At 30.0% G+C, this 57,671-nt stretch carries 50 protein-coding genes (1 of these 50 only partly in view); 41 read left to right on the top strand and 9 right to left on the bottom strand.

Going from position 1 to position 57,671, the window contains the following annotated elements; translation table 11 throughout:
- The 3 genes from ACEG17_RS06040 to efeO all read right to left on the bottom strand — a co-directional run.
- Positions 1–670 carry the beginning of an FTR1 family iron permease gene (locus ACEG17_RS06040; protein WP_372582965.1) on the bottom strand. It extends 1,022 nt beyond the left edge of the window, so 670 of the gene's 1,692 nt are visible here — the first part of the coding sequence; its start codon is at positions 668–670; its stop codon lies off the left edge, out of view.
- Positions 648–1,886: an iron uptake transporter deferrochelatase/peroxidase subunit gene (gene efeB, locus ACEG17_RS06035; RefSeq protein ID WP_372582964.1), complete on the bottom strand. Its 1,239-nt coding sequence runs from the start codon at positions 1,884–1,886 to the stop codon at positions 648–650. The genes ACEG17_RS06040 and efeB overlap by 23 nt, the downstream gene beginning before the upstream one ends.
- Positions 1,887–2,012: 126 nt before the next feature.
- Complete coding sequence (gene efeO, locus ACEG17_RS06030; RefSeq protein ID WP_372582963.1) at positions 2,013–2,894, bottom strand: iron uptake system protein EfeO; 882 nt, start codon at positions 2,892–2,894, stop codon at positions 2,013–2,015.
- 283 nt (positions 2,895–3,177) lie between these two features.
- Here efeO and ACEG17_RS06025 point away from each other — a divergent pair, with 283 nt between their 5' ends.
- The 8 genes from ACEG17_RS06025 to ACEG17_RS05990 all read left to right on the top strand — a co-directional run bounded on the left by ACEG17_RS06025 (position 3,178) and on the right by ACEG17_RS05990 (position 11,327).
- Entirely contained in the window at positions 3,178–3,654 is a 477-nt protein-coding gene (locus ACEG17_RS06025) for a hypothetical protein (protein ID WP_372582962.1), read from the top strand.
- 356 nt (positions 3,655–4,010) lie between these two features.
- The gene (locus ACEG17_RS06020; protein ID WP_372582961.1) at positions 4,011–4,853 is read left to right on the top strand and encodes an NAD(+)/NADH kinase; all 843 of its coding nucleotides are present in this window, start codon (positions 4,011–4,013) and stop codon (positions 4,851–4,853) included.
- A gap of 25 nt (positions 4,854–4,878) precedes the next feature.
- Entirely contained in the window at positions 4,879–6,558 is a 1,680-nt protein-coding gene (gene recN, locus ACEG17_RS06015; RefSeq protein ID WP_372582960.1) for a DNA repair protein RecN, read from the top strand.
- Positions 6,534–7,535: a tyrosine-type recombinase/integrase gene (locus tag ACEG17_RS06010; protein ID WP_372582959.1), complete on the top strand. Its 1,002-nt coding sequence runs from the start codon at positions 6,534–6,536 to the stop codon at positions 7,533–7,535. The genes recN and ACEG17_RS06010 overlap by 25 nt, the downstream gene beginning before the upstream one ends.
- A gap of 4 nt (positions 7,536–7,539) precedes the next feature.
- Positions 7,540–7,959 carry a phospholipid phosphatase gene (locus ACEG17_RS06005; protein ID WP_372582958.1) on the top strand — a complete coding sequence of 140 codons (420 nt, stop codon included), beginning with the start codon at positions 7,540–7,542 and terminating at the stop codon, positions 7,957–7,959.
- 175 nt (positions 7,960–8,134) lie between these two features.
- Positions 8,135–8,734, top strand: a complete 600-nt coding sequence (locus ACEG17_RS06000; protein WP_372582957.1) for a DUF1694 domain-containing protein — start codon at positions 8,135–8,137, stop codon at positions 8,732–8,734.
- Positions 8,727–9,995, top strand: a complete 1,269-nt coding sequence (gene murA / locus ACEG17_RS05995) for a UDP-N-acetylglucosamine 1-carboxyvinyltransferase (protein ID WP_372582956.1) — start codon at positions 8,727–8,729, stop codon at positions 9,993–9,995. The genes ACEG17_RS06000 and murA overlap by 8 nt, the downstream gene beginning before the upstream one ends.
- 585 nt (positions 9,996–10,580) lie before the next feature.
- Positions 10,581–11,327 carry a class I SAM-dependent methyltransferase gene (locus ACEG17_RS05990; RefSeq protein ID WP_372582955.1) on the top strand — a complete coding sequence of 249 codons (747 nt, stop codon included), beginning with the start codon at positions 10,581–10,583 and terminating at the stop codon, positions 11,325–11,327.
- A 333-nt stretch (positions 11,328–11,660) separates the two neighbouring features.
- Here the strand turns inward: ACEG17_RS05990 and ACEG17_RS05985 are convergent, their stop codons facing one another.
- The gene (locus ACEG17_RS05985; RefSeq protein WP_372582954.1) at positions 11,661–12,389 is read right to left on the bottom strand and encodes a tRNA1(Val) (adenine(37)-N6)-methyltransferase; all 729 of its coding nucleotides are present in this window, start codon (positions 12,387–12,389) and stop codon (positions 11,661–11,663) included.
- Between the two features lie 165 nt (positions 12,390–12,554).
- Complete coding sequence (locus ACEG17_RS05980; RefSeq protein ID WP_299574540.1) at positions 12,555–13,274, bottom strand: YebC/PmpR family DNA-binding transcriptional regulator; 720 nt, start codon at positions 13,272–13,274, stop codon at positions 12,555–12,557.
- 160 nt (positions 13,275–13,434) lie between these two features.
- On the opposite strand from ACEG17_RS05980, the gene ACEG17_RS05975 reads away from it, so the two are divergent.
- The 10 genes from ACEG17_RS05975 (at position 13,435) to ACEG17_RS05930 (ending at position 29,343) form a co-directional block, all read left to right on the top strand.
- Complete coding sequence (locus tag ACEG17_RS05975; protein ID WP_372582953.1) at positions 13,435–14,100, top strand: hypothetical protein; 666 nt, start codon at positions 13,435–13,437, stop codon at positions 14,098–14,100.
- A 160-nt stretch (positions 14,101–14,260) separates the two neighbouring features.
- Entirely contained in the window at positions 14,261–15,145 is an 885-nt protein-coding gene (locus ACEG17_RS05970; RefSeq protein ID WP_372583005.1) for a fructose bisphosphate aldolase, read from the top strand.
- Between the two features lie 736 nt (positions 15,146–15,881).
- Positions 15,882–20,279, top strand: a complete 4,398-nt coding sequence (locus ACEG17_RS05965; protein WP_299571298.1) for a PolC-type DNA polymerase III — start codon at positions 15,882–15,884, stop codon at positions 20,277–20,279.
- 362 nt (positions 20,280–20,641) lie between these two features.
- Positions 20,642–22,312, top strand: a complete 1,671-nt coding sequence (locus ACEG17_RS05960) for a formate--tetrahydrofolate ligase (RefSeq protein WP_372582952.1) — start codon at positions 20,642–20,644, stop codon at positions 22,310–22,312.
- Between the two features lie 39 nt (positions 22,313–22,351).
- The gene (locus ACEG17_RS05955) at positions 22,352–22,846 is read left to right on the top strand and encodes a pyridoxamine 5'-phosphate oxidase family protein (RefSeq protein WP_372582951.1); all 495 of its coding nucleotides are present in this window, start codon (positions 22,352–22,354) and stop codon (positions 22,844–22,846) included.
- Positions 22,847–22,870: 24 nt separating this feature from the next.
- Positions 22,871–24,091, top strand: coding sequence for a MalY/PatB family protein (locus ACEG17_RS05950; protein WP_372582950.1), 1,221 nt, complete (start codon positions 22,871–22,873; stop codon positions 24,089–24,091).
- 183 nt (positions 24,092–24,274) lie between these two features.
- Positions 24,275–25,921 carry a L,D-transpeptidase gene (locus tag ACEG17_RS05945; protein ID WP_372582949.1) on the top strand — a complete coding sequence of 549 codons (1,647 nt, stop codon included), beginning with the start codon at positions 24,275–24,277 and terminating at the stop codon, positions 25,919–25,921.
- Between the two features lie 37 nt (positions 25,922–25,958).
- The gene (locus tag ACEG17_RS05940; RefSeq protein ID WP_372582948.1) at positions 25,959–27,740 is read left to right on the top strand and encodes a L,D-transpeptidase family protein; all 1,782 of its coding nucleotides are present in this window, start codon (positions 25,959–25,961) and stop codon (positions 27,738–27,740) included.
- Positions 27,741–27,889: 149 nt separating this feature from the next.
- A complete protein-coding gene (locus ACEG17_RS05935; RefSeq protein WP_372582947.1) occupies positions 27,890–28,639 on the top strand; it encodes a queuosine precursor transporter in 750 nt (249 codons plus the stop codon).
- A complete protein-coding gene (locus ACEG17_RS05930; RefSeq protein WP_372582946.1) occupies positions 28,639–29,343 on the top strand; it encodes a radical SAM protein in 705 nt (234 codons plus the stop codon). Before ACEG17_RS05935 ends, ACEG17_RS05930 begins: the two co-directional genes overlap by 1 nt.
- 11 nt (positions 29,344–29,354) lie before the next feature.
- Here the strand turns inward: ACEG17_RS05930 and ACEG17_RS05925 are convergent, their stop codons facing one another.
- A complete protein-coding gene (locus tag ACEG17_RS05925) occupies positions 29,355–29,738 on the bottom strand; it encodes a hypothetical protein (protein WP_372582945.1) in 384 nt (127 codons plus the stop codon).
- A 493-nt stretch (positions 29,739–30,231) separates the two neighbouring features.
- Here ACEG17_RS05925 and lptB point away from each other — a divergent pair, with 493 nt between their 5' ends.
- From lptB to ACEG17_RS05840, 17 genes are all read left to right on the top strand, one after another.
- The gene (gene lptB, locus ACEG17_RS05920; RefSeq protein ID WP_026748294.1) at positions 30,232–30,966 is read left to right on the top strand and encodes an LPS export ABC transporter ATP-binding protein; all 735 of its coding nucleotides are present in this window, start codon (positions 30,232–30,234) and stop codon (positions 30,964–30,966) included.
- Between the two features lie 85 nt (positions 30,967–31,051).
- Positions 31,052–33,667: an alanine--tRNA ligase gene (alaS, locus tag ACEG17_RS05915; protein ID WP_372582944.1), complete on the top strand. Its 2,616-nt coding sequence runs from the start codon at positions 31,052–31,054 to the stop codon at positions 33,665–33,667.
- Between the two features lie 97 nt (positions 33,668–33,764).
- Positions 33,765–34,181 (top strand): Holliday junction resolvase RuvX, encoded by a 417-nt coding sequence (ruvX, locus tag ACEG17_RS05910; protein ID WP_372582943.1) that lies wholly within the window; start codon positions 33,765–33,767, stop codon positions 34,179–34,181.
- Between the two features lie 348 nt (positions 34,182–34,529).
- Positions 34,530–35,744, top strand: coding sequence for a protein translocase subunit SecD (secD, locus tag ACEG17_RS05905; RefSeq protein WP_299574884.1), 1,215 nt, complete (start codon positions 34,530–34,532; stop codon positions 35,742–35,744).
- Positions 35,734–36,705, top strand: a complete 972-nt coding sequence (gene secF, locus ACEG17_RS05900) for a protein translocase subunit SecF (RefSeq protein ID WP_299574886.1) — start codon at positions 35,734–35,736, stop codon at positions 36,703–36,705. The genes secD and secF overlap by 11 nt, the downstream gene beginning before the upstream one ends.
- 39 nt (positions 36,706–36,744) lie before the next feature.
- Positions 36,745–37,842 carry an alanine racemase gene (gene alr / locus ACEG17_RS05895; RefSeq protein WP_372582942.1) on the top strand — a complete coding sequence of 366 codons (1,098 nt, stop codon included), beginning with the start codon at positions 36,745–36,747 and terminating at the stop codon, positions 37,840–37,842.
- An 11-nt stretch (positions 37,843–37,853) separates the two neighbouring features.
- Entirely contained in the window at positions 37,854–38,435 is a 582-nt protein-coding gene (locus ACEG17_RS05890; protein ID WP_372582941.1) for a CvpA family protein, read from the top strand.
- 63 nt (positions 38,436–38,498) lie between these two features.
- Positions 38,499–39,596 (top strand): LptF/LptG family permease, encoded by a 1,098-nt coding sequence (locus ACEG17_RS05885; RefSeq protein WP_147005989.1) that lies wholly within the window; start codon positions 38,499–38,501, stop codon positions 39,594–39,596.
- Between the two features lie 13 nt (positions 39,597–39,609).
- Positions 39,610–40,686 carry an LptF/LptG family permease gene (locus ACEG17_RS05880; protein WP_147005988.1) on the top strand — a complete coding sequence of 359 codons (1,077 nt, stop codon included), beginning with the start codon at positions 39,610–39,612 and terminating at the stop codon, positions 40,684–40,686.
- Between the two features lie 43 nt (positions 40,687–40,729).
- On the top strand, positions 40,730–41,950 hold the full coding sequence (locus ACEG17_RS05875; RefSeq protein WP_372582940.1) for a M16 family metallopeptidase: 1,221 nt from the start codon (positions 40,730–40,732) through the stop codon (positions 41,948–41,950).
- Between the two features lie 139 nt (positions 41,951–42,089).
- The gene (gene rodA / locus ACEG17_RS05870; RefSeq protein ID WP_372582939.1) at positions 42,090–43,193 is read left to right on the top strand and encodes a rod shape-determining protein RodA; all 1,104 of its coding nucleotides are present in this window, start codon (positions 42,090–42,092) and stop codon (positions 43,191–43,193) included.
- Positions 43,194–43,208: 15 nt separating this feature from the next.
- A complete protein-coding gene (locus ACEG17_RS05865) occupies positions 43,209–44,183 on the top strand; it encodes a pseudouridine synthase (protein WP_372582938.1) in 975 nt (324 codons plus the stop codon).
- Between the two features lie 108 nt (positions 44,184–44,291).
- Positions 44,292–45,143, top strand: coding sequence for an acetyl-CoA carboxylase, carboxyltransferase subunit beta (accD, locus tag ACEG17_RS05860; RefSeq protein WP_299570744.1), 852 nt, complete (start codon positions 44,292–44,294; stop codon positions 45,141–45,143).
- A 32-nt stretch (positions 45,144–45,175) separates the two neighbouring features.
- Positions 45,176–46,123, top strand: a complete 948-nt coding sequence (locus tag ACEG17_RS05855) for an acetyl-CoA carboxylase carboxyltransferase subunit alpha (RefSeq protein WP_372582937.1) — start codon at positions 45,176–45,178, stop codon at positions 46,121–46,123.
- A gap of 217 nt (positions 46,124–46,340) precedes the next feature.
- Complete coding sequence (locus tag ACEG17_RS05850; protein ID WP_372582936.1) at positions 46,341–46,472, top strand: hypothetical protein; 132 nt, start codon at positions 46,341–46,343, stop codon at positions 46,470–46,472.
- Between the two features lie 187 nt (positions 46,473–46,659).
- The gene (locus ACEG17_RS05845) at positions 46,660–47,709 is read left to right on the top strand and encodes a 2,3-butanediol dehydrogenase (protein ID WP_147005983.1); all 1,050 of its coding nucleotides are present in this window, start codon (positions 46,660–46,662) and stop codon (positions 47,707–47,709) included.
- Between the two features lie 544 nt (positions 47,710–48,253).
- Positions 48,254–48,667, top strand: coding sequence for a hypothetical protein (locus tag ACEG17_RS05840; RefSeq protein ID WP_372582935.1), 414 nt, complete (start codon positions 48,254–48,256; stop codon positions 48,665–48,667).
- Between the two features lie 205 nt (positions 48,668–48,872).
- Here ACEG17_RS05840 and ACEG17_RS05835 read toward each other — a convergent pair whose 3' ends face one another.
- On the bottom strand, positions 48,873–49,541 hold the full coding sequence (locus ACEG17_RS05835; RefSeq protein WP_372582934.1) for a hypothetical protein: 669 nt from the start codon (positions 49,539–49,541) through the stop codon (positions 48,873–48,875).
- 121 nt (positions 49,542–49,662) lie between these two features.
- On the opposite strand from ACEG17_RS05835, the gene ACEG17_RS05830 reads away from it, so the two are divergent.
- Complete coding sequence (locus ACEG17_RS05830; RefSeq protein ID WP_372582933.1) at positions 49,663–49,890, top strand: DUF6290 family protein; 228 nt, start codon at positions 49,663–49,665, stop codon at positions 49,888–49,890.
- Positions 49,890–50,213, top strand: coding sequence for a type II toxin-antitoxin system RelE family toxin (locus ACEG17_RS05825; RefSeq protein ID WP_372582932.1), 324 nt, complete (start codon positions 49,890–49,892; stop codon positions 50,211–50,213). Before ACEG17_RS05830 ends, ACEG17_RS05825 begins: the two co-directional genes overlap by 1 nt.
- Positions 50,214–50,365: 152 nt before the next feature.
- On the opposite strand, the gene ACEG17_RS05820 is transcribed toward ACEG17_RS05825, so the two are convergent.
- The gene (locus ACEG17_RS05820) at positions 50,366–50,713 is read right to left on the bottom strand and encodes a winged helix-turn-helix transcriptional regulator (protein ID WP_372582931.1); all 348 of its coding nucleotides are present in this window, start codon (positions 50,711–50,713) and stop codon (positions 50,366–50,368) included.
- Positions 50,714–50,796: 83 nt separating this feature from the next.
- A complete protein-coding gene (locus ACEG17_RS05815; protein WP_372582930.1) occupies positions 50,797–52,116 on the bottom strand; it encodes an MATE family efflux transporter in 1,320 nt (439 codons plus the stop codon).
- 322 nt (positions 52,117–52,438) lie between these two features.
- Between ACEG17_RS05815 and ACEG17_RS05810 the strand changes: the two genes are divergently transcribed.
- The 4 genes from ACEG17_RS05810 (at position 52,439) to ACEG17_RS05795 (ending at position 57,367) form a co-directional block, all read left to right on the top strand.
- Complete coding sequence (locus ACEG17_RS05810) at positions 52,439–54,544, top strand: glutamine synthetase III family protein (protein ID WP_372582929.1); 2,106 nt, start codon at positions 52,439–52,441, stop codon at positions 54,542–54,544.
- Positions 54,545–54,702: 158 nt separating this feature from the next.
- A complete protein-coding gene (locus ACEG17_RS05805) occupies positions 54,703–55,665 on the top strand; it encodes an AEC family transporter (protein WP_026745831.1) in 963 nt (320 codons plus the stop codon).
- Between the two features lie 270 nt (positions 55,666–55,935).
- Positions 55,936–56,481 (top strand): hypothetical protein, encoded by a 546-nt coding sequence (locus tag ACEG17_RS05800; protein WP_299573212.1) that lies wholly within the window; start codon positions 55,936–55,938, stop codon positions 56,479–56,481.
- A gap of 13 nt (positions 56,482–56,494) precedes the next feature.
- On the top strand, positions 56,495–57,367 hold the full coding sequence (locus tag ACEG17_RS05795; protein ID WP_372582928.1) for a hypothetical protein: 873 nt from the start codon (positions 56,495–56,497) through the stop codon (positions 57,365–57,367).
- Positions 57,368–57,671 lie beyond the last annotated feature (304 nt).

Below are 57,671 nucleotides of genomic sequence, written 5' to 3'. Positions count from 1 at the left end.
CTTTCAACGTGATTGTAGTTGAAACATTGTTTTCTATTTTTTTTCCATCTAGATAATCCTTTATAGCAGACTTCAATTCATTGAAAGAATTTATTGTGCTGTCATAGTCAAAAGGCTCCACTTCCATAGAGCTTCTAAGAAAGGACATCGCAGTTTCCACTTTTCCATAGTAAGGAATACTTCTGCTTCGTATAAAACCTTCATTTCTAGTCCATACGCCATTAAATTTCAGATATTCTTTTTTCATAAGCTCCACATTTTTAGACTGAATCGCCTTTTCCAATATATCCAAAGCAGGATACATTCTTGACTGAAATTTTTTCTTTTCCTCATTGTCATTAACAGGATTTTGCTCCTTTTCAAAAGCAAGCAATGCTGTTGTTACTTCTTTTAGGTCATTTTCTGATAATGCTGATTTTTCTCTATTTAAAAGCTCCTGTACTTTTTTTCCTTGTGTTGAATCAGAATTTTTTACTTTTTTAAATTCTTCCCTGATTTCAGAAAAAAGTTTTTTTGCTTCATTCTGATTGTTATTTTTTATTGCAGTTGTTGTATCTGTTATTTTTATATAGAGGTTACTGTAACTTTCCTTTGCAATAATATTTGTAAAAGATAGCATAAAGCACAAAAATAACATTATACTTATTTTATTCAAATAATTTCTGTCCAATATATTCTCCTTCCTTTATTCCGCCAAAGCAGGCAAAAATACCTGTTCCAACGTGAGTAATGTACTCATTCAGTTTATCATCGTTTCCTAAGCTATTTTGAATTTTTATGAATTGATCAGGATGTTTTTGGAAACATATAAATAGCAGTCCCGCATCAAACTGTCCGCTCACTTCGTCTATTCCGTTAGAATATGAAAAGGCACGGCGTGCTATTTTTGCTTCAGCTTTTTTGGCAAGATAAACATGTGAATCAATAGGAAGAATTGGTTTTCCGTCTGAACCTTTTTTATTTATGTCAATTGTTGCAAATTCATCTGTTTCCCCAAATGGAGCGCCACTTTCCTTATATCTTCCAAATGTATTCTCTTGTTCTTGTAAATTAGTCCTATCCCAAGTTTCAAGATGCATCTGAATACGTCTTACTATCATATAAGTTCCATCTTTGAGCCAGTTGTTCTTGTCATACCATACAACATTCTTAAAGTCGTTATTATTTTTAGGATTTTCTGTTCCATCTTTAAATCCAAAAAGATTTCTTGGCGTTTCCTTTCCGTTTCCAATGGGAAGAAATCCAGCTTGAGTCCATTTTAGAGTAATTAAGGCACGTCCTTTACGAACAAGATTTCTCACAGCGTGAAATGCCACTTGAGCATCATCTGCACAAGCCTGAATACAAATATCTCCACCTCTATACTTATCTTTTATCTGATCTCTTGGAAAATGTGGCAAATCTTTAAATTCGTCTAATTTTTTATTATCCAATTTTAATTTATCGAGAAATGAGGGGCTTATCCCAAAAGTTAATGTCAAGCGATAGGGGTTTAATCCAACAGTTTCTCCTGTATCTATAGGAGGGATAAGGTGATTTTTCAGTTCAGAAGCGACTAGTTCGCCTTTCATAAGTTTTTGAGAATAATCAGTCCAGTCCTTGAACATCTGCTTTATTTCTTCCTTGTTCAAAGAGTGCAGATCTAGTACTGCAAAATAGACATTTTTCTGAACAGGGGTAGCAATTCCTGACTGATGCTGCCCATAAAATGAGATTTTTTCATCTCCAACAACTTGATTTGCCTTATCGTTAAACATATTTGCAAAAATTGCACCAGCTCCGCTTGCTCCAATTGCGGCTCCGGCTCCTACCATTCCAGCTTTTTTAAGAAAATCACGTCGTGATATTTTTTTATCAAACCATTTTTTATTATTTTCATCACTCATTATTTTTACCTCTTTTTATACTGTAAGTTATTTAGATGTGCTTGATAATCTAAATATTAATTTTAACAAGGGGGATTGCCCCCTTGCTTGATAATACTTAAATATATTAGTTACCAAATAAATCTGTTATTTTTTAGGAGTTGCATCCATTACAATTCCCATTTGTGATAAAGGTTCTCCCAGTTTTGTAACTGCTTCAGCTAGAGCTTTTGTATCCTCAGGCTTCAATTCTGTATATAATTTGTAATGCTTATCATCAGTCATATATTTATCAAGAAGTGCATTTACAGCTTTAAATTCAGTATCTAAAGTTGTTACAAGTTTAGCATCTTTTTTCTCTAATTTAGGTCTAAATAGTTCAAATATTTTCTGAGCTCCTTCAATGTTTGCTCTAAAGTCATATAAATCAGTATGTGAAAATACTTCTTCTTCTCCTGTAATTTTCTGAGTTGAAACTTCATTTAATAAGTCGATAGCTCCTGTAACCATTAAATCAGGTGTCACTTCAATTGTAGCAATTTTTGCTTTTAGTTCCTTAATGTCGTTTACAAGCTCATCTGCATATTTTTCAGTACCTTTTGTAGTATTTTGCTCCCATAATATTTTTTCAATTCTATGAAAACCTTTCCATCCTTCTTCATTTTTAAATTCTTCCTTAAAGTCAACAAGACGGTAATCTATCTTAACATCAGATTCTCCAAAGCTTTCAGCGATAGGCTCAGATCTTTCATAAGCCATACGGATTAATGGATAAACTTTCTTAGCTTCATCCAATTTTCCTTCCTTCAACAATTTTTCAAAGTTTTCTGTATCTTTTAAAAGCATATCAATCTGACCTTCAACATATTTCTTATATTCGGCAGTTTCTTTGCTCAAATCAACTTTTCCTTGATTAGCAGTCTGTTCAGCCGTTGTTCCAGTTTTTCCTTCTTCTTTACCAGCATTGTCTTTTCCACAACTAACCACCATTAATGCTCCTATAAGCAGTAATATTCCCATTTTTTTCATAAAAAATCCTCCTAAATTTTAATTTTATTATATATTTGTATCTAATATCGAATTAGTTAAAATTAACAAAATTTAAAATAATTATAACTTTATAAGTTCGATATAAAGTAGATTTATTATAATTATACTTTGAATTTATTTATTTGTAAAGCAAAAATATTTGATTTTCAAAATTTTATGTAAAATATATGATAATTAAAGGAAATACATATGGAAAAAATGGATATGAAATGATAGAATTTATTAAATAATACTATAAAAATTTAGAAGGAGAGAAATAATTATGAAGAATGGTATAAAATTTTTGTTTATATTTTTTATTTTCCTTGTTTCATTTAATATTTTTGCAAATGGGTCGGTTTTAAAAGCAGAAAACATTTCATTTGTAAAAAAAATTCCATTTGAAAAGTTGCCGGAAAATATTGAAGAGGATATGAAAAATGGAACAATGAAATACCTGAAGAATCAGCAATGCCTAATATCAACATACAAAACTTTTTATAAAAATTCTAGTCTTAGCCACATAAATATTTATGCAAATTGTGTTGAAGTGGATCCTGGAAAAAAAGTAAACTGGGACTCTCCAGAAATTTCAGAAAATACTGATACGAAGACAATCCATGTTTTAGGAAGTGCAGTTGCAAAAAAATTATTAAATGATTTAAAAAATGGTAAAAGTACATTTTTTGGAGATAAGCTAGCCTACTATAAACCTTCGCATCAGAATTACAAAAAAAATGAGTATTTTTATTTGAAATAAGAAAAATTTAGTATAAATTCGAAATATTTAAAAGTTGTTAATTTATTTTAAAGCATAAAAAACAGGAGACTTATTGTTGTCTTCTGTTAATTTTTTTATTTTTTGAATAATAAGAAATCAAATTAAAAATAATTCCTTTGGAAATGTTTAATATATATAATATTACAAACATTTAAGTAACTCACAGCAATTTATTTGTATAAGTTTAATTAAATCGTGGTTATTAATTTCTCTATGATTTTTTTAAAAATTATTTTCTAAAATTAATGGAAAAAAAATTTTAAAAATGATACAATATCTCACAAAGGTATAAAATATTTAAAAATTTAATTTTAATGTTTGAAGAGGTATTTATTATGGAAAATTCTGAAAAATTAGAAAATAATGATAATCTAAATAACAAAAAACAGCTAAAAAGAGTTAGAATTGTGAAAAGTGGATATGGAGATGAAGCTTTATTAAAGGATTTTTATGACTATCTAAAGGCAAAAGATATTCAAGAAGTTTTTGGAGTGGAAGAGGCTGATTTAATAATTTCACTTGGCGGAGATGGAACAATGCTTGTTGCTGCAAAAGAAGCTATTTTAAGGAATATTCCTGTACTTGCAATAAATATGGGCTCTCTTGGTTATCTTGCCGAAGTAAAACCTCAAAATGCAGTAAAAATGTTACAAGATTACGAAAATGGGAATTATAAAACTGAAGAAAGAGCATTTTTAGAAGTAAAATATGAAGATAATGTTTTTTATGCACTAAATGAGCTTGTAATAACAAAAGGCGGACACGAAGCACATTTAATACAGGTTGAAGTTTACTCAAATGATATTTTTGTTAATAAATACAGAGCTGACGGAATAATCGTAGCAACTCCTACAGGATCGACTGCCTACTCGCTTTCAGCAGGTGGTTCAATTGTTCACCCTGGACTAAATGCACTCTCCATAACACCTCTTGCTCCACAAAGTCTAACAGCGCGTCCAATAATTGTAAACGGCTGTGAAGTTCTAAGTTTTAAGGCAACATCAAGAGATGATGCAGTCCATTTAAATATCGACGGAAACCAATGGTTTCAGATACAGGAGAATGATTTAGTAACTGCAAGATTATCAAAGAAAAAAATTCGAATAATAAAACCTATAAACAGTGATTATTACAGTATACTCCGACAAAAATTGAAATGGGGAGATTCTGTCTTATAAAAAATAAAATAGTGAAAGGGAAGAAATGTTAAGGGAATTAAGATTAAATAATTTAGCAATAATCAAAAAATTAGATTTAGAATTTAATGACAAATTTATTGCATTAACTGGAGAAACAGGGGCTGGTAAATCAATTATTCTAGATGGAATTTCACTATTAATTGGTGAAAGAAGTCATACAGATATGATTAGGAATGGGGAAGAAAGCCTTTTTGCAGAAGGAATTTTTGAATTAGATGAAAATCAGAAAAAAAGGTTAAATGAGCTTGGGTTTGAGATAGATGATGACGAACTTATTATAACACGATATTTTGACAGGAACGCTAAATCGAAGATTACCGTAAACGGTGCAAGACTTACTTTGTCAAGATTAAAAGAACTTATGGTAAATATTATTGATTTAGTTGGACAGCATGAACATCAGTTCTTGCTAAATGAAGAATATCATTTGCATTTACTTGACAGATTTCTTGATGATGAAGGAAAAGAACTTTCTAAAAAAATTCGTGAAAACGTAAATGAAATAAAAAAATTAAATTCAAGAATAAGAAATATTGAAGAAGAAAAAGAAAAAATTGCAGAAAAAAAAGATATTCTAGAATTTCAGTTTAACGAAATCAATAGTCTTAATTTAAAGGAAAATGAAGATGAAGAACTGGAAGAAGAGTATAAAATATTGTTTAATGCTGGAAAAATTAATGAAAAGCTAGGAGAAACTTCAGAACTTTTAAAAGAAGGAGAATTTTCGATTTTATCAGCACTTGGAAGAGCTAAGAGAAATTTAGAGCAGCTTTCGGATTTGTCAGAATCTTATAGTGAATTATACGATAAGATTGAGTCTGTACTTTATGAAGTAGAGGAAATTTCGTACTCTGTAGATAATTTTTCTGGAGATGTTGAGAGAGATGACGAAAAACTGGAAAAAATTGTCGAAAGAATTGATGCAATTAATAAGCTGAAATTAAAATACGGCTCAACAATTACTGAAATTCTTGAATACAAAGATAAAATTGAAAAAGATTTGTCATTAGTTAATTTTGAAAATGAAGAGCTGGAAAATTTAAAGGTTGAAAAAAATAAATTGGTAAGCCAGTATTTTCAAGATGGTGAAAGACTTAGCCAAATTCGTATGGAAATTGCAGAAAGTCTTCAGAACACAATTGATATTCAGCTAAGCGACTTAAATATGGAAAATGCAAAATTCAAGGTAGAAATTACAAAAACTGAAGAAATAACAGCACATGGAATAAATAATGCAGAATTTTTAATTGCAACAAATGTAGGAGAAACATTCAAGCCACTTGCCAAAATTGCTTCAGGTGGAGAAATTTCACGTATAATGCTTGCTCTTAAAACTGTATTTTCAGCTGTTGACAATATTTCAGTGCTGATTTTTGATGAGATTGATACTGGAATTTCTGGAGAAACTGTAAGAAGAGTTGCAGAAAAGTTAAGAGAACTTTCGAGAAATACGCAGATTATCTGTGTAACACATTCTCCGCAAATTGCTGGAAAAGCACAGCAGCAGTTTTTTATCAAAAAAGAAATTGAAAATGGTCTTACAGAAACAAAAGTTCGTGAACTGAATACTGAAGAAAGAATAAGAGAAATTGCAAGAATCATTTCAGGTGATAATATTACTGAAGCATCTGTTAATCACGCTAAGGAGATAATGGGGCTATGGGACAAAAAAGTACTGATATAGATAATCTAAAAAAGAAAAAACTTAATTCAGATAAAGAAAATTTGGAAAAAGAAATAGACGGTAACGTTAAAAACGGTGAAAGTTCAAAAAACAATGATAAAAAAATAACACGTGAAAATAAAATGCAGATTAGAGAATTTCTTGATTTTTTAGAGTATGAAAAGGGAAGTTCTCAAAATACAATTACTGGATATAATCGAGATTTAATACAATTTTTTTTATTTGTAAAAAAAGATTTTTCGAAAGTAAAGGAACAGGATATTTTCGATTATGTTGAATATATAAGTGAAAAATTAAGACGAAATTCAGTATTAAGGAAAGTATCGGCAATAAAGACATTTTACAGATTCTGCTATCTAAATAAAGCAATAAAAAAAGATCCAACAGGAATGGTAAAATCCTTAAAACGTGAACATAGATTACCTGAAATACTTACACTAAAAGAAATGAAACAAATTGTAGATAACTGTCCACATACGCCTGAAGGTATGCAAAATAAACTTATTATCAAAATTTTAATTGCAACTGGATCAAGAATTTCAGAAACTTTAAATTTGGAAATAAAGGATGTGGAAAATCAAGACTACGAATTTATAAAGGTACTTGGAAAAGGATCAAAATATAGAATAATACCAATTTATGATAGTCTAGAAAATGAAATAAAAAATTATTTGGCTATTTATAGACCAAAATTAAAGAATGCAAGTGAAAGTTTTAAGATTTTTCCAAATACTCGAAGGGAAAAATTTTGGAAAGATTTAAAGACTATTGCAAAAAACGCTGGAATTGAAAAAAATGTATATCCGCACATTTTTAGGCATTCACTTGCTACAATTCTGCTTGGAAATGGTGCTGATGTTCGTATTGTGCAAGAGATACTGGGACATTCAAACATAACAACAACAGAAATTTACACACATGTTGAAAAATCCAAACTAAAAATGATTTATAACAATATAAAATTAGGAGATGACTAAAAAAATGAAGGAAAATCGTGAGTTAAAAAAACATAAAGATGAAAAGTTAAGAGTATTATTATTAACAATTATTGCATATTTTGTGTTTTTCGTTATAAAAAAAATGGATATAATAACAGAGTATTTGGGAATTGTTATGCTAATTTTGTTATATATGTATGCCAATTATAATTTGATAAATATATTTTTTACAAGTAAGAGAACCACTTTTAAAATATATGCCTTTTTATTGCTAGAAGTAATTTATTTGTTTACAGGAAATATTTCTATGATAGGTACAATTACGTATATTATATTATTTTTACTTTTAATTTTTTCAGTAAGAAAAGACGAAGGAAGGTCAGAAATACCTAAAATAACAAAATTTGTACAAATATTTCTTATATTTAAAGTTGTCTTTGTGCTATCAATGTTAGTTTTTTAATTTTAAATATGTTTGAACTCAAAATAGTATCTGATTTTATTAAAAATAGATAAAAGTTCAAAAAATAGTTGAGAAATATATAAAAAAGTAGTATAATGACAAAATATGATAAATTTTGATTATATTTATAAATATTAAAAAATATAATGTTTTAAATGAAGTGGAGTAATAAAAAATGGAAATGGTTAACGTTAATAAAAATAGTAGTGCAGACGTTATGAAAAGTGTAGAAGATGTAACAGATAGAGCTGTAAATGCTCAAGCTGAAAAAAATTTATTTCTTGGAGAATACAAAGAAAGAGTTATCAAAGCCCTTACATTTGAGGAGATAAAAGAAAAAGGAATTTATTATGAAATAGAAAAGGCTTTGGAAGATAAAGATGTGGATAAAATGGTTATTTCACGACATGCAGATTTTAATGATATAAAAAAATACATTGAAATAGCTAAGCAAAAGAGAGTGCCGTATAAAATGATAGATAACCTAGTATGTGTGGGTCAAATAGCACTTGTAGTAGTTGCAAAGGATGCAATTGTCCATGAAGCTGGAGATGAAATTGTTGTAACTTCAAAACTTGAGAAATGTCATTTAAAGCACTTGCCAGATATATATTTTGAAGCTATGGAAAGTGCAGTTTGTGATTTTCATTTAGATATAATAAAAAAAGAAATGCCTGAATATGCTAAAAACTATAAAGAATTAACATTTATGGACAAATTGTTTGGCTCAAAATGTCCGATATGTCAAAAATTAGGAGGAAAAAAACGTGGTTGATGGATTTAGAATAAAAGGGAAAACACCATTAAATGGAGTAATTAAAGTAAGCGGAGCTAAGAATGCAGCACTTCCAATAATAATAGCGACACTTGTTGCAAAAGGTGAATACATTCTAAAAAATGTTCCAAATTTACGTGATATAAGAGTAACAATGAGACTGCTGGAAGATTTGGGAATGGAAACAGAAAAATTAGATGACAATACTTATAAAATTGTAAATAATGGATTTAAAAGAACAGAAGCAAGCTATGAAATTGTAAAACAGATGAGAGCATCATTTCTAGTAATGGGACCAATGATTGCAAATTTAGATGAAGCAGTTGTTTCATTGCCTGGAGGATGTGCAATCGGTTCAAGACCAGTTGATTTGCATTTAAAAGGATTTGAACTATTGGGAGCAGAAATTACAAGAGTTCACGGATATATTCATGCAAAAGCAGACAAATTAAAAGGTGCTGAAATTCCTTTAGGTTTTCCAAGTGTAGGAGCTACACAGAATATTATGATGGCGGCAGTAAAAACTCCTGGGAAAACTGTTATTTCAAATGCTGCAAGAGAGCCTGAAATTGTTGATTTAGGAAATTTCTTGAATAAAATGGGAGCAAAAATTACAGGATTAGGGACTCCTACTATTGAAATTGAAGGAGTTGAAGAACTTCACGCTGTGGAATATTCAATTATGCCAGATAGAATTGAGGCAGGAACTTATGTGATAGCTTCATTAGTTACAGAAGGAGATTTAAAAATTCAAAATGCAAGACTTGATGATTTAGGAGTTTTTAAATCTGAATTAGAAGCAATGGGAGCAAAATTTGAACAGGATGGTGATGTTCTGACTGTAATAGGAAAAGTAAAAGATTTAAAGCCATCAAAAATAAAAACTTTACCACACCCTGGATTCCCAACAGATATGCAGCCTCAAATGATGTTGCTTCAAACTCTTGTAAATGGTGGAAGCTCAATGGAAGAAACTGTATTTGAAAATAGATTTATGCACGTACCGGAATTTAACAGAATGGGAGCAGATATTACAATAAAACATGGAGTAGCTTTTATAAACGGAGGATTACCATTAACAGGTGCAGAAGTGATGTCTTCAGACTTGAGAGCGGGAGCAGCGCTAGTTTTGGCAGCACTTGCAGCAGATGGTGAAACAGTTGTAAATAGAGTTTATCATATAGATAGAGGATATGATAAATTAGAATTAAAATTAAATGATGTTGGTGCTCAAATTGAAAGAGTTAAACTTGACATCTAAAAATAAACAATATTTTGAATAATAAAAAAGAAGCTGTCTCAAAATGATTAAAATTTTGATTCAGCTTCTATTTTTTTGTCAGTACAGAAAATGTCATAGGCTAGCTATAGGTTCGTGGCAATCTTGCCACAATTTTTAATTATTAGGATAAATCTTTACTGCAAGATAAGGTTTTGTGGTAATTATGCTGTATTCTAGGAAAATAAAAAAAGGTAAAAGTTAAATAATTATGAATTAGCTATTGAACAATTCCATTACAAAAATTTATTCTTATTTTTAAAAGGAAATTAGTGTTAATTATTATAACATGTGATAATTCTCCAATATTTAAAGGTAAAAACAATTGATAATTTGAAAAAAATGTAGTACAATCAGTTGACTGGTTAGAGATTGCACTATATATAGTGTTATCTGTTTAATCAGAAAATTTATTATATACTCGAACCCATTTAAAATTAAACTGATAGAAATTATATAATTTAGGGTTTGAGTAAAATAGTCATAATTTTTGAGTTCTGTTTTAAACTAGTTTTACTATAAATAAATTTAGTTTGTATAATAAAAAAATTGAAAGAGAGTGCTATGATGAGAACTGCTAAGGAAAAATTTCTAGAAAAAATTAAAGAAAATATTGATATTCAAAATTTAAAAGGAGATGAGAAAATATTTTCATATGTAAACAGAGACTATCTCGCAGGAGATAATAAAAAATATATGGATATGTATGATAAATTATCATTCTGGTATGATTTTGGTGAAAAATGGATAGGATTGTTCAGATATGGAAATACAGTTTCAGAAATGAGAAAAAATCTTATGAAACATTTGGAATGGAGAAATGGCATTTCTGTTTTATATGTTTCTATCGGTACGGGAAAGGATTTAAATTTCATTCCTCAAAATATTGATTTAAAATCTTTAGACTTTACAGGTATAGACATTTCCTATGGAATGTTAAAAAAATGTCATTCTATCTGGAAAAAAAGAACAAATCTTACATTAGTAAATTGCTGTGCTGAGGATTTACCTTTTAAAGATAATGTTTTTGATATTGTTTTTCATGTGGGAGGAATTAATTTTTTTACTGATAAGGCTCTAGCTGTAAAAGAAATGATTCGTGTATCAAAACCTGGTTCAAAGATAATGATTGCAGACGAAACTGAAGATTTTATTGGAACTCAATATAAAAAAAGTATTTTTACAAAAAATTATTATAAAAATACAGATTTTGATTTAAGTGAAATTCAAAAATGTATACCTGAAAGTGTAAAAGAAAAGAAGACGGATTTTTTATGGAACAACAGATTTTATTGCATTACATTCAGAAAATAGAGTCAAAATAGAAAAACAGCATATTCAATATCAAATTTAAGATAAGAAGTGCTGTTTTTTTATATTCTTTTTATACATAAAAAGTACCGACTTTTAATATCAAACTGACGATTTCATACAGAAACTAATTAAATGAAAATTCTCAGTTTTACTTTAAAATAGTTTTATTATAGTAAAACTTATTTGAAACTAAACCCAAAAGGCTATGACTATTTTACTCAAACCCTAAATCTATATAATTTTTAGTAGTTTAATTTTAAATAGGTTTGAGTATATATCCAGCTCTAGACAAAAAAGCTAAACTCAAAATTTTAATCATTTTAAGGCAGTTCCTTATTTATATAAATTTTCGATATATTCACTTTTTTTTCCATTTTCATCATAAGCAAAAATAGGCATTTCAATGCAAAATCCTTTTTTTGCATCCTTTATAGCTTCTAGAAGGCAAATTTTAGAATTTTCATTCCATTTTGTGTAACAATTTTTCATTCTTTTTGGTTCTAAATTGTATTTTTGTAAAAGTGCCAGAACTTCTACTAGACGTTCGCTTCGAAATACGATTGAGAAACTGCCCATATTTTTTAATAAGTAAGAAGAAATTTTTATAATTTCCTCAAGTGTCAAATTGATATTGTGTCTTGCATATGCCAGCTGCTCTAAATCGTTTGTCTGGGAAATGTCGCCAGTAAATTCAAAATACGGAGGATTTGTAACAATTGCGTCAAATTCGTCACGAGTAAAAATATTTTTGTAATTCTTAATGTCTTCATTTACTATCTGAACTTGACTTTTAAAATTATTGTTTTCAGTATTTCTCTTTGCAATTTTTGCCATTGTTTCCTGTAATTCTATACCTATAATTTGTGCTTTTGAACGTTGTGCTAGAAGTAATGCAATAATTCCACAGCCAGTTCCAATATCAAGGACTTTTTTAGTTTTTCTATTAATTTTTACAAAGTCTGCAAGTAGGACAGAATCAAGTGTAAAGTTTTGAAAGTCATTTCGTTGAATAATTTTCATATTTTTTATCTGAGTAACTGTTTCTTCTCCGTTTTTTTTCATAAAATATAACTCCTTTTTATTTTTTATCAATAAAATTTTTTATTTAAATAGGAAATATACAATAAATATTGTAAATTGCTACATTTAATTAATGTTGTAACTTATAATAAAAATAAATGCGGAAAATAATTCCGCAATTTAAATTTTTAAATTTATAAATGTTTATTATAATTCTCCAGCATAGTTGTGATGAACTTTTTGTACATCATCGTCATTTTCTAGAGTATCGATTAACTTTCTTAATTTTTGTAAATCTTCTTCGCTAAGAGTGTCAACCTCTATAGACGGTAAGTATTGAATATCTGCTTCAAGCAAAGTGTATCCTGCGTTTCTTAAAGCATCTGCTACTGCGTCAAAGTTCGCTGTTTCAGTTGTGATATAATAACTATCTTCTAGAGTCTCCATATCTTCCATTCCAGCTTCAAGTGCCACTTCCATTAATGCTTCTTCATCAATATCGTCAGTTTTTTCAATAATAATTTCACCTTTTCTTCCGAACATATATGAAACTGATCCAGAAACTCCTAGGTTTCCGCCATTTCTATCAAAAGCCACCTTTACAGATGAAGCAGTTCTATTTTTATTATCAGTAAGAGCTTCTACAATAATAGCAACTCCTGCAGGACCGTAACCTTCGTAATTTAATGTTTCAAAGGCTGTTGAGCCGTCAGTTCCTGCTCCTTTCTTGATTGCCCTGTTAATATTGTCATTAGGCATATTAATTGCTTTTGCTTTTTCGATTGCATGTTTTAGGGCTACGTTAAATTCAGGATTTTCTCCGCCTCTTGCTGCTACTGTTATAAGTCTAACAAGTTTTGTAAATGATGCAGCTCTTTTTTTATCCTGTGCTTCCTTACGCCCAGCTATTGTACCATGTCTTCCCATTTTTTCCTCCTAAATTAATTATATAAAAAATTATATCATAAAAAAAAAGTCTAATCAATGGGGAAATTAAAGGAAATTTTGAGAAATAAAAATAAATTTGTAAAAAATAAAGGAATATTATAAAATATTATTACATAAATAATTTAAGGAGGAAATTAAAATGTCTAATTTAAAAAGAATAATCTTAAGTTTAATGTTGCTAATGGGAATTATAGCATTTGGTAAAAAAAATAGTTTTACATTTGTAACAGCTGGGAAAACTTTAAATAATGTAATTGCTGGAAAAAGTTTGAATCTGGATAAGGGAAATGGTGAAAAAATGGAGTTTACCTCTTTAAACCCTAATGGAAATAAAAATTATAAAACAAATACAGCAGGTGTGATGTTTGATTATGATAATAAGGATGTTAAAAATTTATCAGCAAAATTTGCATTTGGTTTTGATATTTTAAATGACAATATTGAAATTGAAAATGTCAAAATTTATGTTGCAGTACCAAATGAAGGTGAAAAATTGCTTGTGGAAGCTATAATGCCTAAAGGGGTAAAAAAAATGAAAGACTTTAAAAAAGGTCAATATGTTCAGGAAATGGAATTAAAACAAGGCTCAACTTCCAGAGTAGGAGATATAATTGTAAACGAATACAACTGGATGGGACAGTCTGACACTATTGGAAAAGCAGACCCAAATCTTTTGCTTTCAAGAAATTCAAAAAATTACGCATACCTATTTAAATTTGTAATAAAAGCCAAAGGAATGCCGGAGGAAGTTATTTATCAGCCAGCAGTATTAAAAGTAAAATTAGTAGGAGCTCAAAATTTTTAAAATAAATTTATAAAAGTAAGATTTTTAAAGTAAAGTTCGGTTGTATATTTCTAATTTTTATTTTCAAATTTTAATTGACATTTTTGAAAAAAGTGCTATGATAAAAATATGTAAAGGAATTTTTAAAAATTCTGAATTTTAAATGAGGAGGACAGTTATGATGAACGAAAAATTGGAAAAAATGAGAAATGGAAAAGGATTTATTGCAGCATTAGATCAAAGTGGAGGAAGCACTCCGAAAGCGTTGAAATTGTATGGAATTGATGAAAATGAATATTCAAATGATGCAGAGATGTTTGATTTGATTCATAAAATGAGAACTAGGATTATAAAGAGTCCAGCTTTTAACGATACAAAAATTTTAGGTGCTATTTTATTTGAGCAAACTATGGATAGAAAAATCGATGGAAAATATACAGCGGATTTCTTGTGGGAAGAAAAAGGAGTCTTGCCATTCTTAAAAGTTGACAAAGGACTTGAAGAATTGGAAGATGGGGTTCAAACAATGAAACCAATGCCAGAATTGGATGAACTTTTGAAAAGAGCAAACGAAAGACATATTTTTGGGACAAAAATGCGTTCTGTTATAAAAAAGGCATCACAAACAGGAATTAAAAAAGTTGTAGATCAGCAATTTGAAGTTGCAAATAAGATTATTGCTGCAGGACTTGTTCCAATAATTGAACCAGAAGTAGATATTCATAATACTGATAAAGCAGAATGTGAAACAATATTAAAAAATGAAATTAAAAAGCATCTTGATAAATTGCCTGAAACTTCAAATGTTATGTTAAAAGTAACATTGCCAACAGTTGAAAACTTTTATGAAGATTTGACAAAACATCCAAGAGTTGTAAGAGTGGTAGCATTATCAGGAGGTTATCCAAGAGAAAAAGCAAATGAAATTCTTTCAAAAAATAAAGGAATAATCGCAAGTTTCTCAAGAGCATTAACTGAAGGACTATCAGCACAGCAAAGTGATGAAGAATTTAACAAAACTTTAGAAGCAACAATCGAAGGAATCTACGAGGCTTCTGTAAAATAATTTTTTATAAAAAATAAATTGAATATAAGAACTGGCTTGTTTAAAAGAGATGAGTCAGTTTTTATTTTTGGAAATTGTATTGCTAAAATATTGTAAAAATTATATAATAAAGTTAATTTATTTAAATTAAATTTTTTTTTAGATTTTTTTGATTAATAAATGTTTTATTTAATATTAGTTTTTTTAACGCAGAGGTATCAGACGCCATACCTCTGCACTCCCGCTACCGAATTTCAATTTTACAGCAAAAGACAAAACTCGCTTTTAACAAAAGTTATTTTAATCTCGTAAAGTTTTATTAATTTAAATATGATAGAAAAGCTCAAACAAGTTGTCTTTTACTGAAAAATTAAAATCTCGAAAAATCATAGCAAATATTTTTTTGACAAAATTTTTACTAATTTTTGTTTTAGTTAAATTAATCATTATAATTAAACTAAAAAGTGTCGTGATTTTTTGGAAATAAAATCGACTGTTTGAGCGAAGTTTTACGCAGCGAGTTTCGATTTTGTTTCAAAAAAATGCTTAGACGAGCGGGGATTGTAAAGGGGATGGTGACTGATCCCCTTTACGTAAAAAAAAGAAAAAAATATAAATTAATAGAAAAATCTTTATTAACTAAAATAATCTAAAAAAAATTAAGAAAAATAACTTAGTGAAAACATTTGAAAATAGAAGTTGATTTAAAGTTATTTGATAAAAAATAGAAAAAGAAATAGGGGGCATAGATAGAAAAATGAGTACGAAGTATTTAAAGGTTAAGCCATCAGAAGATTTTTTTAGGAAATACGGAATTAAGAATTTTGAGATTGAGTATGTTAATTTATTTTCTAAAAAGAGAGAGATTGAAATATTTGTGAGGGTTCATAATTTTGAGGCACATAATGAGATACAGGATTTGAGGCAGCTGCTTTATAAGAGTTTTGAAAATGGTTTAAAATTGAAGATTAAGATGGATGTTAATCCTGAATTGATACAGAAGGATGTTATTGGATTTGTAAAATTTGCAATTGAGAATTATAAACATGAGAGTAAGAGATATCAGTATATTTTTGCAAGTTATGAAGTGGAAAGTTTGGGAAATACGGTGTTTATAAAATTACCGTCGCATCATTTGATAGAAGAGGCCAAAAGAACTGAGGCAAAGGAAGAACTTACAAGAAAAATTTATGAATGTATGGACAATTCGATAAAAATTGAGTTTGTAAATGGGGATTTTGAGGAAGTGAAGGCTAAAATTAAGGCTCAAAATGAATTAAATTCGGTAAAGGCAAGCGAACTTCCAAAGTATGAAAATGCTAGTGTAAGTAATGGTAATGGCAGTAAATATGGAGGAAATGGAAATTTTAATAATGGAAATAACGGAAACGGTTATTCAAATGGCGGAAATGCTAATGGAGATAGTAACAAAGGTAACTACAAATGGAAAAAAATTCCTGATTTAGATGCTATGCCATTTTCAACACTTGATATTTTGAACAATGGTGATGATGTGGCACTAGAAGGAAAGATATTTAACGTAGATATGAGAGAAACTAAGAATGGGAAGTTAATGTGTGATTTTATGATTACAGATTATACAGACTCTGTTAGCTGCAGAATATTTTTTAACACGAATGAGGATATTAAGGTAAAACTTGGGGAATGGGTAAAGGTTACTGGAAGTTTTGAGGCGGATATGTATAGTGGTGAAAAGTATGTGAGAACGCAAAGAGTGGAAGCTATAGAATCTAAAGATGTGAAAAAAGAGGACAATGCACCCAAAAAAAGAATAGAACTTCATGCACACACGAATATGAGTGAAATGAGCGGAGTTATGTCAATCAAGGATTATGCGAAAAGAGCTAAAGAATTTGGGCATAGCGGGATTGCTGTAACAGATTACGGAGTAGTACATTCATTTCCGTTTGCGTTTAAAGAGGCAAATGAGGATTTTAAGGTTATTTTTGGGATGGAGGCGTATGTAGTTGATGACGAGCAGGACTTGATTACAAATCCTAAGGACAAGATGATTGAAGATGAAATTTATGTTGTATTCGATATTGAAACGACAGGATTTGATCCTTTTAATGACAAGATAATTGAAATTGGGGCTGTGAAAATGCGTGGAAGGGAGATTATTGGAGAATTTTCTGAATTTGTAAATCCTGAAATTCCAATTCCGCCAAAGATAACAGAACTTACAACAATTACTGATGAAATGGTTGCAAATGCTGAAAAAATAGAAACAGTACTTCCAAGATTTCTAGAATTTTGTACCGATACAACGGTAGTTGCCCACAATGCGAAATTTGACGTGGGATTTATCAAGCAAAAAACTATTGAGCAAGGACTTGAGTATTCTCCAAGCGTAATTGATACGTTACCTTTGGCTAGGACATTGCTTCCTGATTCGAGAGGATATGGTCTTGCTAATTTGGTGAAATATTTTGGGATCACGCTTGAAACACACCATAGGGCTGTTGATGATGCAAAGGCTACTGCGGAAGTTTTTCAGAAATTTTTAAATATGATTTTAAGTAAAGGGATTTTGAAACTAATTGAGATTAATACGGATTTACAGCCGAATATTCAAAATTCTGAAACATTGAACACGATGATTTTGGTAAAAAATCAGGCTGGGCTTCGTGACCTGTACGAGCTTGTATCACGTTCCAACATAGAATTTTTTGGAATGAGAAGGCCTAGAATACCAAAAACTTTGTTAAACAGCATGAGGGAAAATCTGCTAATTGCAAGTTCGGCTTCAGCTTCTGAAAGAAATAAGGGAGAACTTGTAAATCTTTATTTACGTGGGGCAGAAAAAGATGACATTGAGGAAAAAGCGAGATTTTATGATTATATTGAGATTCATCCGCATACAAATTATGCTGACATGGTGGAAAGAACTAGCAAGGAAATTGAAAGTTACGATATAATAAAGGAAATGAACAAGTATTTTTACGAACTTGGAAAAAGTCAGAATAAAATTGTAGTTGCGACGGGAGATACCCATTATCTTGAAGAGCGTGAAGCAATTAACAGGAATGTTCTTCTTTTGGGAAGTGGAACAATGTGGAAAACTGAAACTTCGGAAGGAGTGAGAGGGTATGAGTTTTTCGATAGAAAATTGTATTTTAAAACTACTGAAGAAATGTTGGAAGCATTTGATTATCTGGGAGAAGAAGCGGCTCAGGAAGTCGTTGTGGAAAATACTCATAAAATCAATGATATGATAGAGCAGGTGCGTCCAATTCCAACTGGATTCTATCCGCCGAAAATTGATGGGGCAGAAGATGAAGTAAGAGAGATGACTTATAAGAAACTTGAGGAGCTTTATGGGGAAAATATTGATAAAAGCCTGAAGGAAAGAGTGGAAAAGGAGCTTAATTCGATTATTCAAAATGGATTTGCGGTACTTTATTTAATTGCACAGAAACTTGTGCATAAATCGGTGGACGCAGGTTATCTTGTAGGTTCACGTGGTTCAGTTGGATCTTCAATAGTTGCCTATCTTATGGGAATTACCGAAGTAAATGGACTTTATCCGCACTACAGATGTCCGAAATGTAAGCATACGGAATTTATGAACGAAGAAGGAAGTGGAGTTGACTATCCTGACAAAAATTGTCCAGAATGTGGTACAAAATATATAAAAGATGGACACGCTATCCCATTTGAAGTGTTTATGGGATTTAATGGAGATAAAGTGCCAGATATTGACTTGAACTTTTCTGGTGAATATCAAGGAGAGATTCATAAATATACGGAAGAGCTGTTTGGAAGTGACAATGTCTTTCGTGCTGGAACGATTTCTACGCTTGCCGAAAAGAATGCTTTTGGGTATGTGAAAAAATATCTTGAAGAAGTGGAAGGAACGCCTGAAATAAAAGAAAGAAAAGCAGAAGTTATGAGAATTGCAAAAGGCTGTGAAGGGGCTAGAAAAACAACTGGACAGCATCCCGGTGGAATGATAGTCGTTCCAAAGGACAAGTCAATTTACGATTTCTGCCCAATTCAGCGTCCAGCAAATGATATGAAATCAACTTCCAAGACAACCCATTTTGATTATCACGTAATGGACGAACAGCTTGTAAAACTGGATATACTGGGACACGATGATCCGACAACACTTAGAATTTTACAGGATTTGACAGATGTTGATATTTATACGATTCCGCTTGATGATAAGGAAGTAATGAGTTTATTCAGCGGGACAGAAGCACTTGGTGTAACTCCAGATGAAATCGGCTCTCCGACAGGTACATCAGGAATACCTGAATTTGGTACATCTTTCGTAAAACAGATGCTAGTTGACACACGTCCAAAAACTTTTGCGGAATTAGTCAGAATTTCTGGACTTTCACATGGGACAGATGTTTGGCTGAATAACGCACAGGACTACGTAAGAAGTGGAATTGCAACTTTGAGTCAGATTATCACGGTGCGGGATGACATTATGAATAAGCTGATTGACGATGGACTGGATAAATCATTAGCCTTTTCCATAATGGAATTTGTCAGAAAAGGACAGCCTACTAAAAATCGTGAAAAGTGGCAGGAATATTCTAAAACAATGAAAGAACACGGTGTAGAGCAGTGGTATATTGATTCATGCGAAAAAATAAAATATATGTTCCCAAAAGGGCATGCGGTGGCTTATGTAATGATGGCAGTAAGAATCGCTTATTTTAAAGTGCATTATCCAATCGAATTTTATACAGCTTTCCTAAATAGAAAAGTCGGAGATTTTAAAATGACAACAATGTTTAGACCAGTAGAAGAATTAAAACGTGCAAAAATGGAAATGGACAGAAAAGGAAACTTAAACGCTAAAGAAAAGCAAGAATTATTTTTGTACGAAATTTTGATTGAAATGCACTACCGTAAAATCGAGCTGGAACAAATTGACATTTATAAATCGCAAGCAAAACTTTTCACAATACAGGACGGTAAAATCAGAATGCCATTAATCGCAATGGATGGACTAGGGGAAGCTGTTGCTGAAAATATCGTTTCTGAACGAAAAGTTGACTTTTTATCAATCGAGGATTTAGTAAAACGTACAAAATTAAATAAAACGATTGTGGAACTGATGAAAGAATATGGATGTTTAAAGGATTTGTCAGCAACAAATCAGCAGACATTGTTTTAGAAAATAATACAAAATTAATTCCGTTTTCAACTATTGACAATATTTTAGACTGTGTTTTTTAAGCATAAAATATGTTATACTAAACACCGTTTAAAAAAATGAAAAAGATGAATTGCTGTTAAAAATATTGACAATTATAAAAAGATATAATATGATGTATTTATGAGAAGTTGATGTTAATTAGAATTGTAGGTTAATTTAGGGAAATAACCTCACTTGTAGAAATTAGTAACTAATGTGAATTTCTAAAGAAAAAGTTATAAAAAATGAACAAATTATAAATAAATATCGGAAAAGTCTTTTAATTAACATGGCTTTTTCGATTTTTATATAAATAATAAAAAATACAGGAGGATGTTAGGATGACGGATATTGAAATTGCTCAAAATGCGAAATTGAAAAAAATCGGTGAGATTGCAGAAAGTATTGGACTTACAGAGGATGATTTTGAGCCTTATGGGAAATATAAGGCTAAGGTTAGTTTGGAAGTGCTGAAAAAAAATGCAGGGAAAAAAGATGGAAAATTGATTTTGATGACAGCTGTTACTCCTACGCCTCCGGGGGAAGGGAAGTCTACTGTTACTGTTGGATTGACTCAGGCGTTGAACAAGTTTGGATATAAGTCGATTGCGGCACTTAGGGAGCCGTCTTTGGGGCCTGTGTTTGGGATGAAAGGTGGAGCAGCTGGTGGCGGAATGTCGCAAGTGGTACCTATGGAAGAGATAAATTTACATTTTACAGGAGATATTCACGCAATTTCTGCTGCGCATAACTTGATTTCTGCGTGTATTGACAATCATATACATTTTGGAAATGAACTTGATATTGATGTGAATAATATTACTTTTAAGCGTGTGCTTGATATGAATGACAGAAATTTGAGAAGCATTGTCGTTGGGCTTGGACCAAAAGTGAATGGCGTGCCTCGTGAAAATTCGTTTCAGATAACAGTTGCTTCGGAAATTATGGCAATTTTCTGTCTTGCTGATTCTATTACTGACTTGAAGGAAAGAATAGGGGAAATAGTTTTTGCGTATAATAGAAAAGGAGAAATGCTTAAAGTTAAGCAACTTAATATTCAAGGGGCAGTAGCGGCATTGCTAAAAGATGCGATAAAGCCTAATTTGGTACAGACTTTGGAAAATACGCCTGTATTTATTCACGGTGGACCTTTTGCGAATATTGCACATGGATGTAATTCGTTGCTGGCTACAAAAATGGCTTTGAAATTGTCGGATTATGTAGTTACGGAAGCTGGATTTGCAGCTGATTTGGGGGCTGAGAAATTTTTAGATATAAAAGCTAGGCTTGGGAACTTGGAGCCAAATGTTATTGTAATTGTTGCGACGGTTCGTGCATTGAAGCATCATGGTGGAGACAAGGACTTGAAGTCGGAAAATATTGAAACATTAACAAAGGGGCTTGTAAATCTTGAAAAACATATTGAAAGCATGCAAAAGTATAATTTACCAGTTGTTGTGGCGATTAACAAATTTATAACTGATACTGATGCTGAAATTCAAGTGATAAAAGATTTTTGTGCAAAAATGGACGTGGAAGTTGCCAACTGCGAAATTTGGGAAAAAGGTGGAGAAGGTGGAAAAGAGCTTGTGGAAAAAGTTATGAATGCCATCGAAAAAAATGAAAAATCAGATAAAAAATACACTCCACTTTATGATTTAAACTTGTCAATTCGGGAAAAAATTGAAAAAATTGCAAAAGAAATTTACGGAGCGAATGGAGTAAATTTTGCCCCGAAAGCACTTAATAACATAAAAAAATACGTAGAAAACGGCTATGACAAATTGCCAATATGTATCTCAAAAACACAAAAATCATTGTCAGACAACCCAAATCTGCTAGGGCGACCAACAGGCTTCACAATTACAATCAATGAAGTGAGATTATCAGCTGGAGCAGGATTCTTAGTAGCAATGGCTGGAGAAATTATAGATATGCCAGGATTACCTAGAAAGCCAGCGGCAGAGTTAATTGACATTGATGAAAATGGAGTAATTTCAGGATTATTTTAAATTTAATATACAGATATAATAGAATGGAAAAACATAAAAATGGAAAATACAAAAGTAAAAATGCGAAGACGGGACAGAGAAATTACGGACAACGAAAAAATAAAGGAAATTATAAAAAACTGTGATTGTTGCCGTCTTGGCTTAAACGATAACGGAAAAGTCTACATTGTTCCACTAAATTTTGGCTTTACCGAAGAAAATGGAAACTATACATTTTATTTTCACGGTGCAAGAACAGGGAGAAAACTTGATATAATAAAACAAAATAACTACGTAGGATTTGAACTTGACACAAATCACAAAATTTACACAAAAGGTGATAAAGCCTGCAATTATACCGCCAGATTTCAAAGTGTAATTGGAAATGGAAAAGTTGAGATTATTGAAGATTCACAGGAAAAAATGAAGGCTTTGCTGGAACTGATGAAACATAATACTGGAAAAACAGAATGGGAGTTTGACGAGCAAATGCTGAAGGCAGTTTGTGTGTTTAAACTTGTAGTTGAGGAGATGAGCTGTAAAGAGCATGAGTAGAGAGAATTTGAATGGAGGTAAAAAATGTCAAAAAAATATAATTTTGAAACAATCTTAAACAGAAAAGGGCAAGGTTCGTACAAATGGGAGCAGATGTATGAAGTATTTCCAGAGCTGGAAGACGATATTGTTCCGTTTTCTGTGGCGGATATGGAGTTAAAGATTGCTCCTGAGATAACGGAAGGAATGAAAAAATATATTGATGAGGCGGTTTTGGGGTATTCGGGGACTTATACGAAATATTATGAGGCTGTTATAGGCTGGATGGAGAGAAGGTACGGTTTTAAGGTAGAAAAAGACTGGATTTTGTGTACTCCTGGCGTGGTTTCAGCTATATATGTTGCGATTAAGGCTTTTGCGAAGGAAAATGAAGGCGTGATTACGTTTACTCCTGTTTATTTTCCGTTTTATAGTTCGATTACTTCAAATAATAGAAAATTGGTGGATTGTGGATTAGTTGAGAGTAAAAATGAGAATGGTGAAGTCAAGTATTTTATTGATTTTGAAAAATTTGAAGAGTTTGCAAAAGATAAAAATAATAAAATATTGCTTTTATGCAGTCCTCATAATCCGCTTGGGATTGTGTGGAGCAGGGAAGATTTGGAAAAGATTGGAAAAATTGCGGTTGAGAATGATTTGATTGTAATTTCTGATGAGATTCATTTTGATATTGTGATGGCTGGGCATAAACATACAGTCTTTCAGACTTTATCAGAAAAATTTGCTGAGATTACAATAACATGTACTGCCCCTACAAAGAGTTTTAATCTAGCTGGAGCAGGAATCTCAAATATAATTATCAAAAATGAGAAATTACGTAAAAAATTCAAGACTGAAATGGAAAAAATGTCGATGCATGTTTTTTCAACATTAGCATATAAGGCGTGTGAACTGGCTTATACAGAGTCAGAAGAATGGTTAGATGAATTTTTACTGTTAATTGATAAAAATCAGAAATTGGTAAATAAATTTTTTGAAGAAAGATTTGTAGATTTGAAGGCACCACTAATACAAGGGACTTATTTGCAATGGCTAGATTTTCGGGCATTGGGGCTTAAAAATACAGAACTCAAGGAATTTATGAATAAAAAATCAAAAATATTTTTTAGTGAGGGATATACATTTGGAAGGGCTGGAGATGGATTTGAGAGAGTAAATCTAGCTGTGCCAACTAAATATTTGGAGAAAATGCTGGAAAGACTTTATGAAGTGCTAAAAGTGGAATTTCCAAAATTTTGTAAATAGAATTTGATTTTATGTTTTACTTTTTTGAGGTTATTGTGGTATAATATAAAGGAAAAACAAAATTTTCTACTTGAATAAAAAAATTGAAAAAAGGATGGAGAGATATAAAAATGAAAAAAGTGAATAGCTTTTTGACTGATAAGTGGAAATATTGTAGAAAGAATAGCTTTAGGAGGGGAGCTTGTGACAAAAAAAATAGATAGGATTATCGAAGCAGGGAAAGAAAAAATAAAAAAATTAAAAAAAGTGGAAATAGGAGTATTGGCATTAATTAACACAGTCATAGGATTCAATATGAGTGCAGAACCATTAAATATGCCAAAGGAATATTCTGAAAATATCACAGTAAAAGGTCAGGAAAAAGACGTATTTGATTATGACTTTAATAGTGATGGAATCAATGAGAAAGTTGTTGTAACTTATAATATAGTAGATAATTTGGTAGGGGCTGTTGTTTCGATTTACACAAATCAAGGTGGAAAAGAAATTTTAACTTATCAAGTAGCTTTTGATAAAAAGTTTGATATTTTAGAATTTCAAACAATGCAAAAAATGTTTGACAAGGTTAAGGAATATTACCCTGAATACTCTAAAAATATTCAGCCTAATGAAACTAGATATATTACAATTTATGGGGATAACAAGAACAAAGATATAGTTTTTGATAAAATAAAATTTAATAATCATGCACCAGAAAATACAAATAATTTTTTATTTATAAAAAAGGGATCAAGCTTGCTGGAGGCACCAAATGGAAATGTCATAACACATTTAGGATTTAGTGAAAAACCTGAAATACTATTTGATATGGTATCAGATGCTGCAAACAGTCCAAAATGGTACTTTACGGAATTTACAAAAAAAGCTAGCACTAATGTAAGTAAAAAAATTAATAAAGATAAAGATGGTAAGGTTATTGCAGAAAATCCAACGACTGTTAGAGGATTTATAGCTGGTAATGAAGATACTGTTTCACCAAGAGGTTTTTACTGGGATAAAATGATTCAAAAAATCGAGATTGTAAATAAATTCATTGATACAGCAATTAAAGATAATGAAAAATTGTATATTATTACTGAATACAAGCCTTTATCACGTGATAAACCTAGTGAAAAGGACAAATTTGGAAATAAAAATAATCAAAGTATCATAGGTTATACAAATTCTAAAAAAGAAGGAGAAATTATTAATATTCCTGATCAGACAATTTTTAGAATAATTGGTGAAGAAAATAATATGTTAAAAATAGAAACACCATTTTATGGTGGACCTTACTTCATTGAGAAAAAAGAAGAAACATATAAACAAGTAGAAAATATAAAAGGTAAGGTAAATAAATTTGTTGCAATTGACCCACATAGTCAAACTGAAGCACTATTCCAAAGAAATCCTGAAACTGAAAAATATGAAGTGGTAACATATTCTTATGTAACGACAGGAAGAGATGGATGGGGATCATATGAAACACCACATGGAGCATTTTTAATAGCTTTCACAAGACCGTATATGACATTTACAAGACACGCAAGAGAAGGGGATAAAACTCTTCCTGGAAGATCAGACTTGACTATCGGAGGAAGTGCTAGATATGCAGTAAGATTCAGTGGTGGAGGTTATATGCATGGAATTCCTGTAGGACTTGACTTTAGAGGGTCAACATTAAATACAGGAGCAGCTCATAAAATAGGAACTTATAAAGATTCTCATAAATGTGTAAGACATTTTGATGATCAGATTGAATTTATTGTTGGATGGATAAATGCAGACAGTAAAATCAAGGATAGAGATAACACAATACCTGAAGAGCCTGTAATAGCAGTAGTTTTATAAAATAACCTTAAAATAAATAATAAGGAGAAATAAATTTATGATAAATAAAATAAATTTACAAAAAATGAAATTTTCAATGGTGGCATTATTAATACTTTCTGTAATGTCAATTAATGCTTTTTCAGCACCGAAGGAAGTAAAAAAAATAGAATGGAAACAAATTTCATTGGAGCCTGATCTAGATGGAGATGGAATTAAGGATAAAATAGATGTAGATTATGCAGTAGAAGGAAATAATGTACGTTTAAAATTTACTCCTTATGTATTTAATGAAAAAGCTAAATTTACAAAAGGAAAAAGTGTAGAAAAAACAATAACTAAATCTGAATTTGAAGCAAAATTTGATACTTTTATAAAAGGATTTATAGCAGAATATCCAAAAAAAAGCGGAGTTACATCTGCACAAAAGCAAAAAACACAGACTCAAAAATCAGAAAAGAAACCAGAAACAGTGCAGCCAGCTAAAGAGATAAAGACTAATGAAATGGACAAAAAGCCAGTTTCGCCAAAAAAAAATGAAGATAATTCTAAAGGAAATCAGAAAAATAACAAAACTATAGAAAATACCAAGCCTGTAGAAACTTCAAAACAGTCTAATATGGAAAAGGTACAAAATTCTGTAACTGAAAAAAAAGAAAATGAATCAAAGGAAAAAGAGACAAAAGAAACTATAGAAGCACGAAAAAATACAAATTCATCAAGAGGACAATACTCATATATTAAAGAATTTAATACTCAAAGACCAAAGAACTTAACATTCAATTTTCAATACGACAAACATTCACCAAAAGAAATGGATGAATTTGTTTTTGTAAAAGAAGCGACAAATATAAGAAAAGAGCCAAATTCTAATGCAAAAGCTATAAAATCGGCAGCATATTCTCATAAATACAAAACAACTGGTATCGTTAAAACTAATGCTGGAAATAAATCAGATGAATGGTATGAAGTATTTTTTGATAATCAAATAGGTTATATTCCAAAATCAGCTGTTGAAAAAAGAGAATTTGACTGGAATGACATGATGGCAAAAGTTGAGAAGACAAATAAGTTTATAAAGGAAGCAGTTAGTGCCAATAAAAAAATATATGTCTTAGATGATTATGTTCCACTTGGAGGAGGGGAATCAGGTAAAAGAGATAAATTTGGAAATCGTGCTAATCAAAGTGAATTTGGTTATACAGATAAAAGTTTTAAGGATTATATAAATATTCCAGATAGAACAATTATGATTGTGGAAGAAGAAAATGATAAATACGTAAAAGTTAAAATAGATGCCTATGATAATGGTACTTATTATTTAAAACCTTCTACAAAAAGATATTTGAAAGATGCAGGAATTACTGGCGAAATAACAAGATTTATCTATGTTGACAGAGCAAGTCAAAATGAAATGGTTATAGAAAAAGCAGGAGATAACTGGAATGTAGTAACTTCTTCATTTGTAACTACTGGAAAAGATGCTGGAAATTCATTTGCCACACCTTATGGAACTTTCCTAATTGCTTACTCTAAACCTGTAATGCAGTACACAGGTTCAGATAACAAGGCAGTTGTAGGAGATGCAAAAAATGCCGTAAGATTTAGTGGTGGAGGTTATATGCACAGTATTCCATCATTATTTGAACCTAAAAATACAAGAGAGCAAAGAAAGGCTGCAACAGCTAAAAAAATAGGAACTTATCCAGAATCTCATAAATGTATAAGACATTATGATGATCAGATTAAGTTTATCTATGATTGGCTAGGAAACTCGACACCTGGACATCCAGAAGGATTTAGAGTGCCTAGTGTTCCTACAGTTATGTTAGTGAAATAATAAATTAATTCAGATGTTTGGGAAAATCCATCTCTAAAAAAAACCTTTTGGAAACACATATTATTCAAAAGGATAGTGTGTGTTTTTTATTTGTCTAAAAAAATAGGGAAAATTTTAATTAAATAAAAAAAATTATAAGGAGGAAAATTTTGGAATTTTTAAAACATTTTCAATTTGGAGTAAATGAACTGCTATGGCTGGGGTATTTAATATTCAATTATACAGCTGTTTTATTAGCTTATAGATTTTGGGGAAAAGTTGGTGTACTTATTTTTGTACCGCTATCAGTAGTTTTGGCAAATATACAGGTATTAAAAATGATGACATTATTTGGTATTGATACTACAATGGGAAATATTGCGTTTGGTGGTGTATTTTTAGTCTCGGATATTTTATCTGAGGTAGAAGGAAAGAAATATGCAAAAAAATTAGTTACAATTGGATTTATTACAATGGTATTTACTACTATCGTGATGAACTGGGCCTTAGCAATAAAGCCTGCTCCAGCAGATGAATTTCAGCAGCATTTAAAACCGATATTTGGACTTGCAATTAATGAACTGTCAGTTATAAGGGTAACATTAGCGAGTATGACAGCATTTATAATATCGCAGTTATTTGATGTGTGGGCTTATCAGGTAATTAGAAATTGGCGTCCGAGTTATAAAGATATATGGATAAGAAATAATTTAAGTACAGTAGTTGGACAAGTGATAGATAATTCATTATTTACATTTCTTGCATTTGCAGGTGTATATAATATTCAAACTTTATTTGTCATTGCGTTTTCAACATATTTTCTTGAATTATTTATCTCTGTGATGGATACGCCGTTTGTATATTTAGCGGCATTGTGGAAAAAACAAGGAAAAATTAAGGAGTTAGACGAGCGAATATAATGATAAGATATAGTGTAATAAAAGAAAAAAATCCTAGAGAAATAGTGCTTTTAAAAGGATTCAGCTGTGCATATGGAAAATGTGCATTTTGTAATTATATTTTGGACAATACAGATAATGAAGAGGAAATGAACAGAGTAAATTTGGAGGCGATTAATCAGATTACTGGTGAAGAAGGAGTTTTACAAGTTATAAATTCTGGCTCTGTTTTTGAACTGAACGATTTTACACTTTCTAAAATTAAGGAAGTTTGCAGTGAGAAAAATATAAAAATATTGTATTTTGAAGCGTATTTTGGGTACATAAACAGGCTTAATGAAATTAGGGAATATTTTAGTGAGCAGGAAGTGCGCTTTGCTATTGGAATGGAAACTTTTGATAATGAATTTAGAACAAAAGTGCTTACCAAAAATTTTATTACAAATGATAAAGTTTTGGAAAAAATAAAAAAAGAATATAAAATGGGACTTTTTATGATTTGTATAAAAGGGCAGACAAAAGAAATGATTTTACGAGATATAGAACTTGCGCAAGAGTATTTTGATGAAATAGCCTTAAGTGTATTTGTAAATAATGATACAAAAGTGGAGCGGGATGAAGAACTTGTAAAATGGTTCTTGACAGAAATTTATCCAGAGTTAAACAAAAAGAAGAATATTGAAATTCTAGTGGACAATAAAGATTTTGGAGTATATGTACAATAAAAAAAGGGGGATTATTCCCCTTTATTTTTTGAAACTCCAATTCCGTTTTCAAACATATCAATTTCATTTTCCAGTTCCTTTAAATCACTTCGGACATAATGCTCATTGTCAGTTCCAAGTCTAAAAGTACGAACTAGCGGACTATTTTTATGATTTACTTCAAACATATATTCTTCCACAATCATTTTTTTCCGATTGTTAGTCAAATCATCTTCAAAATCTATAACAAGTGTCACATTCAAATCAGAAAATTCACTAATATCTATCCCTTTTTCATTCACTAAATAGTTCAAAATACTTTGCTTTATTACAAATTCCAATTCTTCTTCAATTATTTCACGTGGTTTTTCAATATTTTGCGTTAAGTATAAGATAGCTTTATCTAAAAAAATCATATTTATTCCTCCTTTGATAATTATATTTTTTATTATATCATAATTCTTAATGTTAAATCCAATATTTAAAAAAATTTTATAAATCCAATAAGATAATTGAATATAAAAATAGTTTTAAAGTTCAGATTAAATATTATAATTATTTATACTAGGCTTTATTTGAAGAAAATTATATTTTAATTATTTGAAATTATTAGGTTTATATCCTTTATTAAAAAAGTTTGTAATAATTTCGTTATTTAAATGGAGTTTAGTATTATACTGGTTAGATTAGTTGAATTCTGAAAAAAAGAAAATATAATATAAGCGAAATTAATAAAAATAATTATTAATTTAATAAGATATACTAAATTTTTATACTATCAATTTTAAAAAAAAGTAGAAAAAAAAGCAAAAATGATTTATAATATAGCGAAGTAATAATAATTTTAATAATTTAAAGTTATTGGAATATATAAATAGATATTTATTAAAATATAAAATAGGAGAAGATATGGCTAGAAAAATTAGTATAGAAGCCGATAGCTTGAAAAAAATATATAAAAACAGGGAAGTTGTAAAAAGTGTGAGCCTGTCGATGGAAAAGGGGGAAGTTGTAGGACTTCTTGGGCCTAATGGAGCAGGAAAAACGACTACTTTTTATATGATTACGGGGATTGTAAGGCCTAATCATGGCAGAGTCATGTATAATGGGGAAGAAATTACAAATTTACCGATGTATAAGAGAGCTAGGCTTGGGCTTGGTTATTTGCCACAGGAGGCATCTGTCTTTAGAAACTTGACTGTAGAGGAAAATATTGTATCGGTTCTTGAAATGCGAGGAGTGAATAAAAAAGAAAGAATTGCTACAATGGAAAATCTTATTGAAGAATTTAAATTGTCTCATGTAGCAAAAAGTTTGGGATATGCACTTTCTGGAGGGGAACGTAGACGTGTGGAGATTGCTAGAACTATTTCTACAAATCCAGACTTTATACTGCTTGATGAGCCTTTTGCGGGAGTAGATCCGATTGCGGTTGAAGATATTCAGAATATAATAATGCAGTTAAAGGAACGTGGGCTTGGAATACTGATTACCGATCATAACGTGCGTGAAACATTGAGAATTACAGAAAGAGCCTACATAATGGCAGAAGGTACAATTCTGATTGCAGGAACAGGACAGCAGATTGCAAATGACGAAACAGCGAGAAGAGTATATCTAGGGGATAACTTCAAGTTAGATTAGAAAATTAAAAATAATAATTTTACAATAATAAAATAAAGATACAATAGGAAAGGAGTGGGATTGTTTCAACAATCTCAAACAAATAATGACAGGAAATGAAATAAGAAAAAGTTTTGTAGATTTTTTTAAATCAAAAGAGCATAAGCATTTTGAAAGTGCATCGCTTATACCGGATGATAAGAGCTTATTGCTGACTGTAGCAGGAATGGTACCGTTTAAGCCGTTCTTTTTAGGAGAAAAGGAGGCACCATTTAAAAGAATCACTACTTATCAAAAATGTATCAGGACTAATGACTTGGAAAATGTAGGAAGAACGCCTAGACATCATACGTTTTTTGAAATGTTAGGTAATTTCTCATTTGGAGATTATTTTAAAAAGGAAGCTATTGAGTGGTCTTGGGAGTATATAACGAAAGTATTGAAACTGGAAGAGGACAGACTTTGGGTGTCTGTGTATAAAACAGATGACGAGGCTTATGAAATTTGGAACAAGGAAATTGGAGTGCCAGCAGAAAGAATTGTTAGGCTTGGAGAAGAAGATAACTGGTGGGCAGCAGGACCTGTAGGATCTTGCGGACCTTGCAGTGAGATTTATTACGATACTCAGAATATGGGAAAAAATAACGAAGAAGCTGACAGAAAGCCAGGAGATGACGGAGATAGATTTTTAGAAATCTGGAATTTGGTATTTACTGAATGGAACAGGCTTGAAGACGGTTCACTTGTGCCACTTCCAGAAAAAAATATTGATACAGGGGCAGGACTTGAGAGAATTGCTTCAGTTGTACAAAACAAGGATAACAACTTTGATACTGATTTGTTTACAAATATTATAAAAGGTATAAAATCTGTACTTGAAATTCAAGGAAATGAAAATGAGGAAGCAATAAAAATTATTGCTGATCACGTTAGAGCCTCTGTATTTTTGATTGGAGATGGAGTGTTGCCGTCAAATGAAGGGCGTGGATATATTTTAAGAAAAATTATAAGACGTGCTTTTGGAGCTGGAAGTTCTGCAAAACAGAAGATTTTTGAAAAAGAAGATATATTTCTTTATAAATTAGTTCCTTACGTTCTTGAGACAATGAATGAAGCATACCCAGAATTAGCTGAAAAGCAGGAATATATTGAAAAGGTTATAAGACTGGAAGAAGAAAGATTTGCAACAACTTTGAAAAATGGAACTGAAATGCTTGAAGAAGAAATTCAGAAATTAAAAGCGGAAAATCAGAAAGAATTACCGGCTGAACTGACTTTCAAATTGTATGATACTTTTGGATTCCCATTTGAACTTACAAAATTAATTTTGGAAAATCAAGGATTTGAAGCATCAGAAGAAGAATTTGAGAAAAAACTGGCAGAACAGGTGCAACGTTCAAAGGATAGCAGAACAACAATTTCTGATATGATAAAAGATGAATTTATAGATGAGTTTTTTGAAAAGCACGGAAAAACTGAATTTACTGGATATTCACAAAATTTTGAGGAAAAAAGCACGCTTTTACATATTGCCAAAAGTGAAGGAATTTCAGGATATGAGATGATTTTTGATAAAACTCCGTTTTATGCTGAATCTGGAGGGCAAGTTGCTGATACAGGAATTATCACTTCTGGAGAATTTGAAGGAAAAGTTGTAAACGTGGTTAAAAAACACGATGTCTTTATTCATCAGGTTGAAATTACAAGGGGAATTGCTCCAGCGGTAGGCGTAGAAGTGAAAATGCAAATTGATGTAAACCGTAGAAAAGATATTCAGAGAAATCATACAGCTACACATATTTTACACAAAGTTTTAAGAGAAAATTTAGGAACACATGTAGAGCAGTCTGGATCGCTTGTGGATGATGAAAAATTAAGATTTGACTTTTCACATTACGAAGCAATCAGTCCAGAAATGATTGAAAAAATTGAAAAAGGTGTAAATGACATTATTTTATCAAATTTACAGGTAAAAATAAATTATGAAAATATTGAAGATGCAAAAGCAAGAGGGGCGATGGCACTTTTCTCGGATAAATATGGAGATATAGTCCGTGTTGTTGAAATTGACGGATATTCTATCGAGCTTTGTGGAGGAACGCACGTTAAATCAACAGGAGAAATAGGATTATTCAATATTGAGTCTGAAAGCGGAATTGCTTCAGGAACACGTAGAATTACAGCTACAACTGGACATAAGAGCTTAAATTATGTAAATAGGCTTGAAGAAAAAATAAAAGAAATATCTGATATTTTTAGAACAGATGAAAAAAATGTCGTAGATATTATCGAAAAATATATTGGAGATATGAAAGCTGCAGTAAAAGTGCATGAAGAAATGCAAACAAAACTTGTAAAATATGAAATTAATGAAATGCTTGAAAATGTTGAAGCAGTAAATGGTGTGAAAGTGTTAAAATCTTCATTTGAAGATAAAAATGTTGATGAACTGAAAGAGATTGTAGACAGAGGAAAAGAAAAAATGCAGTCTGGAATCATCATTTTGGGAACAAATAACAATGGAAAGGCAATTTTTGTAGTTGGAGTTACAAAAGACCTGGTTTCAAAAGTGAAGGCTGGAGAAATAGTAAAAGTTGCAGCACAAGTCGCTGGCGGAAACGGTGGAGGACGTCCTGATTTTGCACAGGCTGGTGGAAAAGATGGAAGTGCTGTAAAAGAAGCTGTTGAAAAAGCATTTGAATTTGTAACTGAAAAATTATAATAAATTTACTTTTAGATATGCAGATTTAGATTTTTACTAAAGCAGATATTATTAAGTCTATAAAATAGTAAATTGTTTAAGAAGTGAGAAATAAAAAATGAAAAAATTTATTGGATTAGATGTAGGAGATGTCAGAATTGGAGTTGCAAAATGCGATCCTTTGGGAATTCTTGCAACTGCTCTCGAAGTAATTGACAGAACAAAGACAAATCCTATTGAAAGAATAAAGGAAATACTAGATGATGAAGGCACAAAAAAAGTTGTTGTGGGAATGCCGAAGAGCCTTGATGGCACGAAAAAACGTCAGGTGGAAAAAGTAGAGGAATTTGTGGAAGAGTTGAAAAAGAATATTCCAAATATTCAGATTATCTTTGTAGATGAGCGTTACACAACAACAGAAGCTGAGCATTATCTAAAAAACTATTCCAAAAAGAATGGAAAAGAACGTAGAAAAGTAGTAGATATGGTTGCAGCATCAATAATTTTGCAGAAATATCTTGATACATTGACTTAAAAACTCTAAATGTAAAATTTTTAATTAGAATAACAATTAAATTTTATTATAAGCATTGATATATTTTAAAATAAGCAAAATTTCGTTAAAAGAAAAATAGCTGTTTGAGCTTTTGGAATAAATTTTGAAATATATTTAATTATTTATATTAAAAATAATTGAAATTGAAAAGCGAGTTCTATTTTTCTTTTATAAGAAAGTTTTACGTAAAGCCGGGATGCAAGGACATGGCGTTTGATGTCCTTGCTTAAATAAACTTAAAAATAAATAAAACTTAAAAAGTAATAAAAATATATTAAACATATTTATAAGAATAGATATTTAAATAAAAAAAGAAAGGATAAAAAAATGCAGAATAAAAAATCACATTATGTTTGGTTATTTTTGGTAATTTTTGTTCCAGCTCTTATTTTGTACTTTAATAAAGTAAAACTGGGACTTGATTTACGTGGTGGAACATCAGTTGTATTACAGGCACAGGGGAAAATTGAGCCTGATACAATGAGCAAAGTTAAAAATATTATTGAAAGAAGGGTAAATAGTATTGGAGTTGCTGAGCCTGTTATTCAGCTTAGTGGAAATGATAAATTGATAGTGGAGCTTGCGGGGATAAAAGATCCTCAAAAGGCTATTGAATTGATTGGTACGACAGCGAAACTTGAGTTTAGAATAAAAAATAAGGACGGTTCTTACGGGCCTGTTTTATTGGAAGGTTCTGCATTAAAGACAGCAGGAGTTTCTAGAGATCAGGTTGGGATGCCTTCTGTAAGTTTTGAATTAAATTCACAAGGAGCAAACACTTTTGCTAAGATTACAAGGGAGAATATAGGAAAACAGCTGGCAATAATGCTTGATAACAAGGAACAGTCAGCACCTACAATTAACAGTGAAATTAACGGAGGAAGCGGAATTATAACTGGAAGATTTTCAATCGAAGAAGCAAATAATCTTGCAAATCTGTTAAAATCAGGGGCATTGCCTGTGGAAATTAAAATTGTTGAAAATAGAACAGTTGGAGCAACACTTGGAGTAGATTCAATAAGACAGACTGGAATAGCTGGGTTAATTGCTCTAGGTGTAATTTCAGTATTTATGATTGCTATTTATAAAATACCTGGAATTGTTGCAGATATAGCACTTTTAATAAATGGAGTCCTAGTTTTAGGATTACTTAGCGGAATCGGTGCAGCGTTGACACTTCCTGGAATTGCAGGATTTATATTAACATTAGGAATGGCAGTTGATTCAAATGTAATTACTTATGAGAGAATAAAGGAAGAATTACGGCTTGGAGAATCGCTTCATGATGCAGTTGAAAGAGGTTATGAAAATGCCTTTCCTGCCATAATTGATGGAAATCTGACTACAATGCTTGTGGCGGCTGTGCTGTTTTTCCTAGGAACTGGGCCAATTAAAGGATTCGCAGTGACATTGGCACTTGGTGTAGTTGCTACTGTAATTACAGGAGTATTTGTTTCAAAAATATTTTTAAAATTATTCATAAAAACATTTAACATAAAAAGAGAACAGCTGTTCTGGAAAGGAGCTTTAAATGAAGATTAATTTAAAAGTTATACAACGTAGAAACCTTTTTTTAGGTATTTCAGCAATAATGGTTATAGTTTCATTGATTTCGCTGTTTGCAATAAAGCTAAATCTTGGTGTAGATTTTAAAGGTGGAGAGTTAATTCAGTTAAAATATGATAAGAAAATTGATCAAAATGCAGTGAATGAGACATTAAACAGTTTAATTGGCGAAATTCCTAAATTAAAGGCAAAAAGAGTTCAGTTTTCAGATACAGATAATACTGTTATCATAAAAACAGAGCAGCTTGATAATACGCAAAAAACAAAAATAATGTCAGAATTAAGCAAAAAAACTGGTAAATATCAAGTTGTAAAAAATGAAACTGTGGGAGCAGTAATCGGTAAGGAATTAACTGCAAATGCAATTCAGTCTTTAATAATAGGAAGTATCCTGATTATTATTTATGTTACTATAAGATTTGAGTTTGTTTATGCTCTGGCAGGAGTGATAGCACTTATTCACGATGTTATTATTGCCTTTGGAGTTATTGCGATACTTAAATATGAGATTGATACTCCATTTATAGCCGCAATTCTTACAATTTTAGGATACTCTATTAACGATACGATTGTCGTATTTGATAGAATTCGTGAAAATATTCAGAAAAATAGAAAAGGTAAAAATAAAACTGTGGAACCATTTGATCTTGTTATTGAAAAATCAATAAATCAAGTGTTCACAAGATCGATTTATACTTCATTGACAACTCTATTTTCAGTAATTGTACTTCTGATTTTAGGTGGAGATACATTAAAAACATTTAGTATGACTCTATTTGTAGGAATGCTTGTTGGAACTTATTCATCAGTATTTGTAGCAAGTCCTTTAGTTTACATAATGAAAAAAGGTAAAAATGAGCCTAAAGTTAAAGATGTTATAAAAAGTTCTGGTAAAACAGTAAATGGATATGATGAAAAAGATAAAGTGCTAGTATAATCAAAAATAAAATGATAAATTTAGAAGGTGAATTGAAAAATGCGATGCTGGGCAGAAATAAATATAAATAATTTGTATAGCAATATTGATGAAATTAAAAAAATTGTGACAAAAGACAAAATAATAGCAGTTATAAAAGCAGATGCTTATGGACATGGGATGCTTGAAATTTGTAATGCTCTTATAAAAAAAGGGATTAAGAATTTTGCAGTTGCAACAAGTGACGAAGCGCTTAAAATAAAAGAACTTCATGATGATATTATGGTGCTGATATTAGGACCTGTGGAAAATGAGTACATGGATTTGATTGCTGATAAAAATATTTATTTTATGGTAACAGATTTTGAGGAAATAGAATATTTGGAAAAAACTGGAAAAGAAAAAGGGAAAACTACAGATGTGTTTATAAAGATAGATACAGGAATGGGACGTGTAGGCTTTCAAGAAAGTGAGACTGAAAAACTGAATGAAATTCTTAAAAATTCCAATCATATTAATCCAATAGGAATTTTCTCGCATTTTTCATCATCAGATAGTGACAAAGACTATACAAAATTGCAGGAAAGCAAATTTAAAGCAATGTGTGAAAAAATATCAAGTGGGATATCATCAATAAAATACAGACATCTGCACAACAGTTTTGGAACTTTGAAGTTTCAAGATAGCATAGAAGATTTTGTGAGAGTGGGAATTATACTTTATGGAGGGGTTACAGACAAAGAAACAGCTCCGTATAAATTTAAGCCAGTAATGTCTCTCTTTGCAAAAATCAGCTATATAAAGACATTAAAGGAAGATAGTTTTATAAGTTATGGAAATACTTATAAAGGAAAAGCTGGAAAGACCTATGCTACAGTTTCTATTGGATATGCTGACGGAGTAAGACGTGACTTGTCAAATAAAGGCTATGTTTTTTATAAAGGATATAAATGTGAGATTGTAGGACGTGTCTGTATGGACCAGCTTATAATTTTACTTCCTGAAGAATTGAAAAATGAAGCTAAAAAAGGCGATGTTGTAGAATTTTTTGGTGAAAATATAAGTGTTGTAGAGGTTGCTGATTTATGTAATACTATTTCGTATGAGATTTTGTGTGGAATAAGTCAGAGAGTGCCTAGAATTTATGTGGAAAAATAGAGGTAGGGAAAATGATGCTGGATATTGGCTTTATAGTTTTACTGATAATATTTATTTTTCTTGGATATAGAAGAGGATTCTCTTTGGAATTTTTCAATATGTTTAAATATATTTTTATTATTTTTATAACAAATTATATTTGTAAACTTTTTTTTAATTCAGAGAAAATTAAACCTCAAAATCAGTTAAAAATTTTTGTTATTATAGTTTTAGTCCAATGTATTGTCTATTCTGTAGTTCTTATAGTTAATAGAAAATTTTTAAAAAGTATAAAAATAAAAAGATTTGATAAATTTTCTGGAATGATATTTGGAATAATGGAGTTATTCTTTGTTGCAGTTATTGTTTATATTACAGTAATTACAGGATCTATAGGAAGTAAAAGAATACGTGAAATAAGGGACAAAAGCCTTTCCATTCAGTTTATGACAAAACATGCATTAAAATTTGCAGATTCTTTTCCAAAATTCATAAAAGATGATGTGGAAAGATATGTTGTTAGCCAGAGAGAGAAAGAAGTAATAGATGATGTTTTAAATAATTATAAAAATCCAAAACCAGATAAATTTGAAAAAACAAAAGATATTGAATAAACACCTTGGTACAGAAATAAAAAATGATTATAAGATAAAAATAAAAAAGGAAAATTGATAAAAATGAAAATAATTGACAGATATATCTACAATTCACTTTTTTTGCCGTCAATATTTGGAATTAGCATATTTACATTTATTATGATGTTAAATGTGATAATGGAAGTTATGGAACGTCTGTTTGCAAGTGATTTGCCATTTATATCTATAATAGACTATCTATTTTATGCTATACCGGGAGTTCTTGTACAGACAATACCTATGGGAGCATTTCTTGGGGTAATGCTTGTTTATGGAGGACTTTCAGAAACGAATGAAATTGTTGCAATGGAAGGTTCTGGAATAGGACTTTTTAGAATAATCCGACCAGCATTTATTTTTGGAATAATATTGACGTTGATTGGTTTAGGGCTTGAAATATATGTAAATCCCCGTGCCTTAAAAAATATAAATGCACAGACAAAACAAATTCTGGCTTCAAAACCAAGTTCATTGTCAGAAGAAAAAGTTTTTTTGACAAATGAGGAAAAAGGCTTCGGATTTTACATTGATGAAGTAAATAATGAAAAAGCAACAGCTAAGAATTTCCTGATTATAAATAAACGTGGAGATAATCCATATCCTATAGTATTTCTTGCAGAAAATGCAAAATTTGATCCAGGAATTATACGATTAAAGAAAGTAAAAGGATACGCTTTTGATAAAGACGGTAATAGCCAAGTTTCTGCTTTGTATCAGGAGCAGGAAATACCAATCACTACTTTTTTTAGGGAAAATAAGAAAGAAGTAAAAAAAAGCCGTAAAGAGATGGATATAAAAGAATTGAATGAATTTTATAAACAGAATATAAAAAATCCTGAAGAAAAGGAAACTGCACTAAAAGCACAGGTAGAAATTTACCAAAGACTTATAGGACCATTTGCAAGTACATTTTTATGCTGGCTGGGAGTACTGCTTTCAGTAGGGCATAGACGAAGTGGAAGAGGAATAAGTTTTGGAATAAGTTTGATTGTTATATTTGGTTATATAGGAATGGCAAGTTATGCAAAGATCATGGTGCTAAAAAATAATGTACCTGCAAACATTGCAATGTGGGTTCCTAATTTTGTTTTATTTATAATGTGCATATATTTTTCAATAAAGAAATATAAAGGAAATTAGCGAAAGGAGGAGTATGAATAAATTAGATAAATATATAATTCTAAACTATGTAAAAAGTTTTATTTTAGGAATGATGATGTTTTTCTTAATATTTTTACTAGCTGAAAGTATTAGTCTTACGGGATGGATTATGGACGGAAAGCTTAAAGGACATGATGCCATAAGATATCTGAGATACGGAACACCTGAAATAATAACAAATACAGCTCCTCTTGGAGTTCTGCTTGGAAGCCTTCTGTGTATAAGCAAGATGGCAAAACAGCTGGAAATCGCAGCAATGAAAACAAGTGGAATCAGTTTCGCAAGAATAGCTTTATTTCCCATGATTTTTTCATTTCTTGTAAGTATGGGCGTATTTTGGTTAAATTACGACGCTTTAGGAAAATCAAACACTAAAAAAGAAAATTTAAAATCTTTAAAAATTGATAATAAGGAACCTGTCAAGGCGGAGAAAAAATTTATTTTTGTAAAAATTGACAAAAAAACAGTACTTTTTAGTGAACACGCAAATAAAAATACTGGAACCATGGAGAATATTGAAATACTGAAATTTGAAAAAGGCTTTAAGGAAATAAGCAAAATATACACTTCTCCTTTTGGAAAAATTAACCCCAAAACAAATGAATGGACTTTTAAAGACTTAAAGGAGTACGATGATAAAACTAATTTAATGAAGCCTGCTGATACAAAAAAATTCAAATTTATTGCAAAAATGGAGGATGTACTGGCAAGTCCAGTCAAGGCAAAAAATTTGACAATGCCTGAATTACGTGAAAAGGTAGTTTATTTTACAAGAGTTGGAGCAGATTCCTTAAATTTAAGAATAGAATTTTATTATAGAATATCTTTTGCATTATCTTCATTCGTTATGTGTCTAATTGGACTTTCGCTAGGAAGTAGGTATGTAAGAGGGGGAGCAGCTCTAAATATAGGATTATCTGTAATAATTGGTTATGCCTATTACGGTGTCAGCACGATTTTACGTTCGATGGCAGTATCTGGAGCAGTTCCAATTTATGCAGCTTGTTTTATTCCGTTAATTATATTTTTAATAGTTGGAATAAAATTATTTAGGGATTCTGAATACTAATAAATATTTTTGATTTTTATAAAATGAAAAAGAAGGGAATGGTATGATAGAGAAGATAAGGACAAATAGTGGAATAGAAGTTATTTTTGATAGGCTTGAAAGTATTTCTACCTGCTCAGTTGGAGTATTTGTAAAAACTGGCTCACGAGATGAAAGTGATACGGAGGAAGGAATCTCCCATGTACTGGAACATATGATTTTTAAAGGGACTCCTACTAGAAATTATTTTGAAATTTCTGAAGAAATTGACTATCTTGGAGCAAATGTGAATGCACATACGACTAAAGAAGAAACAGTTTTTTATATAAATGCCTTAACACAGTTTCTAGGAAAGTCTGTGGATATTTTGTTTGATATTGTTACAAATTCTACGATTGATGAAAAGGAGCTAGAAAAAGAAAAAGATGTAATCGTGGAAGAAATTAAGATGTATAAGGATTCACCAGATGATCTGGTATTTGAAATGAATTATGCAGACAGTATAAATGGGCAGTATGGAAAGCCTATTATTGGAACAGAAGCTAGTGTAAAAGGCTTTACTGCAGATGAAATCAGAAAATATTATAAGGAAAGATACACAAAAGACAATATTTTGGTTGTAGTTTCTGGAAATTTTGATAAAAACGAGATTATTCAGAAAATTGATCAATATTTTTCAAAATTAGGTGATAAAAAGATTGATAGACGTGATAAAATAGATTTTTCATTTAATGCTGGAAAAAAAATTGTCTCAAAAGATATAAATCAAGTTAATATCTGTATTTCTCATCAAAGTGAAGATTATAACAGCAAAAATAAAATATACACGGATATTTTAGCAAATATTATTGGTGGTTCAATGAGTTCTAGACTTTTTCAGGAAATCCGTGAGAAAAATGGACTTGCCTATTCTGTATACACATATAATCAATATTATTTGTCAGGAGGCTTGACATCGACATACATTGGAACGAATCTGGAAAATTATGAAAAGGCAATAGAAATAACGCTTTCAGAGTTTAAAAAGTTACGTGAAAATGGAGTTACAGAAGATGAACTTCAGAAAGCAAAAAACAAATATATGAGCAGAATTGCCTTTGCAATGGAAAATCCACGTTCAAGAATGGGAATTATAGGAAATTATTATATTAGAAAAAATGAAATTTTAGATACTGAAAAAATGAAAAATGAAGTTAATGAAGTAAAAATTGAGGATGTAAATACTTTTGCAAAAACGAAATATTTATCAGAAAATATAACGGTTTTGGGAAATATCAATAACTAACTAACTAACTAACAAAATTTTTAATAGTGTGATTGAATTTTTCAAAATTCAGTCAGTATTAGATTGAACAAATAGTTATAACTTTTAAATTTAGTTTTGAAGTAACTTTATTACTAAAAATAAGAATTAGGAGAAAAAAATGTTTCAAAAACAAAGATTAACTGACCGAATAAAAAATAGTATTTTTCGGATGGATAAAATGATTTTATCAATCGTTTATGCTCTTACAACAATCAGCACTATATTTGTATATAGTGCAACAAGGGAAAATGGTATGGTTATTAGGAACATTCTGTGGATTGCAATAGGAACGATACTAGTGTTTGCTATAGCTTCGATTGATTATAAAATTCTAAAATTATATATTTGGCATATTTATGGAATAGGAGCAGCTTTGTTGCTTCTGGTTCGATTTGCAGGGAAAAAGACGCTTGGAGCACAACGGTGGATTGCACTGGGACCGTTTCAGCTACAGCCGTCAGAATTTGTAAAAGTAGGGATTATTTTGATTATAGCGTACTGGATTGTAACAAAATACAGAGAAGGAATTAATAACTTAAAGGATATTATTGGTTCTATTCTTCCTGCGTTGCCGCTTATCTTATTAATCTTAATACAGCCTGATTTGGGAACAACACTGATAACAATTTCTTCATTTTTGTTTATGATTTTTTTATACGGTGCAGATATGAAGCCGATTTGGGTAATAGGAATTGTAGTTTTATTGTCAGTTTATCCAGTTTATAGATTTGTTTTGGACGATTATCAAAGAGACCGTGTGGAAACTTTTTTGCATCCTGAAAAAGATAGAAAAGGAAGCGGATGGCACGTAATTCAATCAAAAATTTCTGTTGGAGCAGGAGGAATAATGGGGAAAGGAGTTCTGCAAGGGAGTCAGAGCAGATTGGAATTTTTACCTGAAGCACAAACAGACTTTATTTTTTCAGTATTGTCTGAAGAATTAGGATTTGTAGGCTCTTCATTAGTCTTACTTTTATATTTTATGTTAATCTATGAGATTATGAGGATAGCCCGGATTATACAGGATGATTTTGGCCGCCTCATATTATATGGGTTAGCAGGAGTTATCTTTATGCATGTAATCGTAAATGTAGGAATGACAATTGGACTTGTTCCAGTTACAGGAAAACCATTATTGTTTATGAGTTACGGTGGAAGCTCGTTTCTAGCTTCATTTATAATGATAGGAATAATTGAAAGCATAAAAATTCATAATAATTAAGAAATGAGGAAAATCTTGGAGAAAAAGGAAGTTATTGTAAATTCTGAGATGGAAGGAATGCGGCTTGACAGATATTTAAGAAAAAATTTTAAGGAAGAGCCGCTTAGCAGAATTTTTGGAGCGATAAGGTCTGGAGATATTAAAATTAATGGAAAAAAATCAAAAGAGAATTATCGCCTTTTGCTAAATGATAAAATTATAATTAGAAATTTGTCTTCAGGAAATATTGAAAAAACAGAAAAAAGTGTGAATATAGCCAAGGTGAAAAATTTAAAAATTTTAGAAAGTGATCTGGAAAAATATAAAAAAATGGTTATTTTTGAAAATGACGATTTTTTTATTGTGAATAAAAAGGAAAATACTCCGATGCATAAAGGAACTGGACATAAATATGGACTTGCTGAAGTTTTTAAGGCAATTTATAAAAGCGAAAATATTAATTTTGCGAATAGGCTCGATTTTGAAACATCGGGTCTTGTTATTGGCTGTAAAACCTTAAAGTTTCTTAGATATATTTCTCAAAAAATTAGAGATAATGAAGTCCATAAAAAATATTTTGCGATTGTTCATAATAGAAAGATAACTGAACATCTTAAGTTTAAAGAAAAAAATCTTAATTTGAAAGATTTTAAAATTGAAAATTGTTTGACAACAATGGAAAATAAAGTTATTGTCTCTGAAAAACCTATTTCAGGAGAGTCGAAAAAAAGTATCACTTATTTTAAGCATATAAATCTTGATAAATTAAAAAATTCAAAAAAAATATTAAAATTATTGGAAAAAAATAATAAAAATATTTTACTTTTAGATATTGAACTGATTACTGGAAGAAAACATCAGATAAGAGCTCAACTTGCTCACGAAGGTCTTTTTATAGTGGGCGATAAGAAGTATGGAATAAAAGATGGAAGTAACAGATTTTTTCTTTGTTGTTATTCACTTTCTTTTGACAACTATAATTTTTCGATTATAGACAAAGCATTTTTTTAAAAAGTATTTTTATCAAAGAAAAATCTAATATAAATATAGTATCATATAGAGTATTATAACACCTGTTATTTTAACTTAAAAATATAAAATTCTTGAGAGGTGAAGAAAATGGGATTATTTTCAAGCAGAAAATCAAAAAATAAATATGTAACACTTACATCCAAATCAAAATTGACAGTTGATATTGTAGATGACAATAAGTGGAAAAAATGTAATCAATGTAATGAGATTATTTATAATGAGGATTTGAAAAATAATTTAAATGTATGTCCAAAATGCGGAAATTATTTTAGGCTTACAGCTTTTGAAAGAATTGAGCTGTTAATTGATGAAGGAACCTTTATTGAAGAAGATATGACACTTAATTCAAAAGATGTATTAAATTTTCCTGGATATGAGGAAAAATTAGAATTAGCACGTGAGAAAAGCCGAATGTTAGATGGTGTTATTAGCGGAGTTGGAAAAATTAATGGACTAGAAGTGAGTATTGCCGCAATGGAATTTAGCTTTATGGGTGGAAGTATGGGATCTGTTGTTGGAGAAAAGATTACAAGGGCATTAGAAAGAGGGCTTAAAAGAAAAATACCAGTTGTAGTAGTTTCAAGCTCTGGTGGTGCAAGAATGCAGGAAGGAATCTTGTCACTTATGCAAATGGCAAAAACTTCAGGAGCAGTAAAAAGATTGAATGAAGCAGGAATTCCGTTTATTTCTGTACCTGTTGATCCGACTACTGGTGGAGTGACAGCTTCTTTTGCAATGCTAGGAGATGTTATTATAACAGAGCCGAATGCTTTTATTGCTTTTGCAGGGCCTAGGGTAATTGAGCAGACTGTAAATCAGAAATTGCCAAAAGGGTTTCAAAGGGCAGAATTTTTGCTAGAACACGGAATGATTGATATAATTTCAGAAAGAAAAGACTTAAAAACAACGATTTATAGAGTATTGGAAAAATTAGTGTAAGTTTTAAAATTTTTCAAACGAAAGGATAGAATATGAGTATAAAAGATGAAATTAAAGAATTGGAAGATAATATAGCTGAGTTAAAAAGATTTTCAGCTGAAAGAAACATTGATTTTTCTGCTCAAATAACAGAACTTGAAAAAAACCTCGAAGATAAATATAGAGATTTTGAGGAAAATGAAATGGATGCCTGGAATAGAATTCAAATTTCAAGAAATCCTCAAAGACCATATACTTTGGATTATATAAAAGAATTGACGCAGGATTTTGTAGAACTTCACGGTGATAGGCTTTCAAAGGATGATAATGCGATTGTAGGAGGGCTTGCAACAATTGATGGTTATAAAATAATGATAATAGGGCAGCAAAAAGGAAGAGACATTGAATCAAATATTTTTAGAAATTTTGGTATGGCGAGTCCTGAAGGGTATAGAAAGGCTCTTAGATTAATGAGAATGGCAGAACGTTTTAAATTACCAATTCTGACATTAATTGATACAGCTGGAGCATATCCTGGAATAGAAGCCGAAGAAAAAGGGCAAGGAGAGGCTATTGCCAAAAATTTAGCGGAAATGTTTGGATTCCGTGTACCAATTGTATCTGTTGTTATTGGAGAAGGTGGAAGTGGAGGAGCATTAGGAATTGGTGTAGCAGACTCAATTTTAATGTTTGAAAATAGTGTGTATTCTGTTATTTCCCCAGAGGGATGTGCCTCAATTCTTTTTAATGATTCAACAAAAGCTGCAGAAGCTGCAAAAAGTCTAAGAATGGATGCTATCAGCCTAAAAAGTCTTGGAGTAATAGATGAAATCATAAAAGAGCCTTTAGGCGGAGCCCACAGAAACTTTGAAGAAACAGCGCAAAATTTAAAAGAAATGGTTGTGAAGGAATTTAAGCGGATAGACAAATTTTCATTAAGGGAATTGCTAAAAAGAAGATATGATAAATATAGAAAAATGGGCGAATTTTTTGAAGAATAAAAATTTAAAATAATTATTTTGGGTTATCATAAGTGATTGATAATCCTTTTTTTATTATTTATATTTTGAAGTAATATTAAATCTTATTTAAATAACGAATTTATTACAAACTTTTTTAGTAAAGAATATAAATCTAGCATTTTTAAGTAATTTTAAGATGTAATTTTCGTTTTTTAAACAGAGTCTAGTATAAAATAATCGGTCGGAGCATTTTTCTGTGCTGGCAAAACTGTTTGAGTATAGCGAGTTTTTTGTCAGTGCAGAAAAATGTCGTAGACTAGCCATAGGTTGTAGGATTTGCGGCAATGAGCAATCCTACGAAAATAAAAAAGAGGGAAAAAGCTGTTAGATATTTAACAATCCCATTACAAAAATTCATTCCTATTTTTAAAAGAGAATTATTATTAAAGAGCATTTATTAAATAGAGATTTGTAATTTTTATTTTTTAAAAATTATAAGAGATATTGATTTTAAGAAAAAGTAGGGTATACTATTAAGGTAAGAAATGAAATAAGAAAAATAGGAGGAAATTAAAATGGCAACAATGAAAGCTGCAAGATGGCACAATAGAAAAGATGTAAGAGTGGAAGAAGTTGAAGTACCAGAAATTACAAGAGAAAATCAAATTAAAATAGCGGTAAAATATTCGGGAATATGTGGTAGTGACTTACATGAATATTTAGGAGGACCAATATTTATTCCAGCAAATGCTCCACATCCATATACAAATGAAAAAGCCCCAATTACAATGGGACACGAATTTTGTGGAGAAGTTGTGGAAATAGGAAGTGGAATTACAAAATTTAAAGTAGGAGATAGAGTTACGGTTGAGCCAATTTTAGCAAAAAATGGATTAATTGGAAAATATAATTTGGATCCTAACTTGAACTTTATCGGACTTGCTGGTGGAGGAGGGGGATTTTCTGAATTTGTAGTTGTAAATGAGGATCAGGCTCACAAATTACCAGATGAAATTGATTATGAACAGGGAGCATTGACAGAACCTGCAGCAGTAGCAGTTTATGCAGTTAGACAAAGCAGATTTAATACAGGAGATACAGCGGCAGTATTTGGTTGCGGACCAATTGGACTTCTTATAATTGACGCATTGAGAGCATCTGGAGCAACAGAAATTTATGCTGTGGAAGTTTCACCTGAAAGACAAGAAATTGCTAAAAAATTAGGGGCAATAATTGTAGACCCTACAAAAGTAAATACAGTTGAATATATAAAGGAAAAAACAAATGGCGGAGTAAATGTTTCTTATGAAGTTACAGGAGTTCCTGCTGTATTGCAACAATCTTTGGAAGTTGCTGAAAAAGATGGAGAATTGATGGTTGTAAGTATTTGGGAAACAGAAGCTCCAATACAGCCAAATGAAGTAGTAATTCAAGAAAGAACAATAAAAGGAGTTATCGCATACCGTGATGTATTCCCTAAAACATTGGAATTAATGAAACAAGGATACTTCTCGAAAGATTTATTAGTAACAAAAAGAATTAAATTAGAAGATATCGTAAATGAAGGATTTGAAGCACTTGTAAAAGAAAAAAGCCAAGTTAAGATTTTAGTGTCGCCTAAATAATTGTAAAATATAAGATGTATATACTAGCTTAAAAATCGGAAAAACTTAATTTAACTTATTAATAAGGATTAGTTTCTAAATAAATCAGGGACTAATCCTTTTAATTTGTCACTTATCCTTTTTTAGAAATTTTAGTTTAAAATGAGAGTAAGAAACTAGGCTATATTTATAATCAATTCATTATTTTTAAATATTTTTCTTAAATTTTCAAGTAGATTGACTGTATCATAAAATTATGATATAAATTTGTGGAATATAATAAAAAAATTAGAAATAAATGAAAGGGAAAAGATGAAAATAAAATATTCTTGGTTTGATTTTAACCTAATTGATATCCTTGGTATATTTGTTGGGAAAATTGTATATATTTTTTATAGATTTATTATTACAATTTTTTTGAAAAAATACACAGTAATAAATTTTGAAAAAATAAAAATAACTATTAATGGATTATTTATGAAAAAAGAAATTTATTATGACGACATAAAATTTATATCTATTAGAAAAAATTTTTTAAATTCATATGATTTGGTGATAAATCTTGATGAAACTACCACTTTTTTTAAGTATGCATGTAATTGCATGTAATTATACTACTGATGCTTTTTCATCAGGTAAAGATAAAAAAAATACTTTTGTTATTTGTGAAATAAAAAATATAAATGAAATATTAAAAGAGTTATTAGAAAAAATGGAATTTAATTATGACGATTTTAATAATGCTGAAAAAAGAACAATTTACTCTGATAAAGTTCATAAGAAATATAGTTTTTCAAAATCAAAAAACTATAAAAGTAAAGAAATAATAAAAATTTCAGATAGCAATAATAGCATCTATGTGATCGATAACTTTGTTGAAAATGATAAAAGCATAATCTTAGACTGTTCTCCAAATAAAATGTTGTATCAAATATTATATAGACCTATGCCATTGAAATATAATAAGAAATCAAATTAAAAATGAGAGGTGTATATCACAATGAATAAAAGAATATTTTGAATATAGGGATAAAGGTTATATTAAAGCTAAATAGTTTTTATATACAGGCAATTAAAATAATAATAAAAGGAGTTATTGCATATTGTGATATATTCCTTGAAAATATTGCAATTAATAAAACATAGGGCTACCTGAAAATAGATAGCCCTTTTATAATTGTTTATTAATTTATGGATTTATATATTTCTCTAAAGTTTTTAAGTTTTTCATCAAGTTCAGCAATTCCCCATTTTCCATTATCTTTTTCTAAATAAATTGTTGTTTTCATAGAAGCATACTTATCGATTCTTTGGAAGGCTTGTTTCATTGAGCTAAACATTTTTGTTATTATTTTATCAAAGATTTCGTCTTCTGAGAAATTATCTAGATTTTTCATTTCTTTTTCGTTTAGAAAGTTGCTGTTCATTAATTCTGAATATTTTTGTAAACTTGTTGTGATATCTGGCGTTTTTATATTTAATGTTACTTCGACAATATCATTTGTAACATATCTTATTTTTTCAACGTCAATTTTGTTTTTATTCATTATATAATCGAACATGTCATTATATAATTCGTTCATTTTTTTCTGAAATTTAAGAGAATTTTTTTGACTTATTGCGGGTAATTGAATTTGTTCATCCATCATTCTGGAAATCATAGATTTCATCCCAACTGATACTGCTCGTTTAATTGAATCATAATCCCTTTTAGCTGCAATCTCAATTTCACTGTTATTTTTTGTAATTTCCTGCTGTGATAAAGTAATCCCTTTCTTTAGGACAACTTTATAATTGGCTGAGAATAGCTGGATTGATAATGATAGTAGTAGAAAAATTAGTAGTTTTTTCATAGGTAATAAACTCCTTTGATAGTTTTGTTTTGTTAGTATTTTAACATATTTTTTATATATTGACAAATAGAATAAAAATTGATATAATTGTAATACAAATATTACAATTGGAGGAATAGAAATGCCAACATTGTCATTGAGAATAGAAAAAGAGGATTTAGAATTCCTGAAAGAGTATGCAAATATAAATCATCTTAATATGTCTTCTTTTGTCCGTAATTTGATTTTAGATAAAATATATGATGAAATAACTGAAGAAGATGAAAAAAGAATATTAAAAAGATGGGAAAATGCAAAATCTGAAAAAACTGATTCTGCTGAAGAGGTTTTTAAAAGGTTAGAACTATAATGGAAAATCAAATTTATGAAGTTAAGTTTACTGAATCGGCAGAAAAGGATTTAAAAAAATTAAGTAAAACAAATAAAGCTATTGCTAAACTTATAAAAAAATGGATTTTAGAAAATTTAATAGGTACACAAAATCCAAAGCAAAGAGGAAAGGCATTAACTGGAAATTTAAAAGGATTATGGAGATACAGGGTAGGCTCTTATAGAATCGTGGCTGAAATAAAGGATGATGTTTTACTAATATTAATTATAGAAATTTCAGATAGAAAAGAAACTTATAAAAATAAAAAGAGAAAAATATATAAAGATGGGAAAATAAAGTAAATATACAATATGAATATAATTTTATTTATAAAAATAAGATTATAAAGGAATTATTAAATAAAAAAAGCGCATAAAAATATTCAAAGATTTGGAGTATATTTCATAAATAAAATTTATAGAAAAAGATGATATTAAATGGCCTAAACAACTAATTATTTATCATCTTTTTTGTATACAATCAAATTCCGTTTGGCATAATATTTTTTTCCATAACTTTGCATAAGTTCCAAAATAGGTAACAAATCTTTTCCTTTTTCTGTAAGAACATATTCTGTCTTTTTGGGATAAACATCGTATTCCTTTTTTTCAATAAGTTTTTCTTCAATTAAATAGTTCAGGTGCTCGATAATCATTTTTTCGTTGCTGCCTTTTATTTGATTTTTGAAATCTTTTGTTCTGACTTTTCCGTGTCTTAAAAGCCATAATATAATGACTGTCCATTTTTTTGATAATATTTTTTGAGTTAGTTCCAGTGGACAAGTGTAAATTTTTTCTTCCATATAAGTTTTCCTTTCAATGAAATTATTTGAAATTTTAAAAAACACCAAATAATCTTGATTTTACTATAATTCTTTTGTTTTTTCTATATTTTTTTAGAAATTTTTATAAAATACCATACTCGAATTAGCAGTCCTCCTGTCCATCCTATCGGTGCGGCAATCCAAATTCCGTTGTAGCCTAACGATGTTTTTGAAAGTAAAGTGGCTAGAGGCACTTGAAACATACAAAATGAAGTAATGGAGGCTATTAATGGAACTAAGGATTTTCCATAGCCTAGTAGTAATCCATTTAGTATTTGCATTGTGCAGAAAATTACGTAAAATGCTGAAATTATACGTAAATATTGATTTCCTATAAAAATCACTTCGGGATTTCGGTTAAATATTGAAATAAAGAATGCTGGAAAAATAAAAATAATAATTGAGATTATGATGGAAAATGTGATTCCTAAAATTAGGCTATCTTTTCCACCTTTAATTATTCTATCCATTTTTTTGGCTCCATAATTTTGGGCTGTAAAAGTCATCAACGCCTGTCCTAAATTTATGGATGGCAATTCTGCAAAGGAGTCAATTCTGGAAGCAGAAATAAAAGCTGCAATACAGTCTGTTCCAAATCCATTTACAAGAATTTGAATAACAATAAATCCTAGGCTGATTAAAACTTGCTGTAACATTGCTGGCATTCCAATAATCAGTATTTCTTTTAAAATATTAAAATTTAAGTTGAAATAATGTTTTTGAAAAATTAAATTCGGATATTTAAATTTTATGTAAAGTAAGCAAAGAAAAAAGGAAATAAACTGTGAAATAACAGTTGCAATTGCAGCCCCTGCAACTCCAGAGTTTAGTACTGCTACAAAAAATATATCTAGGATAATATTTAAAATCACTGCGGTAATTAAGATGTAAGTCGGCGTTTTTGAATCGCCTATGCCTTTTAGCGTGTTTGTAAGAGAATTGTAGCCAAAAGTTGGAACAACTCCAATAAAAATAATTTTTAAGTAGATATTTGCCTCCATTAATAATTTTTGCGGGACATTAATTAAAATTAAAATATTGTTTGACAGTAAAAAACCTAATGTTGTAACAATAAGAGATGAAACTATGGAAAAAATAAACCCTGTGTTTGCCGTGATTTTCAAATTTTCCATATCTTTTGCACCAAAATATTGAGAAATTAGAATGCTTGTCCCTAATGAAATTCCTATCGAAATAGCTATTATAAGTACATTAATCTGATAACTTGAGCCTACAGCTGCAAGGCTTTCCTTTCCTAAAAAATTTCCCACAATGATTGTGTCTGAAATATTGTAAATCTGCTGAAATAAATTTCCTATTAAAATTGGTAAAGAAAAATAAATTATAGTTTTTAATTCGTTTCCTTTTGTTAAATCTTTCATCTTTATTTTTTCTCCTTATTGCCTGTTAATTGATATTTTAGCATTTATTTCGTTTGATATGAATAACATACTTTTTTGTGAGTATCTCAATATACGTATAAATAGAAGTAATATTTAAGAATCAAAGAATTAATTGTAGATATAATTCAACCTTTTTTTAATGGAATTACTATATATTTTTTATGTATAAAGAAATAAGAAATGAAAAAATTTTTGTTTGACTTATATTTTCTCACATTGTATAATAAAACATAGTTAGAAAAATGGAGAGTGGAAAAGCACTGTTCCATAAGAAATTGATACAGAAAAGAGGTTAAATTTTATGGAAAACGCTATGAAAAGCTTTGGAGAAAACGTTTTTAGAGACAGTAATTTGAAAAAAAGAGTTTCCAAAGCCGTTTTTAAAGAGTTTAAGGCGTCGCAACTAGGTGAAACTGAATTGTCGAAGGAAACTGCTGAAGTTATTGCAAATGCAATTAAGGACTGGGCAACTAAAAGAGGAGCTACTCACTTCTGTCACTGGTTTCAGCCATTAAATGACTTGACAGCAGAGAAGCATGATTCATTTTTGGAACCTGTTGAAAATGAGGAAGTTATTTACAAATTTTCTGGAAATAATTTGATAAAAGGTGAATCTGATGCATCTTCATTTCCAAACGGAGGGCTTCGTAGCACATTTGAGGCAAGAGGTTACACAATTTGGGATACAAGTTCGTACCCATTTATAAGAGAAAATAAAAATGGAGTTACGTTGTATATTCCTACAGCCTTTATTTCATTTACTGGTGAAGCGTTGGACAAAAAGGTACCTTTATTAAGAACAATGAAATATATAAGTGAACAAGCATTAAGAGTTTTACGAGCTTTGGGAAATACTACGGCTAATCACGTATTTAACACTTTAGGAGTGGAGCAGGAGTATTTTCTTGTAAAAAAAGATATGTTTGAAGCAAGAGATGACTTATTGCTTACAGGAAGAACATTATTTGGAGCATCTGCACCTAAAGGGCAGGAACTAAGTGACCACTATTACGGAAAAATCAAGGAAAAAGTAATAAACTTTATGAGTGATGTTGATGTTGAACTTTGGAAATTAGGGATTCCGTCAAAAACAAGACATAATGAAGTTGCTCCAAACCAGTTTGAAGTAGCACCACTATTTTCAGTAGCAAACTTGGCATCAGATCAGAATCAGATAATAATGGAAACTATTGAAAAAACAGCATTAAGACACAATTTGGTAGCATTGCTTCACGAAAAGCCATTTGCAGGAGTAAACGGTTCAGGGAAACATAATAACTGGTCACTAGGAACTGATGACGGTAAAAATCTTTTCAGTCCTGGAAAAGATATGAAATCAAATACGCAATTTTTAATCTTTGTGGCTGCAGTAATTGAAGCTGTTGACAGATATTATCCAATGTTAAGATATGCGACTGCAACTGCGACAAATGATCATAGACTTGGTGGACACGAAGCGCCACCTGCAATTATTTCAGTATTCTTAGGAGATGAATTGACAACGGTTTTGAATAATATTGCATATAAAAAAGATGCACCTGTGTCAGAATCATCAAAAGTAAACTTGTCAGTTGATGTGTTGCCTGCATTTAGCATGGATGCTGGAGATAGAAATAGAACTTCGCCATTTGCATTTACTGGAAATAAATTTGAATTTAGAATGCCAGGGTCAAGCTCTACACCTGCAACTTCTGCGGCTGTAATAAATGCTATGGTAGGAAAAGTTCTGTCTGAATATGCAGATAAACTTGAAAAAGCAACTGAGAAATCTCTGCAAAAAGTGGCAAATGAAATTATTGCAAATGCCTATAAAAAACATCATAGAATAATTTTCAATGGAAATGGATATAGTGAAGAATGGGCAAAAGAAGCTAAAAAACGTGGACTTACAAACGAAGTAGCTTCAAATACAGCACTTAGAAAAATGATAGATAAAGATGTCCTTGAATTAACTCAGGAAATTGGAATGCTTTCTGAACAGGAATCTATCGCAAGATACAATGCCTATGCAGATAGATATGTAACGCAATTAAGCATAGAATCAAGAACATTGATTGATATTGCAAATAAAAACATTTTGCCATCTGGATTAAAATATGCCAATTTATTAGCTGATCATATTGAAAAAAATTCAAAATATGGAAAAGCGTTTGTAAAAGAGCAGGAAGAAATATTAAAAGATGTGCTTAAAAATATTACAACTTTAAGAAAAGAAGTAAAATCACTTGAAAAAGAAATTAACAGAGTAAGAAATGAAAAAGATTTAGGAAAACAGACAGATTTAGCAAAAGAAAAATTAGTAACAGGACTGGAAGCATTAAGAGTACCTTGTGATAATTTGGAAAAAATTATTGATAAGGAATACTGGAATTTCCCAACTTATACTGATTTACTGTTTAAGTTATAATATTGATAAAAAGTGCAGGGACTTTAACGAGTCCTTGCTTTGTTTGTTTAAAATAATATTTTTGTAGTGAATTGTTGTAAAATCAACTTTAAATGTTATGGAATTATTAGATTTGATTTTGAAAGAAATGGGTATAGTAAAGAAAGGAAAGTTTAAAAATGATTTTTTTGAAATCACTGGGAAGTATTTTCCCTATTATTGTTATGATTGCGATTGGATATATTTTGAAAAAAAGGCACTGGTTTCATCACACATTTAGTGAAAATGTGTCAAAACTTATTACAAATGTGGCTTTGCCTTGTTCAATATTCTATTCAGTCTTGAAATATTTGAATATGGATGCTTTGAAGGAAGTGTCAAATCGTTTGATTTTTACATTTGCTTCGGTTATTATTGGATATGTTGCAGCTTTTTTTGTAATAAAGCTGGTGAAGATGAGAGAAGGACGACGTGGAGTCTTTTATAATGCGGTAGTAAATGCAAATACGATATTTATTGGACTTCCGTTGAATATGGCACTTTTTGGAGAAGCAGCTTCCAAATATTATTTAATGTATTATATTACAAATACTGTATCAATTTGGACTTTAGGGTATATGCTTCTGGCAGGTGATTCATTGGAAGGCAATAAAGATGAAAAAAGTGGATTTAATCTGAAAAAGTTGTTATCGCCTCCACTTATTGCTTTTGTAATAGCCTTTATTGTACTTTTGTCAGGCATAAAAGTAATAACTCCAATTGTGGAAACTACAAAATATCTTGGAAGCGTTGTAACACCTCTTGCATTGCTTTATATTGGAATAGTGTTGGCAGATGCGGGACTTCACAGTATTCGGTTTGATTTGGATACAAATTTGGCTTTACTTGGAAGATTTGTATTTTCGTCAATTGTCATGATTGTGTTGTTGAAAATTGCTGGACATTTTGTACAGTTAAATGATTTGGAAATAAAAACGTTTGTGATACAGTCGGCAGCACCAGTGTTTGCAGCATTGCCAATTTTAGTTAATGAAACTAACGGAGATATTGGATATTCCACAAATGTAGTTACAACAAGTACGATTTTATTTATATTGGTTGTTCCAATTCTGATGAGCATTTTGAATATAATTCATATATAAAATTTTAAATTTGGAAAATCATTAATTTGATTTTCTTTTTTTGCAAAAATTTGAAAATAGAGTAAATCTTGAAATTAATAAAAAAATATGGTAAACTTTTATTGAAAAAATTAAATAACGGAAATAAAAGATAAAATAAAAAATATATAAACCTTTTTGAAACTAATAACACACTTGGTTATAAGTTTAAAATATATTTTTTCAAAACTAATTATAATGAATAATTTATAAAATATTTAATATGATAATTGTAAATTTTAGGAGGAAAAAGTGAAAAAATTAATAATAATACTTGTTTTATTGGTATCAGGAATTTCATTTTCAAATATAAATACCTGTAAATGGATAAAAAATCCTAATATATATGTATCTAAGGAAATTGAATTAATAAGCCGTTCTAGATTAAAAGGAAATGTTTATTGTGATGTTGAGCGTGATTTTATGACATATTACGTTGGAATAGGGAATCTTGAAGTTGGGCTGGTTTATAATATACGTGAAAGAAAAGAGCTTACTTATGAAAACATTTTTAGAATATTAGTTGATTTTGAGAATGATATTGCTAAACTCATACCTACAAATCTTCCAAAAAAAGATACAAAAGATAAACCAAGATACTATACTTTTAGATTATATGCTTATGATGCAAGAAAAAAGGACACTTTTATGCTATTTAAGTATATTTTGGATACAGATAAAGTTGATGGAGATTGGAAAACTTATTATAACAACGAAATTTTTTCAAAAACAAGTGAAAAAATGTTAAAAACTTTGAAAGATAGCGGGTATCTTCCGACAGAAGATATAGTATACTAATTTAAGGGGAAAAATGGAATTAATTTTAGAAGAAGATATAAAATATAAAACACCGATAAATGACTTTGGAGTTGAGCCAATAAATAAAAGAATCATAACGACAGGAGAAAAGCTTATATATTTTAATAAAGAAAAGTTTGAGAAGGAAAGTGGCGGAAAGGTAAAAAACTGTGAAATCATAAAATATATAAAAGAAAAAAATCAATTATTTGTTTCAAGTATGTTTTTTGTTTCTACTCCTAATGGAAAAGTATACAAATGTGACGGAAATAAAAAGAAAATCGTTGAGCTTGTATTTGATATAGAAGATTCAATTGGAGTAATGAACTTTATAACAAGTGGTAGAATTGTATACATCAAAAATAACGATCTTTTTTCATATGATGTCGATACAAAAGAATTAATTTCTGCTAAGCTCACCAAAAATAGAAAAAATGGAAATTATAAAATATTTACAAGTGGAGAAAATGTTATAATCAAATTTAGGGAAGATTACAAACATATAAACATTATAAGTATTTTTGAAAATAAATTAAAAAAAATATTTGAAGTAAAAACTGAAACAAATCATACTTATTCAAAAATAGTTGGACTCCAATACTTTGCAGGAACAGAAGATGGAGAAATTGAAATATGGAATATTTTGGATCAGGAACTTTATAATTCGATAAAAATTTCTGACAGAAAAATAACATATATTGAAGAATTTGAAGGAAAGTACTTTATTGGCTTGGAAAATGGAGAATTGGTAATTACAGATGGTAAGTTCAATATTTTAAAACAGGAAAAAGTATTGAAAGAAAGAATTGTAAAAATTTGTGTAATTGAGAATGAAATTTATGTGATGGGGTGTGAAAATAGGATAGTAAAGTATAGGATGATTTGAAATATTTTATTATAATCACAGTTAGTAATTTAGCTGTGATTTTTTTTGAAAATTCATTTTGTAATTTTAATTGTAAAAATTGTGTATAAATGATATAATTTGGCGAAAAAATAAAATAAAAAATAAATAAAAATATGTAAAAAATAAATAAATTTTTAAGACTGAGTCAGTAATGTTTTGAAAATATACTCAAACCTATTTAAAATTAAACTACTAAAAATTATATAAATTTAGGGTTTGAGTAAATAGTCATAGCCTTTTGAGTTTAGTTTTAAAGCAGTTTTACTATAATGTTCAAATTAAA

The organism is Leptotrichia hongkongensis (assembly GCF_041538065.1).
GTDB classification, from domain to species: domain Bacteria; phylum Fusobacteriota; class Fusobacteriia; order Fusobacteriales; family Leptotrichiaceae; genus Leptotrichia; species Leptotrichia hongkongensis.
The sequence above is the reverse complement of the archived record's forward strand: the minus strand, read 5'-3'. Positions and strand labels throughout refer to the sequence as shown.

Bases quoted from the DNA above. Each gene is read 5' to 3' on its own strand.
- ACEG17_RS06010 (WP_372582959.1), top strand. From the start codon at position 6,534: ATGGGACAAAAAAGTACTGATATAGATAATCTAAAAAAGAAAAAACTT.
- ACEG17_RS05820 (WP_372582931.1), bottom strand. From the start codon at position 50,713: ATGGAAGAAAAAATTTACACTTGTCCACTGGAACTAACTCAAAAAATA.
- ACEG17_RS05875 (WP_372582940.1), top strand. From the start codon at position 40,730: ATGATAGAGAAGATAAGGACAAATAGTGGAATAGAAGTTATTTTTGAT.
- secF (WP_299574886.1), top strand. From the start codon at position 35,734: ATGAAGATTAATTTAAAAGTTATACAACGTAGAAACCTTTTTTTAGGT.
- ACEG17_RS05970 (WP_372583005.1), top strand. From the start codon at position 14,261: ATGAACGAAAAATTGGAAAAAATGAGAAATGGAAAAGGATTTATTGCA.
- ACEG17_RS05975 (WP_372582953.1), top strand. From the start codon at position 13,435: ATGTCTAATTTAAAAAGAATAATCTTAAGTTTAATGTTGCTAATGGGA.
- lptB (WP_026748294.1), top strand. From the start codon at position 30,232: ATGGCTAGAAAAATTAGTATAGAAGCCGATAGCTTGAAAAAAATATAT.
- ACEG17_RS05885 (WP_147005989.1), top strand. From the start codon at position 38,499: ATGAAAATAATTGACAGATATATCTACAATTCACTTTTTTTGCCGTCA.
- ACEG17_RS05960 (WP_372582952.1), top strand. From the start codon at position 20,642: ATGACGGATATTGAAATTGCTCAAAATGCGAAATTGAAAAAAATCGGT.
- ACEG17_RS05985 (WP_372582954.1), bottom strand. From the start codon at position 12,389: ATGAAAAAAAACGGAGAAGAAACAGTTACTCAGATAAAAAATATGAAA.
- ACEG17_RS05830 (WP_372582933.1), top strand. From the start codon at position 49,663: ATGCCAACATTGTCATTGAGAATAGAAAAAGAGGATTTAGAATTCCTG.
- ACEG17_RS06025 (WP_372582962.1), top strand. From the start codon at position 3,178: ATGAAGAATGGTATAAAATTTTTGTTTATATTTTTTATTTTCCTTGTT.
- ACEG17_RS05940 (WP_372582948.1), top strand. From the start codon at position 25,959: ATGATAAATAAAATAAATTTACAAAAAATGAAATTTTCAATGGTGGCA.
- alr (WP_372582942.1), top strand. From the start codon at position 36,745: ATGCGATGCTGGGCAGAAATAAATATAAATAATTTGTATAGCAATATT.
- ACEG17_RS05855 (WP_372582937.1), top strand. From the start codon at position 45,176: ATGAGTATAAAAGATGAAATTAAAGAATTGGAAGATAATATAGCTGAG.
- ACEG17_RS05965 (WP_299571298.1), top strand. From the start codon at position 15,882: ATGAGTACGAAGTATTTAAAGGTTAAGCCATCAGAAGATTTTTTTAGG.
- ACEG17_RS05835 (WP_372582934.1), bottom strand. From the start codon at position 49,541: ATGAAAAAACTACTAATTTTTCTACTACTATCATTATCAATCCAGCTA.
- rodA (WP_372582939.1), top strand. From the start codon at position 42,090: ATGTTTCAAAAACAAAGATTAACTGACCGAATAAAAAATAGTATTTTT.
- alaS (WP_372582944.1), top strand. From the start codon at position 31,052: ATGACAGGAAATGAAATAAGAAAAAGTTTTGTAGATTTTTTTAAATCA.
- ACEG17_RS05795 (WP_372582928.1), top strand. From the start codon at position 56,495: ATGGAATTAATTTTAGAAGAAGATATAAAATATAAAACACCGATAAAT.
- secD (WP_299574884.1), top strand. From the start codon at position 34,530: ATGCAGAATAAAAAATCACATTATGTTTGGTTATTTTTGGTAATTTTT.
- ACEG17_RS05950 (WP_372582950.1), top strand. From the start codon at position 22,871: ATGTCAAAAAAATATAATTTTGAAACAATCTTAAACAGAAAAGGGCAA.
- ACEG17_RS05840 (WP_372582935.1), top strand. From the start codon at position 48,254: ATGAAACTACCACTTTTTTTAAGTATGCATGTAATTGCATGTAATTAT.
- ACEG17_RS06000 (WP_372582957.1), top strand. From the start codon at position 8,135: ATGGAAATGGTTAACGTTAATAAAAATAGTAGTGCAGACGTTATGAAA.
- recN (WP_372582960.1), top strand. From the start codon at position 4,879: ATGTTAAGGGAATTAAGATTAAATAATTTAGCAATAATCAAAAAATTA.
- ACEG17_RS05980 (WP_299574540.1), bottom strand. From the start codon at position 13,274: ATGGGAAGACATGGTACAATAGCTGGGCGTAAGGAAGCACAGGATAAA.
- ACEG17_RS05890 (WP_372582941.1), top strand. From the start codon at position 37,854: ATGATGCTGGATATTGGCTTTATAGTTTTACTGATAATATTTATTTTT.
- ACEG17_RS05930 (WP_372582946.1), top strand. From the start codon at position 28,639: ATGATAAGATATAGTGTAATAAAAGAAAAAAATCCTAGAGAAATAGTG.
- ACEG17_RS05825 (WP_372582932.1), top strand. From the start codon at position 49,890: ATGGAAAATCAAATTTATGAAGTTAAGTTTACTGAATCGGCAGAAAAG.
- efeB (WP_372582964.1), bottom strand. From the start codon at position 1,886: ATGAGTGATGAAAATAATAAAAAATGGTTTGATAAAAAAATATCACGA.
- ACEG17_RS05845 (WP_147005983.1), top strand. From the start codon at position 46,660: ATGGCAACAATGAAAGCTGCAAGATGGCACAATAGAAAAGATGTAAGA.
- ACEG17_RS05880 (WP_147005988.1), top strand. From the start codon at position 39,610: ATGAATAAATTAGATAAATATATAATTCTAAACTATGTAAAAAGTTTT.
- ACEG17_RS05810 (WP_372582929.1), top strand. From the start codon at position 52,439: ATGGAAAACGCTATGAAAAGCTTTGGAGAAAACGTTTTTAGAGACAGT.
- ACEG17_RS05955 (WP_372582951.1), top strand. From the start codon at position 22,352: ATGGAAAATACAAAAGTAAAAATGCGAAGACGGGACAGAGAAATTACG.
- ACEG17_RS05990 (WP_372582955.1), top strand. From the start codon at position 10,581: ATGAGAACTGCTAAGGAAAAATTTCTAGAAAAAATTAAAGAAAATATT.
- accD (WP_299570744.1), top strand. From the start codon at position 44,292: ATGGGATTATTTTCAAGCAGAAAATCAAAAAATAAATATGTAACACTT.
- ACEG17_RS05805 (WP_026745831.1), top strand. From the start codon at position 54,703: ATGATTTTTTTGAAATCACTGGGAAGTATTTTCCCTATTATTGTTATG.
- ACEG17_RS06005 (WP_372582958.1), top strand. From the start codon at position 7,540: ATGAAGGAAAATCGTGAGTTAAAAAAACATAAAGATGAAAAGTTAAGA.
- ACEG17_RS05925 (WP_372582945.1), bottom strand. From the start codon at position 29,738: ATGATTTTTTTAGATAAAGCTATCTTATACTTAACGCAAAATATTGAA.
- ACEG17_RS05815 (WP_372582930.1), bottom strand. From the start codon at position 52,116: ATGAAAGATTTAACAAAAGGAAACGAATTAAAAACTATAATTTATTTT.
- ruvX (WP_372582943.1), top strand. From the start codon at position 33,765: ATGAAAAAATTTATTGGATTAGATGTAGGAGATGTCAGAATTGGAGTT.
- efeO (WP_372582963.1), bottom strand. From the start codon at position 2,894: ATGAAAAAAATGGGAATATTACTGCTTATAGGAGCATTAATGGTGGTT.
- ACEG17_RS06020 (WP_372582961.1), top strand. From the start codon at position 4,011: ATGGAAAATTCTGAAAAATTAGAAAATAATGATAATCTAAATAACAAA.